The sequence below is a fragment of the Ligilactobacillus pabuli genome (assembly GCF_022836475.1).
Taxonomy (GTDB): domain Bacteria; phylum Bacillota; class Bacilli; order Lactobacillales; family Lactobacillaceae; genus Ligilactobacillus; species Ligilactobacillus pabuli.
Map to the genome: position 1 here is coordinate 59,319 of NZ_BQXH01000008.1, position 48,962 is coordinate 108,280.

At 42.4% G+C, this 48,962-nt stretch carries 36 protein-coding genes and 1 pseudogene (1 of these 37 only partly in view); 29 read left to right on the forward strand and 8 right to left on the reverse strand.

The window, feature by feature from the left end:
* The 9 genes from LPAF129_RS05365 to LPAF129_RS05405 form a co-directional block, all read left to right on the forward strand.
* A protein-coding gene (locus LPAF129_RS05365; protein WP_244055133.1) for an acetyl-CoA hydrolase/transferase family protein crosses the window boundary here: on the forward strand, window positions 1-1,248 show its 3' portion. Its footprint begins 84 nt before the window's first position; 1,248 of the gene's 1,332 nt are visible here — the last part of the coding sequence; its start codon lies off the left edge, out of view; the stop codon is at window positions 1,246-1,248.
* Window positions 1,249-1,344: 96 nt separating this feature from the next.
* On the forward strand, window positions 1,345-2,325 hold the full coding sequence (locus LPAF129_RS05370) for a YhdH/YhfP family quinone oxidoreductase (protein WP_244055134.1): 981 nt from the start codon (window positions 1,345-1,347) through the stop codon (window positions 2,323-2,325).
* Between the two features lie 154 nt (window positions 2,326-2,479).
* The gene (locus LPAF129_RS05375) at window positions 2,480-4,102 is read left to right on the forward strand and encodes a peptide ABC transporter substrate-binding protein (RefSeq protein WP_244055135.1); all 1,623 of its coding nucleotides are present in this window, start codon (window positions 2,480-2,482) and stop codon (window positions 4,100-4,102) included.
* Window positions 4,103-4,140: 38 nt separating this feature from the next.
* The gene (locus LPAF129_RS05380) at window positions 4,141-4,983 is read left to right on the forward strand and encodes a M55 family metallopeptidase (protein WP_244055136.1); all 843 of its coding nucleotides are present in this window, start codon (window positions 4,141-4,143) and stop codon (window positions 4,981-4,983) included.
* Entirely contained in the window at window positions 4,984-5,886 is a 903-nt protein-coding gene (locus tag LPAF129_RS05385) for a proline iminopeptidase-family hydrolase (RefSeq protein ID WP_244055137.1), read from the forward strand. It abuts the gene before it with no gap.
* A gap of 704 nt (window positions 5,887-6,590) precedes the next feature.
* On the forward strand, window positions 6,591-8,204 hold the full coding sequence (locus tag LPAF129_RS05390) for a peptide ABC transporter substrate-binding protein (RefSeq protein ID WP_244055138.1): 1,614 nt from the start codon (window positions 6,591-6,593) through the stop codon (window positions 8,202-8,204).
* Between the two features lie 162 nt (window positions 8,205-8,366).
* Window positions 8,367-9,707 carry a M20/M25/M40 family metallo-hydrolase gene (locus LPAF129_RS05395; RefSeq protein ID WP_244055139.1) on the forward strand — a complete coding sequence of 447 codons (1,341 nt, stop codon included), beginning with the start codon at window positions 8,367-8,369 and terminating at the stop codon, window positions 9,705-9,707.
* A 290-nt stretch (window positions 9,708-9,997) separates the two neighbouring features.
* The gene (locus LPAF129_RS05400; RefSeq protein WP_244055140.1) at window positions 9,998-10,351 is read left to right on the forward strand and encodes a type II toxin-antitoxin system RelE/ParE family toxin; all 354 of its coding nucleotides are present in this window, start codon (window positions 9,998-10,000) and stop codon (window positions 10,349-10,351) included.
* Window positions 10,344-10,625 carry a helix-turn-helix domain-containing protein gene (locus tag LPAF129_RS05405; protein ID WP_244055141.1) on the forward strand — a complete coding sequence of 94 codons (282 nt, stop codon included), beginning with the start codon at window positions 10,344-10,346 and terminating at the stop codon, window positions 10,623-10,625. Before LPAF129_RS05400 ends, LPAF129_RS05405 begins: the two co-directional genes overlap by 8 nt.
* Window positions 10,626-11,008: 383 nt before the next feature.
* On the opposite strand, the gene LPAF129_RS05410 is transcribed toward LPAF129_RS05405, so the two are convergent.
* The gene (locus tag LPAF129_RS05410; RefSeq protein ID WP_244055142.1) at window positions 11,009-12,823 is read right to left on the reverse strand and encodes a plasmid pRiA4b ORF-3 family protein; all 1,815 of its coding nucleotides are present in this window, start codon (window positions 12,821-12,823) and stop codon (window positions 11,009-11,011) included.
* A 152-nt stretch (window positions 12,824-12,975) separates the two neighbouring features.
* Between LPAF129_RS05410 and LPAF129_RS05415 the strand changes: the two genes are divergently transcribed.
* The 4 genes from LPAF129_RS05415 to LPAF129_RS05430 all read left to right on the forward strand — a co-directional run bounded on the left by LPAF129_RS05415 (window position 12,976) and on the right by LPAF129_RS05430 (window position 18,858).
* Window positions 12,976-13,869, forward strand: coding sequence for a LysR family transcriptional regulator (locus tag LPAF129_RS05415; RefSeq protein WP_244055143.1), 894 nt, complete (start codon window positions 12,976-12,978; stop codon window positions 13,867-13,869).
* Window positions 13,870-14,178: 309 nt separating this feature from the next.
* On the forward strand, window positions 14,179-15,558 hold the full coding sequence (locus tag LPAF129_RS05420; protein ID WP_244055144.1) for a class II fumarate hydratase: 1,380 nt from the start codon (window positions 14,179-14,181) through the stop codon (window positions 15,556-15,558).
* 399 nt (window positions 15,559-15,957) lie between these two features.
* Window positions 15,958-17,355 carry a flavocytochrome c gene (locus LPAF129_RS05425; protein WP_244055145.1) on the forward strand — a complete coding sequence of 466 codons (1,398 nt, stop codon included), beginning with the start codon at window positions 15,958-15,960 and terminating at the stop codon, window positions 17,353-17,355.
* Between the two features lie 81 nt (window positions 17,356-17,436).
* Window positions 17,437-18,858 (forward strand): anion permease, encoded by a 1,422-nt coding sequence (locus tag LPAF129_RS05430; RefSeq protein ID WP_244055146.1) that lies wholly within the window; start codon window positions 17,437-17,439, stop codon window positions 18,856-18,858.
* Between the two features lie 117 nt (window positions 18,859-18,975).
* Here LPAF129_RS05430 and LPAF129_RS05435 read toward each other — a convergent pair whose 3' ends face one another.
* The gene (locus tag LPAF129_RS05435; RefSeq protein WP_244055147.1) at window positions 18,976-19,269 is read right to left on the reverse strand and encodes a HigA family addiction module antitoxin; all 294 of its coding nucleotides are present in this window, start codon (window positions 19,267-19,269) and stop codon (window positions 18,976-18,978) included.
* 14 nt (window positions 19,270-19,283) lie between these two features.
* On the reverse strand, window positions 19,284-19,571 hold the full coding sequence (locus LPAF129_RS05440; protein WP_244055148.1) for a type II toxin-antitoxin system RelE/ParE family toxin: 288 nt from the start codon (window positions 19,569-19,571) through the stop codon (window positions 19,284-19,286).
* Window positions 19,572-19,752: 181 nt separating this feature from the next.
* Here LPAF129_RS05440 and LPAF129_RS05445 point away from each other — a divergent pair, with 181 nt between their 5' ends.
* A complete protein-coding gene (locus LPAF129_RS05445; RefSeq protein ID WP_244055149.1) occupies window positions 19,753-20,604 on the forward strand; it encodes an aldo/keto reductase in 852 nt (283 codons plus the stop codon).
* A 128-nt stretch (window positions 20,605-20,732) separates the two neighbouring features.
* A complete protein-coding gene (locus LPAF129_RS05450) occupies window positions 20,733-20,981 on the forward strand; it encodes a hypothetical protein (RefSeq protein WP_244055150.1) in 249 nt (82 codons plus the stop codon).
* Window positions 20,982-21,044: 63 nt separating this feature from the next.
* Here LPAF129_RS05450 and LPAF129_RS05455 read toward each other — a convergent pair whose 3' ends face one another.
* Window positions 21,045-22,655: an APC family permease gene (locus LPAF129_RS05455; RefSeq protein ID WP_265747252.1), complete on the reverse strand. Its 1,611-nt coding sequence runs from the start codon at window positions 22,653-22,655 to the stop codon at window positions 21,045-21,047.
* Window positions 22,656-22,920: 265 nt separating this feature from the next.
* Here LPAF129_RS05455 and LPAF129_RS05460 point away from each other — a divergent pair, with 265 nt between their 5' ends.
* Entirely contained in the window at window positions 22,921-23,940 is a 1,020-nt protein-coding gene (locus tag LPAF129_RS05460; protein ID WP_244055151.1) for a Gfo/Idh/MocA family oxidoreductase, read from the forward strand.
* A gap of 679 nt (window positions 23,941-24,619) precedes the next feature.
* The gene (locus LPAF129_RS05465; RefSeq protein ID WP_244055152.1) at window positions 24,620-25,729 is read left to right on the forward strand and encodes an L-lactate oxidase; all 1,110 of its coding nucleotides are present in this window, start codon (window positions 24,620-24,622) and stop codon (window positions 25,727-25,729) included.
* Between the two features lie 510 nt (window positions 25,730-26,239).
* On the opposite strand, the gene LPAF129_RS05470 is transcribed toward LPAF129_RS05465, so the two are convergent.
* Both LPAF129_RS05470 and LPAF129_RS05475 read right to left on the reverse strand, forming a co-directional pair.
* On the reverse strand, window positions 26,240-27,184 hold the full coding sequence (locus LPAF129_RS05470) for a LacI family DNA-binding transcriptional regulator (protein WP_244055153.1): 945 nt from the start codon (window positions 27,182-27,184) through the stop codon (window positions 26,240-26,242).
* A 70-nt stretch (window positions 27,185-27,254) separates the two neighbouring features.
* Window positions 27,255-28,076: an HAD family hydrolase gene (locus tag LPAF129_RS05475; protein ID WP_244055154.1), complete on the reverse strand. Its 822-nt coding sequence runs from the start codon at window positions 28,074-28,076 to the stop codon at window positions 27,255-27,257.
* A 605-nt stretch (window positions 28,077-28,681) separates the two neighbouring features.
* Between LPAF129_RS05475 and LPAF129_RS05480 the strand changes: the two genes are divergently transcribed.
* From LPAF129_RS05480 to LPAF129_RS05500, 5 genes are read left to right on the forward strand one after another with little or no spacing between them, the layout of a single operon-like run.
* Complete coding sequence (locus tag LPAF129_RS05480) at window positions 28,682-30,613, forward strand: hypothetical protein (protein ID WP_244055155.1); 1,932 nt, start codon at window positions 28,682-28,684, stop codon at window positions 30,611-30,613.
* Window positions 30,606-31,445, forward strand: coding sequence for an NEAT domain-containing protein (locus LPAF129_RS05485; protein WP_244055156.1), 840 nt, complete (start codon window positions 30,606-30,608; stop codon window positions 31,443-31,445). Before LPAF129_RS05480 ends, LPAF129_RS05485 begins: the two co-directional genes overlap by 8 nt.
* Window positions 31,442-32,332, forward strand: coding sequence for an ABC transporter substrate-binding protein (locus LPAF129_RS05490; RefSeq protein ID WP_244055157.1), 891 nt, complete (start codon window positions 31,442-31,444; stop codon window positions 32,330-32,332). The genes LPAF129_RS05485 and LPAF129_RS05490 overlap by 4 nt, the downstream gene beginning before the upstream one ends.
* Complete coding sequence (locus LPAF129_RS05495; protein ID WP_244055158.1) at window positions 32,313-33,227, forward strand: iron chelate uptake ABC transporter family permease subunit; 915 nt, start codon at window positions 32,313-32,315, stop codon at window positions 33,225-33,227. The genes LPAF129_RS05490 and LPAF129_RS05495 overlap by 20 nt, the downstream gene beginning before the upstream one ends.
* Window positions 33,217-33,852 carry an ABC transporter ATP-binding protein gene (locus LPAF129_RS05500; protein WP_244055159.1) on the forward strand — a complete coding sequence of 212 codons (636 nt, stop codon included), beginning with the start codon at window positions 33,217-33,219 and terminating at the stop codon, window positions 33,850-33,852. The genes LPAF129_RS05495 and LPAF129_RS05500 overlap by 11 nt, the downstream gene beginning before the upstream one ends.
* Window positions 33,853-34,284: 432 nt before the next feature.
* Here LPAF129_RS05500 and codA read toward each other — a convergent pair whose 3' ends face one another.
* Window positions 34,285-35,520: a cytosine deaminase gene (gene codA / locus LPAF129_RS05505; protein ID WP_244055160.1), complete on the reverse strand. Its 1,236-nt coding sequence runs from the start codon at window positions 35,518-35,520 to the stop codon at window positions 34,285-34,287.
* Window positions 35,521-35,680: 160 nt separating this feature from the next.
* Here codA and LPAF129_RS05510 point away from each other — a divergent pair, with 160 nt between their 5' ends.
* Window positions 35,681-36,199, forward strand: a complete 519-nt coding sequence (locus LPAF129_RS05510; protein WP_244055161.1) for a Crp/Fnr family transcriptional regulator — start codon at window positions 35,681-35,683, stop codon at window positions 36,197-36,199.
* Window positions 36,200-36,289: 90 nt separating this feature from the next.
* Window positions 36,290-37,471 carry an acetyl-CoA C-acetyltransferase gene (locus LPAF129_RS05515; protein ID WP_244055162.1) on the forward strand — a complete coding sequence of 394 codons (1,182 nt, stop codon included), beginning with the start codon at window positions 36,290-36,292 and terminating at the stop codon, window positions 37,469-37,471.
* 582 nt (window positions 37,472-38,053) lie between these two features.
* Here the strand turns inward: LPAF129_RS05515 and LPAF129_RS05520 are convergent.
* Window positions 38,054-40,258, reverse strand: a complete 2,205-nt coding sequence (locus LPAF129_RS05520) for a helix-turn-helix domain-containing protein (RefSeq protein ID WP_244055163.1) — start codon at window positions 40,256-40,258, stop codon at window positions 38,054-38,056.
* A 354-nt stretch (window positions 40,259-40,612) separates the two neighbouring features.
* Here LPAF129_RS05520 and LPAF129_RS05525 point away from each other — a divergent pair, with 354 nt between their 5' ends.
* The 5 genes and pseudogenes from LPAF129_RS05525 to LPAF129_RS05545 all read left to right on the forward strand — a co-directional run bounded on the left by LPAF129_RS05525 (window position 40,613) and on the right by LPAF129_RS05545 (window position 48,880).
* Window positions 40,613-42,190, forward strand: coding sequence for an acyl CoA:acetate/3-ketoacid CoA transferase (locus LPAF129_RS05525; RefSeq protein WP_244055164.1), 1,578 nt, complete (start codon window positions 40,613-40,615; stop codon window positions 42,188-42,190).
* Between the two features lie 43 nt (window positions 42,191-42,233).
* The gene (locus tag LPAF129_RS05530; protein WP_244055165.1) at window positions 42,234-43,448 is read left to right on the forward strand and encodes an acyl-CoA dehydrogenase family protein; all 1,215 of its coding nucleotides are present in this window, start codon (window positions 42,234-42,236) and stop codon (window positions 43,446-43,448) included.
* A 49-nt stretch (window positions 43,449-43,497) separates the two neighbouring features.
* Window positions 43,498-44,745 (forward strand): annotated as a pseudogene (locus tag LPAF129_RS05535) (thiolase family protein).
* Window positions 44,746-45,047: 302 nt separating this feature from the next.
* A complete protein-coding gene (locus LPAF129_RS05540) occupies window positions 45,048-47,096 on the forward strand; it encodes a 3-hydroxyacyl-CoA dehydrogenase/enoyl-CoA hydratase family protein (RefSeq protein ID WP_244055166.1) in 2,049 nt (682 codons plus the stop codon).
* A gap of 314 nt (window positions 47,097-47,410) precedes the next feature.
* Window positions 47,411-48,880, forward strand: coding sequence for a class I adenylate-forming enzyme family protein (locus LPAF129_RS05545; RefSeq protein WP_244055167.1), 1,470 nt, complete (start codon window positions 47,411-47,413; stop codon window positions 48,878-48,880).
* Window positions 48,881-48,962: the final 82 nt, after the last annotated feature.

Below are 48,962 nucleotides of genomic sequence, written 5' to 3' on the forward strand. Positions count from 1 at the left end.
ATTATTTATCCCTTAGGTGCGGGTGAGCCTAGTGCAATTCATCAGGCTTTGGGTAATTACGATAACCTTGAAGGAAATCGCTTATATACTATGCTGTCAATGAATCCATCGCTTGACTTGCCAAAAGAAAAGTTGAGACAAATTTCTTTCTTTTTATCTGGTATGGATAGAAAGGCATTTAATAGTGGTAAAACAGAACTGGTACCATCACATTTTTCAGAAATACCAAATATTCTAAAGGAACGTGAACCAGAACCTGTATTAATAGCAACTGTTTCTCCAATGGATGAAGAGGGATACTTTTCGTTAGGAGTCGGTGTTTCATACTTTGGTTCTCAAATTAAAAACGCAAAAAAAATTATCCTTGAAGTGAATGAGAATATGCCATACACGTATGGTATTGATAATTTTATTCATATTAGCCAAGTTGATGCTTTAATTGAAAATCATGAAATGATACCTAGTGCTCCTGAACCACAATTAAACGAAAAAGATAATAAGATTGGTGAATATATTGCTGATATGATTCATGATGGTGATACGATTCAGGTCGGCATTGGTGCAATGCCAAATGCTGTTATGAACAACTTAGTTGATAAAAAAGATCTTGGTTTGCACAGTGAGATGTTTACTGCAAAAGCACAGCTTCTTCATGAAAGAGGAGTCTTAACAAATAAAAAGAAGCAGAACTTTAAAGGTGCTTCAGTAGCAACATTTGCATTTGGTCCAGCTAGTCTATATGCTTTTATGGATCATAATAAAGATGTTTTAATGGTTCCTAGCGATATCTCAAATGGCTTAAAATATATTGCTGAAAATGATAACTTTGTGTCTATTAATTCTGGAGTTGAAATTGATTTTCTTGGACAAGTTTCATCTGAAAGAATTGGAAATAGATATTATTCATCAACCGGAGGACAATCTGATTTTGCCAAGGGTGTTAATTTATCGGTAAATGGCCGTGGAATTGTTTGCATGTATTCAACCGCTGTCAAAGATACTGTTTCTACTATTGTACCAACAATTACCCAGGGGTCTCCAACAAGTACACATAAAAATGACGTTGATATGCTTGTTACAGAATATGGGGTGGCACATTTAAAAAATAAAACAACTAGCGAACGTGTGAGAGAACTTATTTCTGTTGCTGCTCCAAAGTTTAGAGAAGAGCTCATCAACAAAGCGATTGAAATGAACTATATTGATGATGTGGAGGCGGAAGCAGAAAAAAAGTTAAGCATTGCTTAGTATAAGCTGTGAGATTCGTACCAGGCAGTTAAACTTTGTCAGGTACGAATTTTTTTCTAGAAAACACCAAAATATGTTAATAAAGGAGTCTGTTTGATGCAAAAATTTAGTGCTTATGTTGTTCAAAAAGAAGATGAGAATGTAAGTGGAGAATTAGTTGACTTAAATCTAGAAGACTTAACTGCAGGTGATGTTTTGATCCAGGTTGAGTACTCTTCGTTGAACTATAAGGATATGTTAGCATTTCAACCGCATGGAGGTGTAATCCGTAATTACCCATTAATCCCTGGAATTGATTTGGCTGGGACGGTTGTTTCTTCAGCGGTACCTGATTTTCAACCAGGTGACCAGGTTTTGAGTACGGGCTATGGGTTAGGTGTTAGCCACGATGGTGGGCTATCTCAATATGCTAAACTTCCAGCGGAATGGGTGTTAAAATTGCCGGCTGGATTATCTACTAGAGATGCGATGACATACGGTACTGCTGGCTTAACTGCTGGTTTGTCAGTGAATGCTTTATTACAAGCAGGAATGCAGCCGACGGATCAAGTGTTAGTGACCGGTGCAACTGGGGGAGTCGGGAGCATTGCGACTAAGATTCTGGCTAATTTAGGTTACCAGAATTTAACGGCACTGATTCGAAAACCACAACAGGTTCAAGTTGCACAGGATTTGGGAGCAACAGAGGTCTTAGACGCTGCTACATTGAAAGTGGGTCGACCGTTGCAGCACCAGACCTTTGACTATGTTTTAGATACAGTGGGAGGTGATGTGACCGCCGCACTATTAGCGATGTTAAAGAATAGCGGGGCAATGAGTGTCTGTGGTAATGTTGGCGGTAACCAACTGACAACTTCCGTGTTACCATTTATTTTGCGGGGAGTCTCGCTCTTTGGGATTGACTCTGTAGCACCAGCGCTGTTACAAAAGGCAGCCATTTGGAATAAGTTAGCAACTGAGTGGCGGGTGACGGATCAGCTAGTAGTTGATGAGGTTACATTGGTCGAAGTCAAAGACGTTTTACAAAAGCTACAGGCGGGTCAGCATCTTGGTCGTACAATCGTTAAAATTAGCTAAAAATAAAAAAGGCGGTAAATTCTGTTCATAATGGGATTTGCCGCTTTTTTGTATGGACCTAAATGTTAATTCTTAAAATTAAACATTAGTTAAAATAAATGTTGATTAATCTAATTTATCACGTATAATTCTAATGGAAAGGGGAGGCGCTTACATGCTAAAAAATTTAAAGTTGACGACATCAATTATCATGTTGAGTTCATTACTGGTCTTAGTGGCAGGATGTGGATCAAAAAAAGCAAATGACTCTAAAAAAGAAATTAGTGTGGCACTTAATTCAGAACTCTCAAGTGTCGATGTTTCTTTGGCAATGGATAATACTTCTTCAGATGTGATGGAACAGGTGGGGGAAGGCTTATATGACTTTACTGCTAAGGGTGGAGTTAAGCCAGCGTTGTCAACTAATAAGCCTAAAGCAACTGATCACGGGAAAAAGTATGTCTTTAATTTACGAAAAGATGCTAAGTGGAGTAATGGCAAACCAGTTACTGCGAAAGACTTTGTGTACTCTTGGCGAAGGACAGTTGATCCTAAGACTAAATCACCACAAAGCTATTACTTTGATGGGGTTAAAAACTACCAAGCAATTGCCAATGGCAAAAAAGCACCATCTTCTCTTGGAATTAAAGCCAATGGTAAATACAAGCTTGAAGTAACTTTAGATCGAGCCATGCCTTATTTTCCCTCGATTTTAGCAGTTTCCGCTTCATTCCCACTTTATCAACCATACGTGGAAAAGCAAGGTAAGAAATATGGGACAGATGCTGAACATACCTTATACAATGGCGCCTTTACTTTGAAAGGCTGGAATGGCTCGAATGGTGAATGGTCATATGTTAAGAATAAGGATTACTGGAACGCTAAACATGTTCAGTTAGACAAGGTTAACGTAAAGGTCTATAAGACAGAGCAAACAATGGTCCAGCAATATCAAGCTAAAAAGATTCAGTTCACACAAATTTCTGGCTCAACGGTCAAAAATTTGAAAAAAGACCAAGATTTAACTGTACGTAAGATACCAGGTAACCAGTACTTAGTCTTTAATGTGAAAGAAAACAAGCTGTTTGCCAACCAGAAAGTACGACAAGCCTTGGCAATGGCAGTTGATTCTAACAAACTAACGAAGCACGTCTTACAAGATCAGTCACTGCCTGCTACGGGCTATGTGCCATATGGGTTTAACAACAGTAAGACTGGAAAAGATTTTGCTAAACAGGCCGGTCAATTAGTTCAGAATAATAAAACTAAGGCGCAAAAATTGTGGGCGGAAGGCTTGAAAGAGTTGGGTATGACTTCAGCTGAATTCTCGATTCTGTCGAGTAATACAGAGACTGCCAAACAAGTTGATGAATATCTACAATCACAATTTGAAACGACCTTCAAAAATTTGAAAGTTAGAGTAGCCGCAGTTCCATTTAACAGTCGTTTAAGCAAGCAAAATAGTGGCGATTTTGACACGGTCTTGAGTGGCTGGACCCCAGTTTACGCTGATCCAACTGACTTCTTAAACTTATTGATGACCAATAACAACAATAATAATGGAAAGTGGTCGAATAGTGAATATGATCAGCTGATCAAAGATGCGAATGATAAATATGCATTAGATGAACAAAAACGGTGGGACAACATGGAAGCTGCCAATAAAATTGCAGTTGAACAAGCACCAATTGCACCACTTTTCTATATTTCGCAGGTTTATTTAAAAGATCCTAACTTGAAAGGCATGATGCTTGGACCTTTGGGGCAACCTTACTATAAGGATGCATCGTATAAATAAAACGCAGGTTTTACTTTTGAACAGATGGAGGCTGAAAGATGAAGATTTATATTTCTACAGACATTGAAGGGATTGCAGGTATTATTAATTTTGACATGGAAAATCAGGATTCGGTGATTTTCCGAGAACTCTATAACCAACAAATTGAGTGGGTGTTGGAGGGAATTCAGCAGTCTGATAAAAACGATGAAATTGAAGAAATCGTGATTGCTGATTCACATTCTAAGGGGACCAATCTTTCGTATAATCGTTTGACTGATTTTGATGACAGGGTCAGCCTGATCAGTGGATTTCCACGACCAGAGTATATGATGAGCACGCTAGATGAAAGCTTCGACCAAGTCTTCTTCGTGGGTTACCATGCAGGAATTGGTAAACAGGCTGGTAACATGGATCACGGTTATAGTGCTAGGGCTGCTTACAAAATCTGGATCAATGGCCAATATCAAAACGAAACAACAATTAATGCGGCTTATGCTGCTGAGATGGGTGTGCCAGTGACATTGGTAGTTGGCGATTCAGGTTTGAAGGAACAGTTACATGATGAAAAGATGTTTCCTCAAGTTAAGTTTGTGGAAACTAAGAAATCATTGTCACGCTATGCAGCCTGGAGTTATCCCAAGAAAAAAGTGCGCGCAGACACTATTGCTGCTGTCAAAGAAGTTCTCAGCAAGTCAGCTCAGGAGACTGAACTACTCAAATATGAAACCCCAGCAGAGTTGAAAATGCAACTTTACACTACAGCTCAAGCCGATACGATTGCACAATTGCCTGCTGTTGAGCGACTGGATGGACGGACAATTCAAACCCACGCTGATAGTATGCATGATACTTTGAATACGATTTTGGCGTTAGTTGCTTTGGGAAACACACAAAATTAAGTGGGAGGTCGAAGAGGCATCGAAGCAGAAGTCAAAATTTTAACTTTGAAAAATGGGTATCATCTTTGGGCACAAAAGCTGGGTCAAGGCCAGCATAAATTACTGTGTTTGCATGGCGGACCAGGTTCAGACCATGAATTATTTGAGGAGTTTGGCAAAAATTTGGCGAAGTATGATACTGAAGTTTATATGTATGATCAATTAGGGTCGTATTATTCAGAACATCCTGATTTTTCCATCCAAGAAAATGTTGATAAATATGCGAAAATCGAATACTTCGTGGATGAAGTTGAAGAAGTTCGTCAGTTACTTGGCTTAGAAGATTTCTTCTTGTTGGGCCATTCATGGGGTGGAATCTTAGTTCAAGAGTATGCGCTCAAGTATGGTTCAGCCTTAAAAGGGGCGATTATTAGTGACATGACAGACGATATCGCCAGTTACGTTAAAAATATTAACCGCCAGCGTTTGGAACTTCTTGGCTCAGACGAAGTTCAGTTTATGGAAGAATGTGAGGCCCAGCAAAACTATGATAATGAACGTTACCGTCAAAATATTAACCGCTTAAACTACCGGCATATTATCAAACATCCAGAAAATTCGACTAAGCATTTAATTCCGACCAAAAATGCTTTTCTTTACCACTATTTCCAGGGTGATAATGAGTTTGTAGTAAAAGGAACACTGGCGGATTGGAGTGTTAAGGATCAGTTAAAAGATATTACCACTCCAACTTGTTTGATTTTTGGTGCGGATGATTCGATGGATCTTGATGAAGCTGTGGCGATGGATCAACGTTTGCCTAATAGTGAGTTGCACATTATTGCTGATGCAGCACATTGTTCAATGATTGATAATCCCACAGAATATTTTACAGTTCTAGGTCAGTTTATTGTTGGAAAGTAAGGAAGAAAGAAATTAAAAATCCTTTCAAATTTAGTTTTGGTTTTTGGTTGACAAATGAATTTTCTATGTTAACATTAAATTTAAATAAATAAAAGATTAGAAAAAACGTTGAAAAAGAACCAGTATCTAAGTTGATGACTAACAGAGAGCTCGTATTACTAGAAGCGGGCAGGGTCAGCGGTGAGAAATTTTATCTTTGGAGTTTATTGACCGTAATTAACGACGGTTGATCGGAAAGCATCCGTTAACCATGCAGCAAATCGTAATTATCATTGATAGTTACCGTTTGTACTAAGGCTTTAATTAGCGAACAAAGGTGGTACCGCGCAGCGCGCCCTTTTAGGAAGAATTCTTTCTAAAAGGGTGCGCTTTTTTATTCTCTTTTCCTAGTCCGGTTCCGCAAAGCAGCTCCTTGCGCCTATCCAATCCCAACCTTCAATGCCAAAAACGCATTAAAGGCTGGGCTCCGATAGTGCTCGGGAGTTAACCGCTTTGCTCCACCTTGTTTTTCTTAGTCGAGTTCCGTGAAACAGAAAGTTCCGCTTATCCAAGCCCGGCCTTCAATGCCAGAAGCGCATTAAAGGTCAGGCTCCGATAATGCTCGTTTTCTCCCGCTTCACTCCACCTTGTTTTTAATCTTTTATTTTGCACAGAGTTGGCCAACTCACGTTCTAAAACTATTAGTTAAAGGAGATGGAAGTATGATGAGTCAGAAGAAAAGTTTTGCACAGGTGATCGTAGCGTTAGGAGGCTTGTTCCTCTTAACTGGCTGTGGTCAGTCACAAGCTAAAGGTACCCCCAAAGACCAACCATTACACGTCATGCTTCCAAGTGAGCCAATGACCGCTGATCCTAACAAATCTGCTGACACGAACAGTAGTAGCGTGATTCGACAGGTGATGGAGGGACTCTATGCATTTGATAAGAATAATAAAGTGGTGCCGGGTGTGGCGAAAAAAATCGTTAAACCAACCAATGATGGCAAACGCTATACGCTGGAGTTGAAAAAGAGTGCTAAATGGGCAAACGGGCAGCCAGTCACTGCTAATGATTTTGTTTACTCGTTCCGGCGGATCGCTGACCCAAAGACTAGTGCTCAAAATGTTTCTGCCTACGATAACATTCAAAACTTTGAGGCAGTCCAAAATAAGGAACTGCCTCCGAGCGCAGTGGGAATCAAGGCATTGGGAAAACATCGGTTGCAAATCGATTTTGCCCGCAAAACACCCTGGTTTAACTACTTAGCGGCAACTGCTTATTATCCTTTGAATCAAAAAACTGTTGAGAAGTATGGTAAAGAGTACGGAACTTCTTCACAGAAACTGATGACAAATGGCGCTTACCAGTTGAAAGGGTGGAAAGGCACGAATAATTCGTGGACCTACCAGAAAAATCCCCGTTATTGGAATGCTAACAAAGTTAAGATCAACAAAGTGGTAGTGAAAGTCACTAAGGAACAAAATACTGCCGCTAACCTCTTCCAGACTAAAAAACTGGATGAAGCAACGTTGACCGGCCAATACGTTAAAGGTCACGCCAATGATTCAGCTTTGCGCCATCGCATGTTAGGCCGCATGACATATTTGACCTTTAACTCAGAGGCTAAAGAAACCTCATCCGAGAATTTGCGCCAAGCCTTTTCTTATGTGATCAATCGCCAGACGATTGCCAAAAATGTGTTACAGGATGGCTCAAAGCCCGCTAAGAACTTGATTCCACAGGGTGACCAGAAAAATCCACAAACACACCAGGATATGGCACAGGATCTAGGTAACTTGGTACCAACCGATGTCAAAAAAGCTCAAAGCTACTGGAAGAAATATTTGGCAGAGCAGGGTAAAAAACAGGTAACCTTAGATTTGTTGGTTGATGACACTGATGAAGACAAGCACGTGGGGACATACATTCAGTCTGCTGCTGAAAAGAATTTCCCTGGTTTGAAAGTAACTGTTTCATCTCTGCCACATGCCCAACATGTTAGTCGTTCGTTTGATAAGAAATATCAAATTAACCTCTTAGGTTGGACGACCCGCTGGTTGGATTCAGCTGATTTCTTGAGCCTCGCAGCCGCTGATAAGCCAATTAACTTTACCAATTGGAAGGACCAACCATTCAATGCTAGTTTGCAAAAAGCTGCTCAGACAGACGGACAAGCCCGCTACGATAACTTGGTCAAGGCTAACCGGCGTTTAATGGAAGTTAAAGGCTTGGTTCCACTGTATCAGCCAGCGGAAGGCAAATTGGTGAACCCTAAGTTGGGCGGAATCAAGTATGGCTTGGTCACCGATGTTCAGTATAAACATGCTTATTGGAAATAGAGACACTTTGTGAATGTTAGTCGAGCTCCGTAAAGCAACTCCTTCCGCCTATCCCAGCCCAGTCTTCAATGCCAAAAGCGCATTAAAGACTAGGCTCAGATATGCTCGGGAGTTAACCACTTTACTCCGCTCTGTGATTAAAAAGAAAGAAGGACATCTTAGATGACTAAAGAACAAGAAGTTAAAGATTATATGATGCAACATTTGCCAGATTATTACGATTACCTCCGCATCCCTGGAATTTCTGCCCAGGATACTGGAATCGATGAAACTGTACAGTGGTTGACTGATAAGTTCACTGCGCTTGGTGCCGTTGAGGTCAAACAGTGGCATGAACTAGGTGGTAACCCTGTCTTGTATGCGGAATTTGCCGGTAAGAGTGACCAAACGCTCTTGTTTTATAATCACTATGACGTCCAGCCCCCGGAACCACTGGATGAATGGGAGTCAGAGCCCTTTGAACCAACAGCTAAGAATGGTAAATTGTATGCCCGTGGAGTTGCCGATGACAAAGGTGAGTTGATTTCACGTTTGATTTTGGTGCAATACTTCGCTGAACATGGCGGTTTACCACTGAACCTGAAGTTTATCGTGGAAGGGCAAGAAGAAGTTGGCAGTCCAACCATTCAAGATTATGTTCATGCACATCAAGAAGAACTCACTGCTGAAGCCTGTATTTGGGAAGGCGGCGGTAAAGATGAAGATGAGAAGTTTAAGATTACTGCTGGTTTGAAGGGAATCTTGTCGTTTGACATGGAAGTTGAAACAGCGGAAACAGACCTTCATTCTTCGCTGGCAAGTTACGCAGATAATGCAGCTTGGCGCCTAGTACAGGCATTAAATTCATTAAAGGACGCTAATGGCAAAATTCTCGTTGACGGTTATTACGATGATATTAAACCATTGGAACCAGCTGCCCAAAAGGCGTTGGAAGAAATGGAATTTAATGAAGCAGAAGTCAAAAAACAGTTTGGCTTGAAAACGCCTTTGGTAACTGACCAGCCACTGCAAGAATTAACGAATGGGACAACTATGACCATCAATGGCATCAATGCTGGTTATACGGGACCGGGGGTAAAGACGGTGATTCCGCGTCAGGCGCAAGCCAAATTTGACTGCCGTTTGGTGCCCGATCAACGCCCAACGAAGATTTATGAACTAATTCGCCAACACTTAGATGCACATGGCTTTGAAGACATTAAATTGAAGTACCAGGTGGGCGAAGATCCTTCCAGAACATCGCTTGAGGATGAGTTTGTCAAACTAAACATCGCGATTGCTCAAGAAGTTTATGGTACAGATGGAATTTCAATTGTGCCTAACTCCGCTGGAACAGGCCCCGGGGCGCAGTTTGTTGAAGAACTCGACTTGCCGCTAGTGTCGGTTGGGATTGGTTATAGTGGTAATGGACCTCATGGACCAAACGAACATATTCGTGACCAAGATTTCCGTGACGGCAGTTGGTTTATGTACCGTTTGTTGGAAGAATACGGGCAGAAATAACAGAGAGTGAAGTGAGATGATTAAGCGACAAGTATTATCTAATCTTGGCCTTTAATGCGTTTTTGGCATTGAAGACGAAGCCTAGATAAGCGGAACTTTCTGTTTCACAGAACTTGTCTAAAAAACTGAGCAGAGAGCTCTTTAGTACTTCAACATCATATATCTTAATTAACAAATCCGGATTCTGATTAAAGGGAACCCGGATTTTTTCTGTAGATGTTTAAGAAAAATATTAGGAATTTAAATTAGTTAATTTGCTTTTATGATAGCGTACGTGCTATCATAAAAGCATGAAGAAAATACAGTTTGATTATTATGACTGGGATGAATTTGAACATTTTTTAAATCAATTACCTAGTAAAGATGCAGCAAAATTAGTTGTAACAATTCAAAAAATTGAAGAAAATGGCTTACTAATTGCGGAAAGGCAGGAATGGATTAAGAAAATAGAGAATAATCTTTATGAAATTCGTTCTAAACGAGCTTCAAATATTCAGCGAGCTATTTATTTTCAAGTTCAAGGTACTAGTTATTTAATTACAAATGCCTTTACTAAGAAGTCTTCTAAAACACCCGAAAGTGAAAAGAAGATTGCTCGTAACAGACGAAAAATTTTTTTGAAAAAGAGGTTTAAAAATGAGTAAAATTGATGATTACATTGCAAGGCGTAGTGAAAAAGAACCTGAATTTGCCAATTTAGTTGAGCAAGAAAATATTAATTTAGAAGTAGCAGTTAAAGTTCGCGATTTAAGAGAAAAATTAGCGTTGAGTCAACGAGAGTTCGCTACGTTAGTTGGTAAGCCACAGTCGACGATTGCTAGAATTGAAAATGGCTCAATGAATGCTTCGACTAAAATCTTGGCGGAAATTGCTCAAGCAACTAACCGGCGTCTAACAATTAGTTTTAGTCCAGTTTAGTTACAAACGCAGAGCAGCGATTTCTGTTTCACGGAACTCGACTAAAAGAGCGGACAGTGAGTCGTCAATTCAAACGTAAGTCTCTCAAGCTTATGTACGTAAACGCAGAATCCAACGTAAGTTGCCCGGACTTCTGTACGCAAATGCAGAACCAAACGTAAGTTGCTTAAACTTCCGAACGCAAACGTAGAATCAAACATAAGTCGTTCAAACTTCTGTAAACAAAAGCACCGTCGCTCAAGTGAAATTTCAACTTGAACGATGGTGCTTTTTTCTAGTCCAGCTGCGAAACTCAGAAGATTCCGCCTAACCTGCTTTTAGCCATCATGCCTGGAAGTCTGTTAGTGTTCATCTTCTAACCGCCTCACTCCACGCTGTTTGCTTTAAAGTCTTTCATTGTATAAGGTTTGATTATAGCCAGTTTTATCAAAATCTCCCAGCCCCATCTCAGCTTGGTAGTGCATTAAGGCCCCAATTCCGCCAATGTCTTCCACGATGCCATCGCCTTTGCCTTTCAGCACTTTGGTAGGAGCAACTCCTGGATAAGTGATTGAGCTGATTTTTTCGACTTTTAAGTCCACTCGCCAGTCGTCGCCAAAGTCATATTCAAAGCGGAATTTGGTATTTTCCTTGGCCCGAGAATCTTGTAAGAGCGTTTCGCCAGGTTGAACATCCTTAAAGGAACTGCTAATTTCGTCACTTTCGTCAAAAGGCATGGCATAAGAAACGTTTCCACCTGAAAGACGAGCAATCAGTTTTTGGAGATCAGCAATGATTGCTTGAGGATCATCACTTTGAAGGATCTTGGCATGTTGTTCTTTAATTTCTTGTCGTAATTCTTTTTCAGATGAGATTGTTCCACTTTCACGTCGCTCCTGGTCACCAATCAGGTTAGTGAGTGCATATAGGTGGGAACCTTCCATATCAAAGAGAATCATAATGATTTGTGCTAGTTCTTGCATGTTTCTCAGCCCACTAACCTCGAAACGTCGCCAAATTTTAGGCTTTGCTCCCACTAAATCAGCCCGAAATTGGTACAGCGGTTGTTGCGTTGGCTTGTCTACCGCCTCGTTTATAGTTGTGGTCTGAGCTGCTTTTGTTGATTCATAGTTGTCATACCACTCTACAAAGTCATTAATTTCCTGACTATGATCGGTCAATGAAAAATGGGGTTCAAAGACGTTATCTTCATCTGCGGGTCGATACAAGGGGGTTTTACGGAGCTGCTCAGTGTAATCAGCAATGATCTGATTGATAAAATCAAGGACTTCTTGGTATTTATGACTGAATCTCTGCGCGAACTTTTTGATCTCAGGGTTCGTCAACTTAACTGTCGCTAAGGTTTCAATTTCTTCTAGACAATCAACGTAAATTTCCTGGAACTTAGTGGTCAAGTTGATAATTACTTGAGGACTATCGATTTTGGCCTGAGCCATTTGATCAAATTTTCCGATGATTTTGTTCGAAAAGATTTCTTCAAAGAGTTCATCTAAGGAGTTTGCTTCCTCATTGATAAAAGCAAGCTCGTCAGTTATGGCGAGGTCGTCTTTTTGGACCAATGACGGAGCTTGGTTGATTTTCTCGATAAGAAGGTTGGTAAATAAGCGCAGGTTCCAGTAGGTTGGCCGATTCAAAATTAAGTCTAAGGTTTTAGTAGATGAATCTAAGAGCTTAGCGGATAATTTTGCGTGAGCATCGGGCATTTCTAGCGCACGTAACTGGCGTAGTTTTTTGTAAATTTCACCATCATTATTGTAGACATAACTATCGTCAGTACTATTATCTGGCAATTGACTTAAAACAATCACAGGGTCTACTAATTCACGACGTGTAGGCATACGCTGGAGATTATTGAGTTGGAGTTGGTCTAAGCGGATTTGCCCTAAGATGAATCCTTGGCTAATTTGGGCAGTGGTAAAGACCGCGATGGGAATCCCCAAATATTTGGCATAGCGGAAGGCACGAATTAACCGTTCGGCCGCCACTGCTTCGTAAGCTTCGTTCCCTAAAATTGCGACTGCATAGCTATTGGTTTTCTTAGGAAAATAGGCACTCGGCCGGTCTTTTTTAGAATTTGGTTGGATCGTACTATAATCAATCAAAGTATTTTGTGGATTGGTAGTGACCTGGGCTAAGCCACCGGTAAATTTGTCTGGTGAAACACCAAGTGTACCAAAGTAGATTTTCTTTAAGGTCATTGGATTAAGCTCCTTTTTTGACTAAAGTAGTTATTAGTGATAATTCTACACTACTTAGACAAGATAATCTTATAATAAGTTGTCTTCAGGCTGGTCAAGTTTGCTACAATATTCATAGTAGATCTTGGTGTGAACGGATGAGGGGGAGCGTCATGAAGTTAAATGATTTACAGTATTTTTGTTACTTGTGCCAGGTTGGCAGTTTTACAGAGGCTGCTAAGCGTTTTAATGTCAAACAACCAACTGTCACACTGGCAATTAAACGGTTGGAAAAGAATCTCCAGACCAAACTGGTTTCGCGCGACCACTCGCAAAATTTTCTGACGGTAACGCCGACCGGGCAAATTTTATATGAACATGCCACTCAGATTTTAAATGAAGTTCAGTTGGCGACGGTCGAGATCGGCAATTTTTCTTCGCAAAAAATTCGCTTTGGGTTACCACCAATCATTGGTAACTTATACTTGCCGCTAGTTGCATCAGAATTAGCGGATGCGGGGTTACTACAAAACTTAGTGGTGGACGAATCTGGCTCAGAGCAGCTGACCAAAGATTTATTGCACGGGAAAATTGACCTGGCGCTATTGGGCAGCTTTGCCCCGATCAATGATGACCGCCTGGCTGCAACGCAAATTACTGACCGCAATTTTGCGATTATTTCTTCTAACCAGCATTGGCTCAAGGATTACTCCCAAATTTCTTTTACCCAGCTGCACGATGAAAAATTTATTAGTTTGGATAGTACATTTATTCACCGGCAAGTACTGGAACATTACGCCCATGAAGATGGTTTTGAACCCAACGTCATTTTTAAAACCCAAAGTATTTCGATCTTGAAGCGGATGGTCGAACAAAATGCGGGGATCGCACTTTTGGTGGGTGATGCGGTGGCATTAGGTGATCATTTGAAATGCACAGCATTAACTGATAGTTTTGCAGAAAAATTTACGATCTCAGTTGTGACGCGCAAAAATTATCTGTTAAAAAAGCAGGAGCGAGGCTTGGTTGGAGAGTTACTGAAAATTAAAGAAAAATTGCACAAATAATCAGCCTGCCAGTCACAAATTTACTGAAGGCTTTTTTAATGATTGATTGTGAAAAAATAATTAATTTTTTAAAATTATGGAGAATCAACAAAAATCAGTACCTGCATCCCTTGCTGTGTCAGGGTGATAAATTTAATTTATGAGCACTACGATGTTTGACTATACCCGATTTATAGCACTATGATGACAGTGTTCAAAAGAAAATTAGTGGGATATTTTCCGGTCATTTTATGTGAATTTATGATCAACATAAATTGAATGGTAGTTAATTGATGTTGTTTTCTCAGATATTATAGGAGGTCAAAGAACATGGCTAAAGATATTAGAATTGAAGAAGATACACTTGGAAAAGTTGAAATTCCCGCAACAGCACTCTGGGGACCCCAAACAGAACGGAGTCGCAATAATTTCCCAACCGGTAGCTATATTCCACTAGAAATTATCAAAGCATTATTACAAATAAAAAAAGCGGCCGCACAATCTAATGAAAAGGAAGACCAGTTACCAGCTGAAAGGACACAACCAATCATTAAGGCTATCGATCAACTGTTGGCTTTATCAGATGAAGACTTGCGCGCGGACTTCCCACTGAAAGTTTATCAAACGGGTTCAGGAACGCAAACTAACATGAATGTGAATGAAGTTGTCGCTCATTTGGCAACGAAACTAGCTGATGGCGTTGAAATTTTACCAAATGATGATGTCAACCGGGGACAAAGCTCGAACGATATTTTCCCAACAGCGATGAACATGACAGCGAGTGTGGCAGTTAAAGAATTAGAAGAAGCAGTCAGCCACTTGATTGCTGAATTGAAAGTTAAACAAGACAAGTATTGGAAAGTCGTTAAAGTTGGTCGGACTCATTTGCAAGACGCCACACCATTGACATTTGGCCAAGAAGTCAGTGGCTGGGTCAGCATGTTGGAGCATGACTTATCCTACCTGCAAACATTAGCTCCCACCTTGTTAGAATTTCCAATGGGCGGTACAGCGGTTGGAACTGGCTTGAATGCTGATCCACATTTCGCGGCTGACATTGCTGAAAAAGTTAGTGCAATTTATGGGATGGAATTTAATGCAGAAACTAATAAGTTTTACGGCCTAGAAGCACATTCCGGCTTGAACGTGGTGCATGGTGCCATGAAGACTTTGGCAGCTGACTGCATGAAGATCGCCAACGATGTCCGTTTCTTGGCCAGTGGTCCTCGGGCAGCTTACGGCGAATTAAATATTCCAGCTAATGAACCAGGTTCATCGATCATGCCAGGAAAAGTTAATCCAACGCAGGCAGAAGCCATTACAATGGCAGCTGTGCGAGTCATGGGTAACGACGTGGTCGTGGACATGGCTTCATCACAAGGAAACTTCCAGTTGAATGTTTATAAACCAGTCTTAATTCAGGCGTTCCTAGAATCAGCTGATTTGTTGAGGGGTACGATTACTGGTTTTGCTGATAAGATGATTCATGGTTTGACGGTTAATGAAGAAAGAATGACGGAATTAGTCCAGAACTCATTGATGACAGTGACGGCTTTATCGCCACATATTGGCTACCATGACAGTGCAAAAATCGCGCAAGAAGCGGATAAGAATGGCACAACATTGAAGGTAGCTGCGTTGGCCTCAGGCAAGGTGACAGAAGAACAGTTTGATGAGTGGGTAGATCCGTTGAAGATGACGAATATCTAATCACAGAGCGGTTAGCTTCCGAGCATTATCAGAGACCAACCTTTAATGCGCATTTGGCATTGAAGGCTGGTCTTAGATAAGCGGAAGAAGCTGCTTTGAGTAGCTCGACTAAAAGAACACAGAGCGGAGTGAGGCGGTTAAGAGACGAGCATGATTGGACTAGGGCAGAATATCGCATATTTCAGCGATGTGCTGTCCTAGTTGAATCAGCGGAATCTATTGCCTCACATAGCTCGACTAAGAAAAACAGAGCGGAGTGAAACGGGAGAAAGCGAGCATTATCGTGACCGGGCCTTTAATGCGGTTTAGGCATTGAAGGTCGGGTTGTGATAAGCGGAACTTTCTGTTTCACATAGCTCGACTAAGACCCTCAACCTCATTTAAAGGAGCGACACCAAGATGGCAAAATACATTTTTCAGCCAACAGATTTAGCACAGTTAAAAGACAAATATGATTTAGTGATCATTGGTTCAGGGGGGACCGGGCTAGTAGCAGCACTGCAGGCTAAAGAGCTTGGCCTTTCACCAGTGATTTTAGAAAAAATGGATCGGATGGGCGGCAATACTAACCGGGCATCGTCTGGGATGAACGCGGCCGAAACAGATTTTCAGTTGCAACATCACATTGTGGATAGCTATACAGACTTTTATGAGGAAACTCTCAAAGGTGGCGGAGGCCTCAATAATAAGGACATGCTGCAATATTTCACCTCACATGGTGCCTTGGCAATTGATTGGTTGGCTGACCGGGGAATCGTTTTGAATGACATCACGATCACTGGTGGGATGAAAATCAAGCGGACCCACCGTCCCGCCAGCAAAGCTGCCATTGGTGGATATTTAGTGACTGAATTATTGAAGCAAGTTGAAAAAGAAGAAATTCCGTTGGTTGCCAACGTGACAGTCACAGAATTAATGGCTGAAGACCAACAAATCACTGGTTTGCGAGTTCAATTACCTGATAGTATCACCCGGGAAATAAGTGCTAAAGCAGTGATTTTGGCAACCGGTGGTTTTGGTGCGAACCAGGAAATGATCAAGCAGTATCGCCCAGACCTGGAAGGTTATCAAACGACCAATCAGGATGGCGCCACCGGTGATGGAATCAAGTTAGCTCAAGGAATTGGTGCAGGATTGGTGGACATGGATCAGATTCAAGTTCATCCAACGGTTCAACAAGACACTGGTCATGCCTATTTAATTGGTGAAGCCACTCGGGGTGAAGGTGCCATTTTGGTTAACGCCCAGGGTCAGCGGTTTGTGAACGAGCTAGACACCCGGAAGAATGTCACTAATGCAATCAATGCTTTGCCAGAAAAGAGTGCTTACTTGGTTTATGATGCAGGCATTCGGGAAAATGTGCCAGCCATCAACTTTTATGATCACATTGGGTTGGTCAAACATGGCGAGACACTCGCAGAATTAGCGCAAGAGATTGGGGCTAACCCTGACCAGCTGCAAACAACAGTGACAACCTGGAATCAAGCAGTCACCACCGGAACCGATCGTGTATTCGGTCGGGATTCAGGGATGGAACGGACGATCGACCATGGCGGTTATGAAGCTATTCATATCGCTCCCGCAGTGCACTACACGATGGGTGGTTTGAAAATCGACGTTCAGTCCCACGTTTTGACAGAGGATGACACACCAATCGCCGGCTTATTCGCTGGTGGAGAAGTTGCTGGCGGGCTGCACGGAAATAACCGGATCGGTGGGAATTCAATCGCTGAAACCGTAGTCTTTGGTCGGCAAACTGGTCAGCAAGCTTACAAATATCTGACTAGTTTAGAGTAAGCGTTAGGTTGATTCGCTCAAAGTGCTAGTTTGGGGGTTTAATGTCAAAGACCCAAACTAGCACGAGGAAAGGTGATAGATGTGTTATTAAGTAAGGAGCAGTATAAAAAATTCTTCTGGCCGGTGCTAATTGGCCTGGTCCTCTGGCTGTGCACCCCATTGCGACCAGTTGCGTTATCCGCAGCAGCTTGGCACATGTTCGCAATCTTTCTGGCAACGATCGTGGGTTGTATTACCCAGCCGTTGCCAATTGGAGCAGTGTCTATCATTGGCTTTGTAGTCTTGACCTTAACCAAGGTCGTTGATATTGATACTGCGGTAGCTGGTTTTGGGAACAGTAGTATTTGGTTGATTGCAATGGCCTTTTTTATCTCCCGTGGTTTCATTAAGACGGGCTTAGGGCGCAGGATCGCGTTAAATTTTGTGTCGTTATTTGGTAAAAAAACGCTAAACCTAGCCTATTCGATTATCGGGGTCGATCTTGTGTTAGCGCCAGCAACACCTAGTAACACGGCGCGTGCCGGTGGGGTTGTTTTCCCAATTATTCAGTCATTAGCGGATGCTTTTGGGTCCAAGGCTGACGATGATGAGTCTCGGCGAAAAATCGGTTCGTTCTTAGTTTTTGCGGAATATCACGGCGATATTATTACGTCAGCAATGTTCATGACAGCAATGGCTGGTAATCCGCTAGCGCAAGCCTTTGCCAGCGATGCTAAGGTCAACATCAGTTGGATGTCATGGTTCTTAGCGGCTTTAGTGCCTGGAGTGATTTCTTTAGTGGTGATCCCATTTTTGATTTACAAGATGTATCCGCCAACAATCAAAGAAACTCCGAACGCTAAACAATGGGCTGATGATCAGTTAAAGGAAATGGGGAAGTTCTCAGTTTCTGAAAAAATCATGACGGGGATCTTCATTTTGGCGTTGGTTTCCTGGATGACTGGGAGTTTGACTGGTATCGATGCGACAACCACAGCCTTTGTTGCCTTAGGACTCTTATTGTTGACTGGTGTTTTAAGCTGGCAAGATGTCTTAAAGGAAACTGGTGCTTGGAACACCTTGACGTGGTTCTCTGTTCTGGTTATGATGGCAACTCAATTGAACAAATTGGGCTTTATTCCATGGTTTAGTAAGTTGATCGTGAGTGGTTTGGGTAACATGAACTGGTTCGTGGTCTTATTGCTGGTGATTTTGATTTACTTCTATAGTCATTATATGTTTGCCAGTGCAACGGCCCATGTTAGTGCGATGTACGCTGCTTTACTCGGGGTAGCGATTGCCGCCGGAGTACCACCTTTGTTGGCTGCCTTAATGTTAGGCTTCTTCGGTAACTTGGCGGGTTCAACAACACATTACGCGACTGGTCCAGCTCCAATTTACTTTGGTTCGAAGTATGTGACTCAAGGTGAATGGTGGAAGATGAACTTTGTCTTAGCTTTTGTCTACATGATTATCTGGCTGGGAGTCGGAACTTTGTGGACTAAAGTAATCGGAATTTGGTAGGAATTACGTTGAACTGTAATAAATTGTAAAAAAGAAAATTGCCAGTTGGTTGGATTTAAATCCGTAACCAGCTGGCAATTTTTGGGTAAATTTATATTATTAAATTAGGAATTCGGGTCAGCCAAGTTGATATTGTTGAATTTGGCGATACTCAGCGCCTCGCTCTTTCTGTGCATTACGAAGATCGATGTCGTTTTGTAAACTTAAGAAATATTGGTCGGAAACCCCGAAAAATCTGGCTAATCTAATTGAGGTATCGACTGTGATTTGGCGCCGATCATGCAAAATATCTTGGATTCTAGAGGTTGGAACATTAATGTTTTTGGCTAGTGCATAAGCGGAAAGATACAATGGCTCCATGAATTCTTCACGTAAAATTTCGCTAATTTTTGGTGTGGGAATTTTATTCATTGTTTTCACTTCCTTTAGTGATGATAGTCGACGATTTCAACAGCAACAAACTCATTTTGATTTTCAACTGAGAAACAAATTCGATATTGTGCGTTAATTTTAATACTGTATTGCCCTTCACGATTACCTGATAACTGTTCCAAATGATTAGCGGGAGGGACTCTTAAATCATTGAGATTTGCGGCATTATCTAGCATTATTAATTTACGCAAAGCTATTTTTTGAATCGTGTGGGGGAACTTTTTGGAAAATTTTTGTGCATAAACTTTCTTGGTTTCCTTATCTGCAAAATTTTTGATCATGGTATTTTCCCTTTTGTTATTTTAACTATATTATACCCTTAATACGTGTATATGTAAAGTGTGTATATAATAAAATGGAAATTATTTAGCTCTCTGATAGTCCTGACTTTACGAACGTTTTTCTCGGCTGGTATAGTAAGGGCAATGATAGACTAGTTTTGACAAATTGAGGAGTGAGCAGATGAAAGAAGTTAAACTTGCAGGACAAATGGTGCCAGCTATTGGTATCGGGACTTGGCATATGGGCGATGACCCAACCAAAGAAGATCAGGAAATCCAAGCAATTCGTGCCGGCCTTGATGCGGGAGCTAAGGTAGTTGATACTGCAGAAATGTATGGTGATGGTAACTCAGAAACACTGGTTGGTCAGGCTTTGGCGCCATATCAACGGTCTGAGATCTACTTGATTTCTAAGGTGTTGCCAAACAATGCTTCTCAGGCGCAAATGGAGGCGCACTTGGATGCTAGTTTGCAAAGACTACAAACTGATTATTTAGACCTCTATTTGTACCACTGGCGTGGAAATATTCCTTTAGCTGAAACGATTGCGGAACTAGACCGCTTAAAACAAACTGGCAAGATCCGTGCTTGGGGAGTTTCGAACTTTGATGTGCCTGATTTGGAAGAGCTATGGCAGTTGCCGACAGGAAAAAATGTCGCAGCCAACGAAAATCTGTATAACTTGGAAACGCGGGGAATCGAATTTAACCTAACCGACTGGCAAGCAGAACACGAGTTGCCTTTAATTGCGTATAGTCCAGTGGGTGGACAACATAACGAGTTACACACGACGATGTTGATTAACCCAGTGGTTCAAGAAATTGCAGCGCAACATCAGGTTAGTCCGCACGAAATTTTATTGGCGTGGACAATTCACGCCGGCAACACGATTGCGATCCCTCAAAGCAGTCAGGTTAAACATGTGGCAGCAAATGTTAAAGCTGCAGAAATTGAACTAACTCCAACTGAATTAAAACAATTGGACCGGGAATATCCAAGCCCAGATCATCGGGTCCCATTAGCCGTGAACTAAGGGAAAATGCAATAAGAAGTGGACCAGCTTGTAAAAATTAACAATAATAGTCGGGGCTGATTGGAGGAGGTCACGGCTATTTTCTTGCGTTATAATGACAACAACAATAACTGAGAGGAGTGGAACAATTGAAAATTAAGGCTAGGAAACAAGGAACTGTCATCTTTTTACCAGTCCCGGCAAGTTTTCAAATCAAAGATCAGCAAGAGTTTGAATTGAAGCAATTATCAGATAGAACGCTGCAGTTTACCCCTCTATTTCAGGAGATATATCCTCCAATCTGGGAGGACGACCCGGCAGTAATATCACAGTTTAATCAGGAGATTGGTTCAGCTGATGACAAGAGCAATTATGGACTGGAAAATGTTAACTACTAGATGATCCTATACAAAAAAGGCTCTAAATCCGTTCCCAGGATTTAGAGCCTTTTTAATATAAAATTAGTCTTGTTCTTGCACCATGGCAGGCTGTCTGCGACCAATCAACCAGACAAGTAGGAAGTAGGCGCAGGCGATGACAGCGATGGCGATGAAGTGGCCGGCACCACCAAGCCAAACCATTGAAATAATGGCGACAACGGTTAAGGTGATCATGCTGATCCACTGGAGACGGTCAAAGGCATCACCATATTTTTCTTCTCGTTTGCGAATCAGCGGTAAGATAGCGCCCAAACCGATCAAGATAATGACAGCGACGATGTTGATGATTAATTCATACCACCAAGTACCGCTGTAAGCTGTCACGTCTTGTGGTGTCACACTAAAGACGGTGGCAATGGCAGTGACGACCAACAAGAAAAGGCCAAAGCCATAGGCGATTTTGTCATTTTTGATAAAGACATAGTCAGACTGGAACTTGGATGAATTCTTGCGGATCCGCATAAAGGCATAAAAGACCCAACATGTTACACCTGGAGAAATAATGCCGTTCAAGTTTAGCAACCAGTTGAAAATGTCGTTCATTTCTGGCAAAAAGACGCCCAACAACATGATAAAGCCAGACAACACAGTGGTTAAAATGTAACCATTAACTGGCAAACCAGCGCTGTTCTTCTTACGCAGAAATTTTGGCATGTATTTGCTGCCGGTATCGGAAATTAACATCCGCGTCATGGCATCCAATAAGACTGCCAAACGGGCGCACATGTAAACAACCGCGGTCCAGGCATAGATGTACATGAAGAGATTGCCGACACCGTACTGTTTGCCAAGAGCTTGGAAGGCGTAGTAGTCACCGTTCATTTTTAAATCATTTGGCAAATGATTGGCGTCAAAGAAGATTCCCAGTGAAAATGAACCGAAAATCGTTAAGAAGGTCGTCATTAAAACTAAGGTCAACATGGCCTTGGGAAATTCAGTTTTTGGCTTTTTGAGTTGAGTAACATATGGAGCAATTAGTTCACAGCCGTTGATCGCATAAATTAATAGCCCAATTGTCGTTAAGTATTTCAAATTAAAGGTTGGAAAGATCGTATGGATGTTCATCGGTTGAGTCGCCATATGACCGCCAGATTGAACTAAGCCAGTCACGGACATCAAGATGAATAAGACAGTCATGGCAAACATGGCAATTCCACCCAGAGTTGATAAAAATTCCATTGAATTTGACAAATGACGCTGAATAAAAATAAAGGCCACGAAAACGATAAAGGTCAAAAGCGTAAATTCAGAGTTAGGTAAAGCGGCTTGAAATTTGTAATCACCGGTAAAGGCCCAACCGAAACCGACAATGACCGATTGCGCAGTATCAACCACGTAAGGGATCGAAGCAGCCCAGTAAGTCCAGGCGGTAAAGTAGCCGAGAAATTCGTTATTAGTTCCACGGATCCAAGAACTAAGTCCGCCACCCTCGGAGTTAAAAACGGAGCCGAGTTGGCCGACCATTAATGAGTAGGGTGCCACGTACAAGATCATCATAATGACCCAAGACGTGATGACACCCATTCCTTGGTTTTTGAAGTTATACATGATATCTTCAAAACCAATCACAGTTACGAACCCCATCATCGCTAGCACGGGCCAGCTGATGAAGTTCTTCTTAGTACTTTCCAATGTTAATTACCTCTTTTATTTAAATCTAGAATGACAAAGTTCAAAAAAACTCACAATAGACTAATTTACGCTTTTATGTAGGGACATGCAAGAAAAATTTGACTGACCAATGTTTCACGTGAAACTTTGCGGCTGGAATGCAAAAAAGACATTAATCTACTCTTCTTTTCTCCCGTTTCACTCCGTTCTGTTTTCTATGTTAAAATAAAGCAATAAGTAAATAAGCATAAATATAGTAGGTTTTAGTCAATAGGAGGTTGGAATTTTGTTAAAAGTAGCCTTTATTGGTAACGGAAAGAGTGCGAACCGCTACCATGTTCCGTTTATTTTAAAATTACCAGACAAGTTTCAAATCAAAACCATGTTTTCCCGGCATTTGAAGGATGATTGGGCTCGGCTAGATGGTGTCAATTATACGACTGACGTTAATGAAATTTACCAGGATGCTGATTTGGATTTAGTAGTGGTTTCAACACCACCACAATTCCACTATCAGTACGCCAAGGATCTCTTAGAACACGGTCAAAATGTCTTAGTTGAAAAACCATTCACTCAGACAGTTGAACAGGCGGAAGAGTTGTTCGCGTTAGCCAAAGAAAAAGGACTCTTTTTACAATGCTACCAAAACCGACGTTATGACTCTGACTTTTTAACAGTTCAAAAGGTGATCAAGAGTGGGGTTTTAGGTGACTTAACTGAACTAGAAATGCACTTCGATTACTTTAGACCAGAAGTACCGCAAGCAGTCCATGAATTTTCACGAGCAGACAGCTTTGTCTACAGTCATGCTTGCCACACTTTAGACCAAGTGATCTCCTTATTTGGCAAACCAGATGATGTTCACTATGACGTCCGGCAAATGTTGGGCAGTGGCCGCATGAATGACTACTTTGACATTGACCTCTATTATGGCGGCTTAAAAGTCGCAGTGAAGTCGAGTTACTTCCGGATCAAAGCTCGCCCAAGTTTTGCGGTCTATGGACAAAAAGGGATGTTCGTTAAGGAAACTAAGGATCGGCAAGAAGAACATTTGAAGATGTTTTACCTACCAGATCACCCAGATTTTGGGCTTGATACTCCAGAACAATATGGGACAGTGACCTATGTTGATGACCAAGGACAGTATCATGAAGAAAAAGTTGTGTCCGAAGTTGGTGATTATAGTCGAGTTTACTCGGCAATTTATGAAACATTAGTTCACGGCAAAGCCAAAGCTGTGAAGGATGAAGAAACAATTTTGCAAATCAAGATGTTAGCCGAAGCTATTAGTCAAATCGAAAAATAATTATATTATCAGCTGGTTCACTAAAGTAAGTCTGCAATTGAGCAAACTCACAAATAGTGGGCTGGCTATTTTTTGCGTGGATCAGCTTAGCTTTGAAACCGTTTCTATGATTTGGTGAATTTAAAAATAAAAAAATCTAGGAAATGAGACTTAACTGAAATCAATTGTACCTGATGAAAATTCAGATTAAATATTTCACACAATTAAATTCGTGCAATTAATCACATATGACTTGGAAGATTTACTTCACATTAAAGATTAAAAATATTAGGTATAATAATTTTAAATAATAGTTTAGAACGACTATAAAAAAGTAAGTAATAGTTTTTATATACTGCGGTTTAAAAATAAATGTATACGTTTTACAAAAAACTCTTGCCATTTGATAAATGATTGATGTATACTGTTCTTGTTTATAAATAGATAAGTTTTTGCGAGCAAAATAGCATGTGAAATTGTGAAAAAGCCTGGCGGATTTTGTTGGGCAGCAGGGCATGCCACCCACAACCAAGCATGTGCTTCTTATAGAGCCGTTCTGGTCCTTTGGCTTAGTGGATCGTTTAGTTTTTGTACAATGTTTTGTAAGCGCTGTACAGGATAGGCGATTGAAGGACTCCTAGTTTACGCAACAGTAAATAGTTGTTTGTATCTAAGCATTTATCAAAAGAGGGAGTTTTTAATGATGTCAGCAGAAAAAACAGTAGATTTGGGTCAGGTTCAAGATATCGATGTACTTAACTTAAGCAGTTTGGAAGAACGCGCTAAAAAAGTGATCGGACAGGGTGAATTTGGCTATATTAGTGAAGGTTCAGACGATGAATACACGAAAAAACGGAATACTTCCGCTTTTAATGATGTTCATCTTGTTCCACGGGTCTTACAAAACGTGGAAGAACCAGACCAAACTACCGAATTTTTGGGCAGAAAATTATCATCACCAATCCTCGCAGCTCCAATTGCTGGTAATACTTTAGCCCACGAAAGTGGTGAAATGGGCTTAGCAAAAGGAACCAAAGAGGCCGGAGTTATGATGGCACAAAGCACGTTTGCTTCGAAGACCATCGCAGAAACAGCCGCTGTTAGTGCTGGTGCACCGTACATGTTCCAGCTTTACATGCCAAAAGACTGGGGTTATTGCAAGTATTTGCTAGACGAAGCCCGCAATGCCAAAGCTAGTGCCATTATTTTGACAGCCGATTCAACACTTGGCGGTTACCGTGAAGCCGACGTTTTGAACCACTATCATTTGAAGGGCAAGATCGCCAACCTTGATGGCTATAACACAGGGAAAGACGGCGTTGGTGCCGGTGGTTTGTTTGCTGAATCAATGCAAAGTTTGAACCTTGATTTGATCGACAAATTAGCTGCATACTCTGGTTTGCCAGTGATCATCAAAGGCATTCAGCACCCAGCTGATGCCGATGCTGCGATCAAAGCCGGTGCAGCCGGAATCTACGTTTCTAACCATGGTGGCCGTCAGTTAGATGGTGCCCCAGCATCAATCGAAGTCTTGCCAGCAATCGCTAAGGTTGTTAACCATCGTGTACCAGTGATCTTTGATAGTGGTGTACGTCGTGGGACAAATGTTTTGAAGGCTTTGGCTTCTGGTGCTGACCTGGTCGGTGTTGGCCGTCCATTCAGTTATGGCTTGGCTTTAGGTGGTTGGAAGGGTGTTGCTGCGGTGGCAGAACACTTGAAGATGGAAATCAACATTGCAATGCAATTGACAGGATCAAAGACGATCGAAGACGTGAAAAACATCCAGATCAGCCATGATTTGAAGTTCTAATTAAAAAACAGAGCGGAGCAAAGCGGTTAGCTCCCGAGCACTATCGGAGTCCGCCTTTAATGCGTTTTTGGCATTGAAGGTGGACTTGGATAGGCGAAAGGAGTTGCTTTGAGTAGCTCGACTAAGAAAAACAGAGCGGAGTGAAACGGGAGAAAGCAAGATCGGAGCGTAGTCTTTAATGCGCATTTGGCATTGAAGGCTGGGCTTGGATAAGCGGAACTTTCTGTTTCAAGTAGCTCGACTAAAACCAGGTTCGTTAGTTACACTGTAAAGTGTTTCGGCGAGCCTGGTTTTTTGATTACAAAGGTGAATCGAGCTAAAAACTACCATAGTTGCTTGGACTATGGTAGTTTCGTTGTCGTTTTCTACCATAGTTTCCCTTACTATGGTAGTTTTGGCATTGCTTTCTACCATAGTCGGTCAAAGTATGGTAGTTTTCTCGCCACCATAAACTAATTCCAAAAAATAAGCACCAGACATCTAGCAAATTGGATGTCTGGTGCCCATTTTTTAATGTTCTCGAATAATTAATTCGGAGGTTAGTTCAACTTGTTTGACGATGGGGCTACGAACCAGGTCGAAGGCTGCGGCCCCAACCTGGCGAAAATGATGATCGATCGTCGAAATGTCCAACAACTGACTAGCGAGCTGATTTTCCTGTCCCATTAATGGTGGAACGGGCTGGTGGTGGTCGAGATATCCTTGGCGGAGCCCGGCGGCAATTGCGTCACCATTGGTAAAGATGAAGTCTGGTGGGGCCGCTAAGTTCAAGAACTTTGTGGCAGCTTGATAGGCCTCGTCATAGGTAGTGATTTGAGTCAGCAATAGCTCAGGCGCAGGCATTTGACCGAAAACTTGCCGATAACAGTCTAGTGTTTGTTGGCTAGTAGCACTAAGCTCATAGTTACGACTTAATGTTAAGCCGATTCGCTGATAACCCTGTTGTTTGAGCAGATTAAAGGCCTCTAAGTAAGTCGCTTGCCGTGAAGTAAATGCCGCGGATAAGTTGACCTCACCCGGATCTTCACAACAGACGACTGGTCCATATTTTTGGTAGTGAGATAGTTGCTGCAAAGAGATTCCGTGCGACGTAAAAATTAAGCCGGCGTAGGTTTTTTGATGGAGTTGCTCCAGGTATTTAATTTCCAGTTTGGCATCGTATTTGGACTGCAACAAACTCACGTTGAAGTGGGCCGCAAACGCTGCTTCCATGATCCCTGCGACTAGCTGGGTAAAGTAGGGATGGCGCATGTGTGGAACAACAACACCAATCGCTGAAGTTTGCCCTGTACTTAGATCACGCGCGATTGAATTCGGAACATAATCGAGTTTGGTGATCACCGCTTGAATGGCCTGAGCCGCCGTTGTCGAGACATAGCCACTGTGATTTAAGTAACGGGATACGGTAGAAACTGAGTACCCTGACTGATGGGCGATATCATGAATATTTGTCATAGCGAGTGTGGCCTCCTTTCGGTGATTTTCAATTAGTACTATACCACACTTTCATCGTGGTCAAACGACCTTATGCCAATGGCTGACCTTGAATGAAAGTTTCGATGCCATAGGCGACCCCATCTTCGTCGTTACTTTTAGTGATAAATTTACCAGCACTTTTAATGACTTCTAGGGCATTGTCCATCACGATCGGTGTTCCGACTGCCGCAAACATGGGTAAGTCGTTGTGACCATCGCCGAAAGCAGCTGTTTCTTCGGGCAAAAGCTGTTCTTGGTCCATGATAAAAGCTAAGCCATGGGATTTTTGCGCGCGTTCACTGGTAATTTCGAGGTACATTGTGCCTGATTGTTGAATTACGATCCCAGTCAGATTTAAGTTGGTCAATTCTGCTTGAATCTTTAATAGAAGGTTTTTATCAAAAACAATCAGCATGACCTTAAAAATCCCGGCTTGTGCATGTTGTGCCAAATCTGTGTCCGTGGTCAAAGTTGGCTGTAATCCAGTTAGCTTAGTTTCGAGTTCGATTCCGGCATCATTTTTGGTAGTGAGCCAGTGATCTTTGGTGTAGTAGCTCAAACTAATAGTCGGGAAGTTTTCTGCCAACCAAGAGAGTAGCAAAAAACTGGTGGCTTCTTTGATTGGATGAGCTTCCATGATTTTGGTAGGCGCATCTAGTTGTGGCTGGAAAATGATTCCGCCATTAAAGCCAATTTGTGGAGCAGTTAGGCCAAGTTGCCCAATTGCTGGCGCCATTTCGATGGGTGCGCGGGCTGAAACGAGAGTAGTTGGCAGGGCACTTTGTTGTAAAACAGAGATGTTTTTTTGGCTAACAGTGCCTTGGCTGTTTAACAAGGTACCATCCATATCTAAAAAGAGGTGTTTGATCATTAGTAGTCATCCTTTATTGTTTGATTGTGATTCGTTAGTTGTATTGTAAATTGTGGAACGCGTTCCATAGCAAGCACAAAAACAGAGCGGAGTCACCCGGTTAGAAGGTGAGAATTAACAAGCTTCCGGTCATGATGCGTTTTAGGCATCGTGATCGAAAGCAGGTTAAGCACAATCTTCTGGGTGAAGTAGCTCGACTAAGAAAAACAGAGCGAAGCAAACCGGGAGAACTTGAGCACTATCGGAGCGTAGTCTTTAATGCGGTTTAGGCATTGAAGTCTGAGCTTGGATAGGCGGAGAGTTCTGGTTTGAGTAGCTCGACTACAAGCACAACGGAGAATTCCGGTCCAGAAAATTTGTGTACCGAAATATCCCAAAACAGGGTACAGGAAACGATTTGTGAGGGTTCAATCGTCCAACAGAGCGGATTTGAAAAATATGTGAAAACATCAGCAATTATAATTTTTGAGAACGCTAACGATAGGTAAGTGAATTCGAATAAAAAAATAAGAAAGTTCAAATTTGCATTGCTTTATTGACAGTGAGTGGTTAGTATTATTGTGTACGATATATTTTGTGAAAAAATAGGAAAAGGGGAGTTACAAATGAAGAAAGAGAGCACCAGTAAAAAGCTGTTATTTGCCATCACTTTATTATTTTCACTAGTAATTGGTTTTGGTATGAATAAAGCTCAAGCTGCAGCGCCAGAACAGATTCCAGGCGATTATACCGCCCATGTTACATATTTAAATGCCGATAATCCGAGCGAGGAATCCATGATTGAAACCGGCGGATTGTGGGATAAGGCAATTAAGTATACAGTTGGCCAGGACGGCTCAGCTGATTTGACGATTCAACAACAAAAAATGATGGGCTACATGAGCAGCGTCAATTATATCGGTCAAAACGCCAAGGGTGCTAAGGTCCCAATGCAAAAAACAAAAATCGATGACAACAATGGTTCGTGGAAGGCTCATTTGACACCAGCTTTAGCCGCTGAAATCCAGGCAAACAAAACTGTGACCGTGCAAATGACTTATACTGTACCTGGTTTGTTCAGTCATGACGTCAACGTATTGGTCAAAATCAACTCAGTGGACGAACCTGACCGTGCAGCTTATGAACAAAACCAAAAATTAATGGCACAAAACAAGGAATTACAGGAACAATTGGCAGCTTTGAAAAATGAAGTTACTAATAATCCGAAGCTCAGCCAGTTACAAAACAGTGTGGACTCTTTACAAAAGCAAAACACCCAGTTAGCCGCTGATTTAGCTAAGGTTAACGAACAAAACAAAGGTTTGAGCCAACAAGTTGCTAGTTTGCAAAAGCAAGTTGAAGCATTGAACCAAAAAATCGCTGCTTTAAGCAAGGAACTTACACCACAACCAGCAGGTACAAAATACACTGCGACTGTCAACTATACTAAGCCTGGTTCAACAGAGCCATCAGCTTTGAACGGATTTTTTGGTAAAACGATCACTTATGTGAAAGATGCCAAGGGTCAAGTGACTGTTCAGTTAAAACAAGCACAAATGCTGGACTTGATGAAGTCCGCAACCTTTAACGGCCAAAAGATGACTAAGACTAGCGATGGCTGGTCTTTGAAGTATCAAGGTGCACTAGCAGACATTGATGTTCACCAAAAGTTTACTGTCGGTGTTAGCTACAACGCGATGGGGCGCGATTTCAACCATGAAGCAGATGTTGAAATTTTGTCAATTACACCAGATGGTTTTGGGACAGAAGTTACTCAACCAGCTCCAAGGCCAACACCAGCGCCAGCTCCAAAACCAAAAGATCCAGCTAAGAAACCTACTACACCAAAGAAACCAGCGGAAGGTGTAGAAGTTGCTTCATTGACTCAAACCGGCCAATATACAGCTAGTGTTGATTATAAAAACTTCGAGAATCCTAAAGAAGATTCAATGATCAATGGTGGGATCTGGAGTAAGAATATCAAACTAGTGAAGCATGCCGATGGGACAGTAACAGTAACGATTAAACAACCTAAGATGCTTGATTACATGAGTTCATTGTATTTCGATGGTGTGCAAATGAAGAAGGTTAAGCAGGGTAACGGTGCCAAAGACGCACCTGGTTACGGCTACTGGATCGCAACATTATCAGCTGCCAAAGCTAATGACCTTAAAAAAGGCAACACGGTCGTAGTTTCAATGGCGTACACTGTTCCAGGTGTGTTTACTCATAATGTCAAAGCCAATGTAGTGATTAACAAAATCGTGACTGGTTCTGTTCAAGATGATCAGAACGGTACAGATGATAAAAAGGACCAGGGAAACAACCAGATTCCTGCAACTTCAGTTTCTAATGACCCAACAGACGGCCAAATTACAAGTACTAGTGTTCCAGCTGATGGTTTACCAGTCCCAGCACCAGGTGATCCAGCTTACTTGCCACAAACTGGTGAACAACAAGCTGCTAATAATGAATTAACACTTGGGTTGATCTTGTTAGTGATCGCCGTGAGTGGAATTGCAGGTCTGTCAATTTATCGGGGGAAACAAAATGCATAAGAAGAGTGTAATGTTAACTTTTCTGAGCGTATTCTTGCTGACAATTTTGGGCTTTGGTCATAATCAAAAAGTCGAGGCTGCGAGCTATCAAACGAATTATACGGTCCTGAAAGCGGGAACTGGACAAGCATCTTATGCTGATGCCTATTTCTCTAAGCCGGCTGTAGTGACCGCTAATAGTGATTCGTATACAGTCTCTTTGACAGTTTCCACTGACCATTCTTTAGGGTCCTTTCCAGTTCAAGTGTTAAACGTGAACGGACAAGCACCGCAAGTCAGCAAGTCGACTAGCGGCAACCGCGATAATTACGTGGTTACTTTTACGACTAAGAGTGTCAAACAGGTGATGAGTGGGAACATGAAGGTTGATATTGATAATATTAACTATCATCATGTATATGGCTTTAATTTGCGAATGGATGCAGGCAATGTGCCGGCTTTAACTAGCCAACAATCAAGTCAAGCCAGTCAAACGCAAGCTAAGCCAGCTGCGACACAAAGTCAGCAAAAGTCAGCCGCTGCCAGCAACAGTTCGACTAAGCAAGTGACAAGCTCAAGTGCTGCAACAAGCAGTCAAGCTAGTTCATCTTCTTCGTCTGCCAAATCTTCTAGCAGCAGCTCGTCTAGTAGTCAGAAGCAGTCCAGCAGTTCTAGCCATAAAAAGGTGAAAAAAGCCACTAAAAAGGCTGCAACTTCGTCAGAAAAAAAGGCTCAACAAGACCAAGTTAAACCAAAATCTACTAAGAAAACCAGCTCCAGTGCTGCTTGGTGGATCGGCGGTTTAGCGGTCGTCGCAATTATTGGAGGAGTAGTGTACTTCATCAAAAAATGAGTGAAAAAAAGAGAAAACAAATGAGCATTGCGCTGGTAGCAGTGCTTATTTTATTAATTATCATTGGTGGGTGGTTGTTGTTTGGTAAAAAGAAACCAGCTCAGCCAGCCGAAAAGAGAGTTACAGAACGCATCGTGGTGACAACGGTCCCGATGACGCAAATCTTTACTAAGTTGGACCTGCCGTTAGCGGGGGTGCCAACGACAACGGAAAAGTTGCCAAAACGGGTCCAAAACAAGCCAAAAGTCGGGAACCATGTGGCCGTTGATTTGGAAAAAATTGTCAGTTTAAAACCGGATGAGGTGTATGTTGATTCCGAACTGACGGAAGATTACGCTGCCAAGTTAAAGGAGCAGCACATTAAAATGACGGCTCTGCACTTTGACGACTACACAGCGATGCGCCAAACGGTCACTGCGCTAGGTAAAAAGTATGACCGGCAAGCACAAGCCAAGCAGTTGAATAAAAAATTGCAAGTTAAACGAGTCAAGCGTGCTCAAAAGCCTAAGGTCCTTTTATTAATGGGAATGCCTGGCGGTGGATTTTTAGTGATGAATCAACATAGCTATGTTGGTGACCTGGTGACGCGAGCCGGTGGAAACATTGTGGCGGCTGATCCCCAGTCGGTCATGACTCCGGTTAACACTGAAAAAATTGCTCAAGCTCAGCCAGACGTGATCATTCGTCTGGCACATGCCATGCCCAAGCAGGTCCAGCAATCATTTGACGAGAGCTTTAAACAGCAGCCTTACCCAAGTCTGCCAGCGGTCAAAGAGCAGCGAGTTTATGACGTTCAAGCACCTAAATTTTCACCAACAGCAAATTTGCATGTGAAGGAAGCCTATCAACAAATAAAAGAGTGGTTAGATGACAGCCAAGAAAATTAAACATCTTAAAATTATGCTCGGCGGATTGCTAGTTATGCTGGTACTTGCGGGAGTCTTATTACGCGGACAAGACGCTAGTGTGCAAGTTATCATACAGTTGCGCGTTCCCCGGGTGTTATTTGCGCTCGGCGGTGGTGTAGTCCTGGTGGTTAGTGCCTTATTATTACAAACAACCTTACGCTCGGATTATTTGGATGGCTCAATGTTGGGCTTGGCCAATGGTGCGGAGTTAGCGCTCGCGCTAGTGAACGTGCTTTTTGCTCGGGCGCTGCCTTACCGGGTCTTAGTTGGAGCACTCGCGGGCGGGATCTTAGTGGTTTGCTTACGGGTTACCTTATTTAAGGTCAAGCACAGTTCATTTTTCTTGATCCTAGGTGGCTTGGCGTTAGCGATGTTTTTTGCCGCAGCGACTCAATTACTGACAACTGGCGGTGGTTTTCAAGGTAAAAGTTTGGCAAATACGACCTGGATCGATGTCTGGTTACTAGCGATAGTGATTGTGATTGGGCTGATTTTGCTATTAAGTCAGTGGACAAAGTTGGATATTTTTGCTTTACCTAGTTTGCAAGCCCGACAGTTAGGACTAAATGAGCAAAGTAGTTCGTTGACCTTACAGTTAGTTGCGGGTCTATGGCTTGGTGCAGTGAGTGCCGTGTTAGGAACAGTCTTTTTCGTGGGGTTAGTGTTAGTGCAGTTGGTCAAATTGGTAACACAAGTCGTTGCCAGAAAGCGCATGGGATTAACAGCCATGGTGGGTGGCGTAGTTTTGTTAGGGGCAGACGACCTTGCCCACTATTTGTTGCCAGCCCGTGAACTGCCAACCAATGCGGTACTATTGTTGTTAACGGCACCGTTGATCTTAGTTTTGTTAAAGAGGTGGTTGCATGAAGTTTAAGAACTTACAGGCTAATTACCGAGAGCGGGTAGTTTTTACTGGAGTGACTGGCCAGTTAGAACCGCACCAAATCACGATGCTGCTCGGGCAAAATGGAGCGGGCAAGTCGACTTTGATGACGATTTTAGGTAGGTTAAAAAAGGCGCAGGGACAGTTAGAATGTCCCGAAAGCACGCTGTATTTACCCCAGAAAAACCAGCTGTTTGATTATTTGAAAGTCAACGATTTGTTGCAACTGGCAACCACAGTCACATCGGCAACAGTTAATCGAATCGAGCAGACGTTAGAGCTAGCAGACTTGTTACCCCGTGATTTTTTGCATTTATCGAGTGGGCAGCAACAGCGAGTCTGGTTGGCATATGCTTTGTTGCAAGATAAAGACGTGATTTTACTAGATGAGCCGCTAACTTTTTTGGATTTGAAGTATCAGCAACGATTGTTGAAGTTGTTGGTTGAGTTAAAACAAGAAGAGCAGCGGACGTTTTTGCTGAGTATTCATGATCCGCAATTGGCACGTGAGTATGGTGACGTGATCTGGTTGTTAGATCAGAAGGGATTGACGACGGGTCAGCCGGAGCAGTTGCTAACTGAGCAAAAGGTGAAAGAGTTTTTCGAGTTACAGTAAAACAAAGCGGAGAAACTCGGTTAGAAGACGAGCACTAAGGAGTAAGGGCAATTAATGCGATTTTGGCATTGGTTGCCTTTGCTGATTAGGCGGAATCTTCTGAGTTTCATAGCTCGACTACGAAAAGCGGGTAGTGAAACGCTGGTTCAAACGTAAGTCGGCCAAACTTCTGTAGGCAAATGCGGAATCGAACGTAAGTCGGCCAGACTTCTGTAGGCAAATGCAGAATCAAACACAAGTTGGCCAGACTTCTGGACACAAAAGCGCCATCGCTCAAGTGAAATTTTAACTTGGGCGATGGCGCTATTTTTGTAGTTGAGCTTCGTGATGCAATAGATTCCGCTTAACATGTTTTCTGTCACGGTGCCTAAAGCGCATTAAAGGCCAGGCTCCGGTAGTGCTCGGGAGCTAGCCGCTTTGCTTCCCTCTGTTTTAGAAATTCAAAGTAGTTTCTGCTGGCTTAGTTTCTACTAACACTTTACCGTGGCGAATATTGTACAGGACGCTGCGATGTTCGTTTAAGACTTCGTAGAAATCAGTACCATCAAGAATGATGCAGTTTGCTGGTTTACCAACTTCAATTCCGTAATTATCGCCGAGATGCAAAGTTTTTGCACCATTATAGGTGACAAAGTTAAATGAGTCTTGCAGCTGTTGGTAACCCATCAGTTGTCCGGCGTAAACACCCATGGTCAGCGGATCAAGCATATTGCCACAACCAAGTGGATTCCACGGATCAGCAACATCGTCTTCACCAAACGAAACATTGATCCCCGCTTCCGTTAATTCCTTGATCCGAGTCAAGCCACGGCGCTTCGGGTAGGTGTCAAACCTCCCGCCTAGGTGCATGTTGACTAAAGGATTAGAAACAAAGTTAAGTTCTGCCATGCCTAACAGGCGGAAAAGTTTGTAAGTATAAGCATCATTATATGAACCCATCGCTGTGGTATGACTTGCTGTGACCCGGTCACGTAACCCTGTTTCGTAGGCTTGGGTTGCCAGTACTTCTAAGTTACGTGAGTTGGGGTCATCGATTTCATCACAGTGGACGTCGACTAGCTTGTCGTATTTTTCAGCGAGAGAAATTAAGTATTTCACGGAGTCTGCCCCATACTGCTGGTTAAATTCAAAGTGAGGGACACCACCGACCGCATCTGCGCCTTCCCTGACTGCTTGTTCCAAGAGTGCTTTACCATTTGGGAAGGAAAGGATTCCTTCTTGTGGGAAGGCGACCAGTTGCAGGTCGATGATATCCTTGAGTTCTTCCTTTAATTCAAGTAAGGCCTGGAGCGCAATCAAGTGTGGGTCAGTAGTATCAACGTGACTTCTGACAAATTGGACCCCGTTGGTAATTTGTTTGTGAATCGTTTGTTTGGCACGGTTTTTGACGTCGGCGAGCGTTAATGATTTTTTCCGTTCTGACCAAATCCGAATTCCGTCGAAGAGAGTGCCACTTTCGTTCCATTCTGGCTCCCCAGCGGTGAGGGTCGTGTCTAAATGAATATGTGAGTCGACAAATGGTGGCAATAAGATGTGCCCGTGACCGTCAATGACTTTTTCATCGGCTGTCGGCGTGATATTCTGGGCAATCTTGGCAAATTTACCATTCGTGATGCGCAGATCGGTTGAGCTTTTTTCATTGTTAAGACGAACATTTTTGATTAACATAGCTGGACTCCTTTGGCTTTTCTTTCATTGTAGCCCAAAGGTAGGGCTAAAAGATACTATTACGCTGGAAATTTTAGCTGAACCGCTAGTTACTCTCCTGGCTTGATTGACTGATTGGTTTGGTAATGCTATTCTGAAAACAAATTTAGGAGATGATCGTGTGGAAAATTGGTTCAGGGAAACCCGCAGCGGATTGGTCGTGGTAACATTAATTCGGTGGTTTGTTGGGGTGGAGTGGCTCTTAGCGGGCTTGAGTAAGTTTGGTGGCGACTTTACCGCTCGCCCCTTTGTCTTGCGGGCAATTGCACATCCAGTGTTAGATGACTTTGGCAACCAGCCTTACCCGTGGTTTACCGCTTTTTTGCGCTTTTTAGTTGAGCCGCACATTGGCTGGTATAATTTTTTAGTGCAGTATGGTGAAATTGCGATTGGGTTAGGCTTGTTGTTGGGAACCTTAACTACGGCAGCGAACTTCTTTGGCTTAGCACTCAATTTTATTTACCTGTTGTCGGGTTCAATTTCCACGAATCCCTTACTGTTATTTTGCGAGATCTTGATCCTAATGGCGGGCAAGCAACGGTTTACGATTGGCTTTGACTACTGGTTGATGCCTTATTTGCGGAGAAAGCTGACCTTTCTAGACCGCAAGAAAAAGGCCCGAGAACTACACTTTTATTAAATGAAGTTTGGCACTTTTAGTTGCTCTGGGAGTTAACATTTTTCTCAAAAATAGCTATAATTAAGTTTTAGCTGAGAGGGAGGAAAAATTTTGACAGAAGTAGTAATTGTTTCTGCATTAAGGACGGCAATTGGCAAGTTTGGCGGAGTCTTTAAAGATGTTTCTGCCGTGGAACTTGGAGCCAAAGTCCTCCAGAAAGCTGCTGCCAGCTTGAATTTGGCACCAGCAGAAATCGACGAAGTAATCGTCGGTAATGTGTTAAGCAGCGGTTTGGGTCAAAATGTCGCGCGACAAATTGCCTTGCAAGCTGGTTTGCCGCAGGAAGTTCCAGCTTGGACAGTGAACCAGGTCTGTGGTTCCGGGATGAAGGCGATCATGCTGGGTGCCCAGTCAATTTTGGCGGGTGAAAATGAGGTCGTTGCAGTTGGCGGAACCGAAAATATGAGTCAGGCGCCTTACATTTTGAAGAATCATCGCTGGGGTAATAAAATGGGCCACGGCGAGTTAGTTGACAGTATGTTAAATGATGGCTTAACTGATGATTTTTATCACTACCACATGGGTATCACCGCAGAAAATATTGCTCATCAATTTGGCGTTTCTCGCGCGTTGCAAGATGAGTTCGCTCTTCAAAGTCAACACCGGGCTGAAGCGGCAATCAAGGCTGGCAAATTTGCAGCTGAAATTGTCCCAGTTAGTGTGCCGCAACGCAAGGGCCCAGATGTTGTAGTTGACCAAGATGAATGTCCGCGTTTTGGGCAAACGTTGGAGTCGCTGCAAAAATTACGCCCGGCTTTTACGGATGAAGACGGGACAGTGACAGCTGGCAATTCATCGGGAATCAATGACGCAGCCGCGATGCTAGTTTTAATGTCGCAAGAAAAGGCTCAGCAACTTGGTTTACAACCACTAGCAACTATTGTGGCTTCGGCTTCGGTTGGTGTTGATCCCCAAATTATGGGAGTCGGACCAATCGCTGCCACCCAGAAAGTCATGCAAAAGACGGGACTGACTGTTGCCGATTTAGATTTGATCGAATCTAATGAAGCTTTTGCAGCAGAAGCAGTTTACGTTAACCAGCAACTTGGGTTTGATAGCAGCTTAGTCAATGTCAACGGTGGAGCAATTGCACTCGGTCATCCAATTGGAGCCAGCGGTGCGCGGATCGTGGTGTCATTATTACATGAAATGCAAAAACGAACTGTGCACCTTGGCCTCGCGACGCTATGTATTGGCGGCGGTCAGGGGAATGCACTCATTGTTAAACGATAAATAAAAATAACAGGCAACTTTCAAACTTCATGGAACCATGAGGTTGAAAGTTGCCTGTTTGAGTTTAGAAAGCTCCCTCTGTTTCGGGAAAAGAGGTGTAGTAATCAGGAAAGCTCCCTCTGTTTCGGGAAAAGAGGTGTAGTAATCAGGAAAGCTCCCTCTGTTTCGGGAAAGAGGTGTAGCAATCAGGAAAGCTCCCTCTGTTTGGGGAAAAGGGGTGTAGCAAATGGGAAAGCTCCCCCTGTTTCGGGAAAAGGGGTGTAGCAAATGGGAAAGCTCCCCCTGTTTCGGGAAAAGGGAGGGAGCAATTGATAAAGACACTAACCTGGTTGGCGATTCTTAGTCGAGCTCCACAAAGCAGCTCCTTCCGCTTATCCAAGTCTGCCTTCAATGCCAAAACCGCATTAAAGGCAGACTCCGATATGCTCGGGAGCTAACCGCTTTGTTCCGCTCTGTGATTAGTAGTCGAGCTCCGTGAAACAGAAATTTCCGCTTATCCAAACCCAAGAACCAATGCCAAAGGCGCATTAGTCCCTGGGTTACGATAATGCTCGCTTTCTCCCGTTTCACTCCGCTCTGTGATTAGTCAAATATCGTTTCGTCGTACAAATCTGACATCTTGTAGGCTAACTGGAGGTTAAAACGTTCATTAGTGTCGTCGATGTTTAGCTCTAAAATTTCTTGGATCTTATTGAGCCGGTAGACTAAAGTACTACGGTGAAGATAAAGGTCCTTCGCCGTTTGCGTAACGTTGCCGTTATTATCCAGGTAGACCGCTAAAGTCTTAAATAAATTGACCTGGTTGTTTTGTGATTCCTGATAGAGTTTCTTCAAATACTTGCGGACAAAAAAGGCCGTGGTCGGGTCATCCTTGAACGTATTCAGCACCGTATAAGATCCCAGCTCATCATAGAGCGCATAGTCGCTGCCAACCTTATCCTTGAGTAAGACGTTGAGCGTTTTTTCTGCTTTTTGGTAGGCCTCCCGGTAGTCGGTCGGCTGGTTAGCTAGACCGCCGATCCCCAGTACAAAGTCATGCGTAAAGCCTTCACGTTGACTGACGTGTTTGACCCGTTTGAAAAAGGTTGCCCAGAAATCAGTCTCTAAAAAGGCACTTTCAGGAATAAAGACTACTAACTGATGGTCATAAACAACCGTGATGGCCGTGGGGATCAAACGCAGGATAATTTGTTTCATCAAACTAAAGGCCGTCCGCTTTTTAGTTTGCTGTTCCAAGAGGTTAGTCGTAGTGGGCTGCTCTTCACGAAAAGCAAAAATTGCGGTATAGTACGGCCGCTGAAGGTCCCAGTTAAAGGTTCCAGCATCAGTTGCCAATTTCTGCTGATCCTTAATTTGTTCAGAAAATAATTGGGAGACCAGTTCGGTTTTGATATTTTCAATGGACGTGGCCTTGATTTCTTTTTTAATAAACTGTAGTGAATAGATACTTCTGACCATATTTAACATAATAATGAAGAGTTCTGGGTCGACCTTGGTTGTGTTCTCTAGTGCTAAAAAGCCGTGTGAGTCACTACCATCGGTGATCTCCAGCAACTGAAAAGCCCGGTTTTCGCTGAAAGTAATGGAAGTCGGTTTCTTTTGTTTGAGCTGGTGCGATTTTTTACCAGCGGCGACTAGCTGAGTTTTGGTCAACGGATCATCTTTTTTCAAACAGTAATCCAGCAAGTTAAAGTAGCGGTCATATAAAACAATGCTGGAATTAAAGAGCTGACTGAATGAAGCATTGATTTGCTTGAAGTTTTCCGAATGGATCGTTTGGTGCAGCATGGACTGCTGGATCTTGAACAGTTCTTGCAAATTTTCCTTTTGTTTGTGCTCTTTATAAGACAACTGGGCGTTTTCGTACATGACAGCAAAGTAGTTGGCATACATTTGTAAGTTGGTTAAGTCGCTGTTGGTATAAATGTAGCCAGCTTCTTTTTGAACATATAAGACCCCAATCAGGGAAAGCCCCACGGTCAATGGAATCGTCATGGTCGTATAACCGGTTGTTTCGACGTTAGGAAAATAGGCGTGTAACGAGTTATTACTAATTAATGGGATAACAGAACTCTTCTCGTTGACCCCGTAGACTGGTTCGCACACGGTGAGGCGGTCACGCTTCTCATTAAAGAGATAAATGGCTGCCGAGCGCGATGTTGTTTCACGGCCACAAAAGACGATTGTTTTTTTTACAAGGCTTTCGATCACTGAAGACAAGTTTAAGTCAGAGCTTAACATTTGCATTTCAAACAAGGACTTTTCTTTTTCTTCGTTGCGTGAGATCAAATTTAGAGCAACCCCGATGAACTTGCCCATTTCGTCAAAGCGGCTTTGCAAATCATGGTATAAGACGTTTTTATTCTGGTAACCCACGATACATAAGCCGATAATCGTTTGGTCGTCGACGAGCGGGACGGTAAACCAGCTCTGAAAGCCGATGTCTTCAAAATAACGGGAAACTTGGGTATATTGCAGGAACTCCGCTGACCCGCTGCTCATACTGGTTTGAAAGAAGCGTGGGTCGATCTTAGAAGTTGGAAACGGGAAGATCGGGCTCAAGTCGAATTTTTTGGTGTTGGAACTGCTAAGCTCGATCTGGTTGTTTGCGATGGTCCCGACAGCGACTAGATCACACTTAAAATGTTCAGCAAACATTTGTGCAGTATAGTTAAGGACTTCATCGCGGGTGTCAAATTTCATGACTTTATGCGAGAGTTCCTTCATATGTTGGGTAACTGATGTGATAAACTCTTGTTCTTTAATAGTACGTTCTGCTGCTGTCAAATCAAGTACTCCTTTGTGCTCATGATTAATAATTACTAGATTAAAGTTTGTGAATTGGTTAAATTAACATATTTTTATCGAAAAAGCAGGTTAATTTAGCTTTATTATAGCAAAAAAACGGTTACAAATGTTTTTTTAGGATGATTTTACCAAATAATTACGATTTTTTAGGTCCGCTAAGGCTTGACCTTATCAGTCCTTAGTACAAATTAACCAAAAAATGTAACCGTCTTCATACTTTATGACGATGTTTTTGTAAGTGCTTACAGTTAGACTATACACATAGACAAGAAGGCTAGATAAGAAAAAGATTTACCGTGAACAGAAACTTTTTCAAGAGGGGGCTTATCAAGAATGGGTAAGAACAAAGTGATTTCGCAGGAACAAGCTGCTGCTTTAATTAAAGATGGCGACTTAGTTACTGCTCAAAGTATCGGAATGGCTGGTTATCCAATGCACCTAGTTAAAGGGATCCAAAAGAGATTCAAAGAACAAGGTCATCCAAGAGACATTACCTTCATGTGGTCATGCGGGTTAGGTAATTGGACGGACGGTCAAGGTGCGGACCCACTAGTTGGTGAAGATGGTTTGGTTAAACGAATCATTACCGGTTATGTTGGTGCTTCTCCAGCCGCAGTTAAACGTGTGGTTGAAAACACCATTGAAGCTTACTTATTACCACAGGGTGCGATCACCCAATTGTATCGTTCCATTGCTGGACACAAACCATTGGTTTCTCAAGTGGGATTAAAGACGTTTGTTGATCCTCGTTTGGACGGTGCAAAATCAACTATCATTACAAAAGAAGAATTGATGGAAGTTGTGAAGATCGATGATAAAGAATACTTACGTTACCCTAATTTAAAAATGAATGTTTCCTTGATCCGCGGTTCTTATGCTGATGAAAACGGAAATATTAGTATCAGAGAAGAAGTTTCCCATTTGGAATTACTGGAAGCTGCTTCAGCCGCTAAAAACTCTGGTGGGATCGTCATTGCACAGGTCGCCCACTTAGTTAAGAACGGTACACTTGATCCAAAAGAAGTTGTGGTTCCTGGTGGAATTGTTGATTACGTTGTGGTTGCACCAGCTGAAGATCACAAACAAACACAAGGTGTGGTTTATGATCCAGGTTTGTCAAACCAAGTTAAAGTTGTCATGAACGAAGATAACACAACACCATTCCCATTGTCCGCTAAGAAAATCATTGCTCGTCGGGCAGCGATGGAATTGAAGAATAACATCGTCTTGAACGTTGGGGTTGGGACACCGGACTTGGTTCCGCTGATTGCTCAAGAAGAGGGTGTCGATGACACTTACATGAGCACGATCGAAAACGGAATTTGGGGCGGTAACCCAGTTTCAGGACTTGATTTTGGAGCTGCTTACAACGCAGAATCGATCATCTCCATGGCAAACCACTTCGACTTATACGATGGTGGGGTCCTTGACTTAACCGTTCTCGGAATTGGTGAAGTTGATGAAAAAGGAAATAATAACGTTTCAATGTTCAGTGACCAAGTTGCTGGACCAGGTGGATTTATCAACATTTCACAAAACACGCAAAACATTGTCTTTGTTGGAACATTGACCGTTGGCGGCAAGTCACACATTGAAGATGGTAAAGTTGTGATCGACAAACAAGGAAAAGCTCCTAAGTTCGTTAAGCAAGTTAAGCAAGTAACCTTCTCAGGTGAATTCGCAACTGATAAGAAACAAAACGTCATCTACGTCACAGAACGAGGCGTCTTTGAACTTCATGACAACCACTTACGTTTGATTGAAATTGCACCTGGCATTGACTTGCAAAAAGACATCATTGATCAGATGGAATTTGAACCAGAAGTTTCAGCTGACTTACATGAAATGAACCCAGATATTTTCCAAGAAAAATGGGGCAAATTAGCAGACATCATCAATGCTAAAGATTAATTAAAGTAGTTAAACAGTTTTAGTTAATGAAAGGAAGTCAAACATGAAAGAATCAAGAGCAGACCAAAAATTTGCAGAGCGCGGCTTGTTTTTCGCAGACCTTTACGGCTTTTCTAACAAATTAAATGCTGCTGAAAAGAATAAATTACAAGAATTAGAAAAAGTTCTGAAAGAAGAAATTCATCCACTCTTAGCAGATGGCTGGGACAAAGCTGAATATCCATTAGATGCTATGAAGAGTATTTTCGACTTGCATTTGATCGACGATCCAGCCTTGACAGAAGGACGCGCAGACAAGAGTACTTCTGAATTATACCGGGGATTCCGTGCTTATACTTTAGCTAAGACTGACCCAGTAGTTGGAACATTCTTTACTCAAAACGCTGGCTTATTCCATGAATGTGTTCGCTTAGGCGGCAGTGATGAACAAATTGCTCGCTTAATGCCAGGCGTTCGTTCTTGGGAACATCCAGGTGCCATGGCAATGACTGAACCAGAACACGGTTCAGATATCGCCGGTGGTGTAGAAGCAACTGCTAAACGCGACGGCGACACTTGGACCTTGAACGGTCACAAAAAGTGGATCGGCGGCGGCGCAGTCGTTGAATACTTGGGCTTCTTCGCCCGCGACGTGGACGACAACCAAGTTAAATTGTTCTATGTTCCACGTGAAACACCAGGTGTTGAAACTAAAGTTCAACCTCAAAAAGGTCTCTTTAGAATGATGCCTAACGCTGAGATCATCATGAAAGATGTCAAAGTGACAGAAGCTGATCGTGCTCAGAAAGTTAACTCATGGAAAGACGTTGCGCACATCTTACGTAACACTCGTTCCGATGTTGCTTGGTTATTAGCCGGTGCAGCAGCAGGTGCTTTCGAATCAGCTTTGAAATACACTCGCGAACGCGAACAGTTTGGTCGTCCATTATCTAAGTTCCAGTTAATTCAAGAAAAATTAGCTAAGATGGCCATGAACTGTCAAGCAACTTTAGCAATTTGTGCTAAGTTAGCCGAAGAACAAGAACAGGGCGTTTACCTGGAAAAAAATTCTTCAATGGCTAAGATGCATAACGGCTTGAAGGCGCGCGAAACAGCACAATTAGCTCGTGAAGTTTGTGGTGGTAACGGGATCTTACTTGAATATGATGTAGTTCGCTTCTTTACAGATATCGAAGCAATGTACACTTACGAAGGTACTAATGAAATCAACTCCTTGATCATTGGTCGTTACTACACAGGTACAGGTGCATTTGTTTAAGCTTTAAAAAAGGATTTAAATGACTTAAAAGTTAGGAAGGATCAGTAAAATGTTAAAAGCAAAAGAAGATAATATCGTATTCGTCGGAGCTGCTAGAACTCCAGTTGGTTCATACTTAGGAGATTTGAAGACGGTTCCAGTTCAGGAACTAGGAAAAATCGCTTTGACAGAAGCTATCAAACGTTCCAAAGTTTCAAAAGAAGACATCGATGAAGTTATTGTTGGTCATGTAACAGGTTCACAGACAAGCAATAACCTGGGAAATATCATCGGGATCGACACAGGCCTTCCTAAAACATCAACAGGTATGACAGTTAACCGGATCTGTGGTTCCGGGATCCAATCAGCAGTTTCAGCTGCTTTGGAATTGTTGGTCAGCAACAAGAAGTTTATCGCTGCCGGTGGTGCAGAATCATTATCACGCGCCCCATTCTACTTACCAGAAAACGTTCGTTACGAAGGACTTAAATCTGGCGACAAGCGTTTGATCGATGCCAACGATGAAGGACATCGGACAGCTTCCGGTGCTAACTCAGGTGTGAACCACATGGGTAACACAGCCGAAAACGTTGCTCGTTTGTTAGACATCAGCCGTGAAGAACAAGATAAGTTCGCTTACCGTTCAAACATGAACGCTGTTGAAGCTCAAAATAACGGCCGTTTCGCTCAAGAAATTATCCCAGTTGAAGTTAAGGGACGTAAAGGTAAAGTTACAATCGTTGATAAAGATGGTGACCCACGTCCTGATACAACAATTGAAAAATTAAGCAAACTTCGTCCAGTATTTGAAGAAAACGGAACAGTTACAGCCGGAAACGCTTCTAGCTTGAACGATGGTTCTGCTTTCGAAATCTTGACAACAGAAACAACAGCTAAAGAAGAAGGCTTGGAAATCATGGGCCGCATCGTTGATTACTAAATCTCTGGCTGCGAACCAAAATACATGGGCTTAGGTCCAGTTTACGCCATCCAAGACCTCTTGAAGCGTCAAGGCATGGATCTTCAAAAAGACATTGACTTACTTGAAATCAATGAAGCTTTCTCAGCACAGACATTGGGCTGCTTGAAGCAATTAGGTATCTCAACAGATTCTGATTACTACAAGAACAACTTCGACCCTCATGGTGGTGCCGTAGCAATGGGACACCCACTTGGTATGAGTGGTGCACGGATCTTGACAGAAGTTCTGTACGAATTCAAGAACCGTCCAGATGTACACTACGCAATTGCTTCAGCATGTATTGGTGGTGGACAAGGTATCGCAATGTTGTTAGAAAACGGCTACTGGAAAGGCTAAGAATTAGCTGGACTAAACAATTGGCTAGACAGTCCGTTTAAGTTTTGACCGCTTGAGTTTGAAGCTCCGGGTTGGGGAGCTGTAACAAGAGCAACGGTGGAAACTTGAGCCAACTGGCTAACTAGTTAGGCTGAGAGGTTACTTGCAGACTAGTCGGACCTTGACTGGTGGTGTGACTAGGTTAAACAAGGTTTTTCTCAGTGAATCACAAGCTGTATGATCGTTATAAATTACATTATTACCGAGATCAGTAAACTATTTTAAAAGTTAAAGTATTTTTGAAATCAGGAAGGAAGATAACAATGGCAGAATTTACAACAGCAGTTGTCGGAGCAGGTACAATGGGTTCAGGTATCGCCCAAAAAATCGCACAGGAAGGTGTTCCTGTAACAATCGTCGATGTTACTCAAGAACAAGTTGACGCAGGCTACAAGAAAATTACTGATATGCTTGGCCAAGGTGTTGAACGCGGTGTGTTCACTCAAGAATATGTTGACGAAACATTAAGTCGCGTTAGTTTGGCAACAGACTACCACGCAATCAAGGACGTAGACTTCGTTGTTGAAGCTGTGTTCGAAGATTTGAAAGTTAAGCAAGACGTTATGAAAGAACTTGACGCAATCTGCAAGCCAGAAACAATCTTGGGCTCAAACACATCAAGTCTTTACATCAAAGATATTGCTAAAGCTACAAACAGACCTGACAAAGTTTTGGGTACTCACTACTTCTTCCATCCAGCAAAGAACCGTTTGCTTGAGATCATCGCTCATGATGAAACAACAGAAGAAACAATGGAAATCGCTAAGAAGTTCTCTGACTTGACTGGTAAGACAGCCATCTACGTTAAAGACTCCCCAGGCTTCGCCGTTAACCGCTTCTTTGTTCCTTGGTTAACAGAAGGCGTTAAGATTTACGAAGAAGGCATCGCTAACAAAGCAACGATCGACAAGGCTGCTGAAGAAGCATTCCAAATCGGCATGGGACCTTTCGCTTTGATGAACGCAACTGGTATTCCGATTGCTTTGCACTCAGCTGAATCATTCGAACGTGAATTAAGCCCATTCTACAAAGCACCTCAACTCTTGGTAGACCAAGTAGAAAAAGGCGACTTGTGGGATGTTAAAGATGGCGACATCGACCGTTCTAAATTTGACGAAGTTGCTCACCGTTTACTTGCAACATCGATCGGCGCAGCTGCTAAGTTAGTTGACGAAGGCGGCGCAACTATGGAAGATATCAACCGTGGTGCGATTGTTGGTTTGAAATGGCGCTTAGGGCCTTTCCAATTAGCTAACGAATTCGGTGTAGAAAATGTTTACGAATGGACACAAGAAATGGCAGCCGCACGTCCTGGCTTCCCTGCAGTTGAAATGCTGAAGAAACAAGCTGAAACTGGCAAAACATTTGACTTCCGTTATGTTGACTATGACAAAGTTGGCGACGAAGCTACAATTACAATCAACCGTCCAGAAGCTATGAACGCTTTGAACCATGTGGTAGTTGCTCAATTACGTTCTTCATTTGACAAAGCAGAAGCTGATCCAGAAGTTAAGACAATCGTCTTTAAGGGTGCTGGTAAAGCCTTTGTTGCCGGAGCTGACTTGAAGTTCTTCGTTGAAAACGTGCAAAAAGGCACATTGGATAACATTGTTGACTTCACTCGTGATGGCCACAAATTATTCCGTGATATCGAAACATCTGACAAACAAACAATCGCAGTTCTTGATGGCCTTTCACTTGGTGGCGGTTCAGAATTAGCCTTATCTGCTCAAGCAATTGTTGCAACAGACAAAGGATCATTCGGCTTCCCAGAAAGTGGCTTGGGAATCTACCCTGGTTACGGTGGCATGCTTCGTTTCAACAAGCAAGTTGGTAAAGAAATTGCTAAGTACTTCGTCTTGACAGGTAAGACTGTTAATGCTGAAGAAGCAGCTGAATTAGGTATCGTTACAAAATTGACGGTCCCAACAGAAATCGAAGAAGCAATTGCTGAAATTGTTGCAGCTGGTAAGAACGACAAGTACCATGATCGCGAAACTCCTGCTAAGTACCAACAAGTTGTGATTGCCTTCTCTGATGAAAACATCGAAAAGACATTGAAGGGTGAACATGTTGATGGCGTTGATGATGAATTCATCCAAAAAGTTGCCAAGACAATTTCACACAAATCACCTAACTCAGTGAAAGTTATTCCTGCAATCATCGACAAGCAAACAGACTTGACGATCGATGAAGGTATCGAATACGAATTGTCACAATTGAAAGACATGTTTGCTAACCCAGAAGCTAAAATTGGTTTGGAAGCTTCAGTTGGCGGCTACCGCGCTGACTTCAGCAAGGCAACTGTCTAACAATTAGCAGTTAGTAACATTTAAGCTTTAGCCTAAAACAAATGCAAAGTTAAGCTAAACTACATCAAAGACCCCAGTGACGAGAGTTGCTGGGTCTTTGGTTACATAAACGATTTTAAGGCGAGTCCGATTCACCGTTAATGAGCGCAAAGCTGAGTGGGCGGAAGTTATCCCTTGAAACACCAACTAAACAGAAAAACTGTTTGCACATATTACTTATGAAATACCAAAGACATCTGATCGACCTGATTAGAGCACTTTAGATTCAGGAGACTTGAAACAGAGTACTGATCTAGCTTGAGGAGGCAGACAAAGTGGAGATTGACTGGTTAAAGAAAAGAGCACTGATTAGTCCTAAAAAAATTGCGGTGATCGATCCAGCAACTGATAGTAAATGGACCTACGTTGACTTAAACCAACGGGCTGAAAAATTGGCTGTATATTTACAAAAGCAAGGTGTTAGACCGGGTGATCGGTTGGCTTTAACAGCCAAAAACGATATCAGTCATTTTGATCTGTTGTTCGCAGCTAGTAAAATCGGCGCTATCTTTGTGCCCTTAAACTGGCGCTTATCATTAATGGAATTGAATGATATTTTGTCAGACTGTGCACCGACGATGTTATTTTATGATGAAACTTTAAACCTAGATGAAGAGTCAGTTTACCTAGAAGACCGGGTCTTATTACAAGACATTCATCAAGCCGGCTATACGGATATTTTTACGGCTGAAGCTGACACACACTGTCGTCCAACGTACGCACAGGCAGATGAACCGGCATTAATGATTTACACCAGTGGAACGACTGGCAAACCTAAGGGAACGTTATTAAGTTACAGCGGCATTATTCACAATGCTCTATTTACTGTAGCTAACTGGGGATTAACGGCTGAAGATTCGACCGTCACAATTGGACCGATGTTCCATTCGGCTGGTCTCTTTTGTTTCACGATCCCATTGCTGTTAATTGGCGGCACGGTAATTTTACAACCAACTTATGTTGCTGAATTAACGGTGGAAAATATCGTGAAATACCGGCCAACACGGATCTTTATGGTACCAACAATGTATTATGACCTGTGGCAGCGAGAAATGATCAATCACGATGAATTATCTTCAGTCAAGCAGTTTATTTCTGGGGGAGCACCAGCTTCACAAAAAGTGGAAAAAGCTTTTGAAGAAAAAGGACTCTACATTCAAAATTCTTACGGCTTAACTGAAATTGGTCCGAATAATTTTGTTAAGAGTATGCAAACGACCAAGAAAAAGCCGACATCGGAGGGGAAACCATTTATGTTTGTCAAAGTGCGCTTGATGGGCAGCGACGGAACTGAGGTCCAACCGGGTGAAGTTGGTGAACTGCAAATTGCTGGTGAACACGGCTTTATGGGTTATTGGAATAATACAGAAGCCACGATCGAATCATTTGCTGATGGCTATGTCAGGACTGGTGACCTGGCCTATCGTGATGACGATGGGGATTACTTTATTGTCGATCGTAAAAAGGACATGATCATTACTGGGGGCGAAAATGTTTTTCCATCTGAAGTGGAAAATATTATTCAAGCTCACCCTGAGGTTCAAGACATTTGTGTGGTGCCATTCCCGAATGACCGTTGGGGCGAATCAGTGGCAGCCGCTGTGAGTTTAAAGCACCCAGAGCGAGCTGACTCAGAGGAGTTAATTGCTGACTTGACTGAGTATGCCTTACGTTTCTTAACCAAATATAAGATTCCGAAGTTCTATTATTTTACGGGAAATTTTAAAATGAAGTTAGCCAGTTAAAAAAATTAACACAAAAAACGCCATAGTGGCGAAATATCGTTTATCATATTAGTTACCACACAAAACATGAGAGGACGATATC

Coding starts and splice junctions, on each gene's coding strand:
- LPAF129_RS05490 (WP_244055157.1), top strand. CDS start 31,442: ATGAGTGAAAAAAAGAGAAAACAAATGAGCATTGCGCTGGTAGCAGTG.
- LPAF129_RS05390 (WP_244055138.1), top strand. CDS start 6,591: ATGAGTCAGAAGAAAAGTTTTGCACAGGTGATCGTAGCGTTAGGAGGC.
- LPAF129_RS05415 (WP_244055143.1), top strand. CDS start 12,976: ATGAAGTTAAATGATTTACAGTATTTTTGTTACTTGTGCCAGGTTGGC.
- LPAF129_RS05420 (WP_244055144.1), top strand. CDS start 14,179: ATGGCTAAAGATATTAGAATTGAAGAAGATACACTTGGAAAAGTTGAA.
- LPAF129_RS05435 (WP_244055147.1), bottom strand. CDS start 19,269: ATGAATAAAATTCCCACACCAAAAATTAGCGAAATTTTACGTGAAGAA.
- LPAF129_RS05375 (WP_244055135.1), top strand. CDS start 2,480: ATGCTAAAAAATTTAAAGTTGACGACATCAATTATCATGTTGAGTTCA.
- codA (WP_244055160.1), bottom strand. CDS start 35,520: ATGTTAATCAAAAATGTTCGTCTTAACAATGAAAAAAGCTCAACCGAT.
- LPAF129_RS05440 (WP_244055148.1), bottom strand. CDS start 19,571: ATGATCAAAAATTTTGCAGATAAGGAAACCAAGAAAGTTTATGCACAA.
- LPAF129_RS05400 (WP_244055140.1), top strand. CDS start 9,998: ATGAAGAAAATACAGTTTGATTATTATGACTGGGATGAATTTGAACAT.
- LPAF129_RS05485 (WP_244055156.1), top strand. CDS start 30,606: ATGCATAAGAAGAGTGTAATGTTAACTTTTCTGAGCGTATTCTTGCTG.
- LPAF129_RS05395 (WP_244055139.1), top strand. CDS start 8,367: ATGACTAAAGAACAAGAAGTTAAAGATTATATGATGCAACATTTGCCA.
- LPAF129_RS05500 (WP_244055159.1), top strand. CDS start 33,217: ATGAAGTTTAAGAACTTACAGGCTAATTACCGAGAGCGGGTAGTTTTT.
- LPAF129_RS05480 (WP_244055155.1), top strand. CDS start 28,682: ATGAAGAAAGAGAGCACCAGTAAAAAGCTGTTATTTGCCATCACTTTA.
- LPAF129_RS05425 (WP_244055145.1), top strand. CDS start 15,958: ATGGCAAAATACATTTTTCAGCCAACAGATTTAGCACAGTTAAAAGAC.
- LPAF129_RS05525 (WP_244055164.1), top strand. CDS start 40,613: ATGGGTAAGAACAAAGTGATTTCGCAGGAACAAGCTGCTGCTTTAATT.
- LPAF129_RS05530 (WP_244055165.1), top strand. CDS start 42,234: ATGAAAGAATCAAGAGCAGACCAAAAATTTGCAGAGCGCGGCTTGTTT.
- LPAF129_RS05465 (WP_244055152.1), top strand. CDS start 24,620: ATGATGTCAGCAGAAAAAACAGTAGATTTGGGTCAGGTTCAAGATATC.
- LPAF129_RS05370 (WP_244055134.1), top strand. CDS start 1,345: ATGCAAAAATTTAGTGCTTATGTTGTTCAAAAAGAAGATGAGAATGTA.
- LPAF129_RS05380 (WP_244055136.1), top strand. CDS start 4,141: ATGAAGATTTATATTTCTACAGACATTGAAGGGATTGCAGGTATTATT.
- LPAF129_RS05475 (WP_244055154.1), bottom strand. CDS start 28,076: ATGATCAAACACCTCTTTTTAGATATGGATGGTACCTTGTTAAACAGC.
- LPAF129_RS05495 (WP_244055158.1), top strand. CDS start 32,313: ATGACAGCCAAGAAAATTAAACATCTTAAAATTATGCTCGGCGGATTG.
- LPAF129_RS05410 (WP_244055142.1), bottom strand. CDS start 12,823: ATGACCTTAAAGAAAATCTACTTTGGTACACTTGGTGTTTCACCAGAC.
- LPAF129_RS05445 (WP_244055149.1), top strand. CDS start 19,753: ATGAAAGAAGTTAAACTTGCAGGACAAATGGTGCCAGCTATTGGTATC.
- LPAF129_RS05470 (WP_244055153.1), bottom strand. CDS start 27,184: ATGACAAATATTCATGATATCGCCCATCAGTCAGGGTACTCAGTTTCT.
- LPAF129_RS05540 (WP_244055166.1), top strand. CDS start 45,048: ATGGCAGAATTTACAACAGCAGTTGTCGGAGCAGGTACAATGGGTTCA.
- LPAF129_RS05405 (WP_244055141.1), top strand. CDS start 10,344: ATGAGTAAAATTGATGATTACATTGCAAGGCGTAGTGAAAAAGAACCT.